This is a genomic window from Nocardioides candidus (assembly GCF_041321175.1).
GTDB lineage: Bacteria > Actinomycetota > Actinomycetes > Propionibacteriales > Nocardioidaceae > Nocardioides.
In genome coordinates this window covers 115344-169965 of record NZ_JBGGWC010000003.1, presented here as the reverse complement: position 1 = coordinate 169965, position 54622 = coordinate 115344, and the positions used below count along the sequence as shown (strand labels likewise).

Sequence of the window (54622 nt, the reverse complement as noted above, 5' to 3'; positions counted from 1 at the left end):
CGCCAGGGCGTCGCGTCCCGCCTCTACGACGCGGTCGAGGCCGATCTCCCCGTCGCGCTGGAGATCTACGAGACCAACGACGTGTCGCTGGAGTTCCACCGCGGCCGCGGCTACCGCCAGATCGGCGAGCTGATGCACGACGGCAAGCGCAACCTGATGATGCTCAAGGCGAGCTGACGAAGCCCGGGTCGGCGCTCAGCACCCGCAGCGCCAGCGAGGTCGTGGCCTCCACGTTGAGGAACCCGACGACCTTGCTGATGCGCTCGGGGTCGAGCGGCAGCAGGCCCGGGCTCCCGGGGACGTCCGGTGTCAGGCCGAGGTCGAGATCCTCGCGCCCGGCCATCATGGAGACGTTGAAGTCGTAGCGCTCGCGCGCACCGGGAGCGGCCAGCCGCCGTACGACGGTCGCGCCCACGCGCCGCGCCCCGGTCTCCTCCGCCCACGAGTCGAGGGCGGCGACGACCGCGAGCCCCTCGTTGTGCTCGATGTCGGCCCACACCGTCGCCATCGGCCCGGCGTGCTCGAGCAGGATCGCGGCGGTCTTCTCCCCGATGCCGTTGACGCCGGGAAGGTTGTCGCTGGCGTCGCCGCGCAGCGCGGCGTACTCGAGGTAGCGGTCCGCCGCGACGCCATACATCGCGAACAGCCGCTGGGGGTTGAGCAGCGGCGACCCGGAGATGCCGCCGTTGATGACCCGCAGCACCTTCGTGTGCCCGCTGATGTGGGCGAACGCGTCGCGGTCGGAGGTGATGATGATGCAGTCCCAGCCGTGGCGCCCGGCCCATGCGGCCCCGGACGCGTTGACGTCGTCGGCCTCGAGCCCCGGCGGGGTGATCGTGGCCATGCCGAGCGCGTCGAGGAGCGCCCCGGCGCGGTCGATCTGGTCGATCAGCTCGGGGTGCTTCTCCGCGCGCCCGGCCTTGTAGTCCGGGTAGAGGTCACGGCGCAGCGACGACGTGCGGTCGTCGAGCCCGAAGACCACCGCGTCCGGCGCGAATCCGTCGATCACCTCGAGGATCTGGCGCACCATCCCCTCCAGCGCCCACGCCGGCCTTCCGGAGCGGTCGGTGATGCGGGTGTGGGCACGGGCGTGGTGGCTGCGGTGCAGCAGCGAGGGCGCGTCGACCACCAGGAGCAGCTTGCGGTCTCGGTCGGTCACGGTCATGGCGATCGGGGCCATCGTAGGTCCTGCGCAGGTCGACGGGGGATCGGCGGCGGACTGGCAGGGGATCGTGGTTCGGTGGCCCGGATATCGGTCGCAGGTGTCGGTGGCGGTTGGGAGGATGGCTCCGTGAGCACGCCTGCGGAGATCGAGCCCGACACCAAGGACTGGACCTGGGTCCTCGAGCGGCCCTGCGCCGACTGCGGGCTCGACGCCGGCGCGGTCGACCGCACCTCGCTCGGAGAGCTGGTGCGCGACAACGCCGTCGGCTGGCAGGCCGTGCTGGCCTCCCCGCGCGCGGCCGAGCGACCGGCGCCGGCGACCTGGTCGCCGACGGAGTACGCCGCGCACGTGCGCGACGTGCACCGGATGTTCCTCGGACGGGTCGACCTGATGCTCACCGAGGACGACCCGGTCTTCGCCAACTGGGACCAGGACGAGACCGCGCTCGCCGAGCGCTACGACCTCCAGCTCCCTGCCGACGTGGCGTCCGGGCTCGCGATCGCGGCCGGGGAGGTGGCCGCGGCCTACGACGCCGTGGCCGGCCGCGACTGGGAGCGGGCCGGCACGCGGAGCAACGGCAGCGAGTTCACCGTGGAGTCGCTGGGCCGCTACCACCTGCACGACGTCGTGCACCACCTCTGGGACGTGCGCTGGGTGCTCGCGGAGGGTGCCGGGTGAGGCACACCGAGTTCTGGGCGCGGCTCGACCAGCACCTCGGGGCGGCCTACGCACGCACCTGGGCGGAGCAGCAGGTGCTCGGCGAGCTCGGCCACCGCACGCCGCTCGAGGCGCTCGACGCCGGCATCCCGCCGAAACGGGTGTGGGCAGCGGTCTGGGAGGCCCTCGACCTGCCGGCGAGCGAGCGGTGACGGCCGCGGTCCCGGCGCCGGTGCAGCCCGCCGCCGAGACCCGAGCCCTCCACCGCCGCACGGTCCGCGTGCTCGTGCTGACCCAGGCGGTCGGAGCCCTCGGCATCACCATCGGCATCGCGACGGCGTCGTTGCTGGCCAAGGACCTGTCCGGGTCCGAGGCGCTGTCCGGCCTGGCGCAGACCGCGCAGGTCCTCGGCGCGGCGGTGGTGTCCTTCCTGCTCGCTGCCGTGATGGCGCGCCGTGGGCGCCGGATCGGGCTGATGATCGGCTACCTGCTCGGGGCGGCGGGCGGCGCGCTCGCCGTCGTGTCCGGGGTCGTGGGGTCGATGCCGCTCCTGCTCGTCGGCGCGGCGCTCCTCGGGGCGGGGTCCTCGGCCAACAGCGCCGCCCGCTTCGCCGCCACCGACCTCGCCGACGACGGCAACCGGGCCCGTTCGCTGTCGGTGGTCGTCTGGGCGACCACGATCGGCGCGGTGCTCGGTCCCAACCTGACCGGACCGGCCGGCGCGTTCGCCGATGCGGTCGACATCCCCGAGCTCACCGGCCCGTTCGCCCTCGGGGCGGTCGGCATGCTGGTGGCGGCGCTCGTGGTCTTCGTGATGCTGCGTCCCGATCCCCTGCTCGTCGCGCGCGAGCGCGCCGGCACGGTCGTCGTGGGTCGGGCCGCCGGGGGCTCGTCGGCGTCGCGGGCACGCGAGGCGGTCAGGGAGCACCCCGTCGTCGGATTCGCCATCGGCGGTCTCGCCCTGGCCCACGCGACGATGATCTCGGTGATGGTGATGACCCCTCTCCACATGGAGCACGGCGGCGCCGAGCTCGAGGTCATCGGGCTGGTCCTCAGCGTGCACGTGCTCGGGATGTTCGCCTTCTCGCCGCTGGTCGGCATGCTGGCCGACCGGGCGGGTCGACCGATGGTGATGGGCAGCGGGGGACTGGTGCTCGTCGTCGCACTCCTGCTGTGTGCGTCGTCGCCCGAGGGCATGTCGTGGCAGGTGACCGCCGGGCTGTTCCTGCTCGGCGTCGGGTGGTCGCTGGCGATGGTGTCCGCGTCGACCCTGGTGTCCGAGCACGCGCCGATCGACGTGCGCACCGACGTGCAGGGCACCTCCGACCTGGTGATGGGGGTGACGGCCGCGTCGGCGGGGGCGTTGGCCGGGCTGGTCGTCGACCTCGCGGGCTACCCGGTGCTGGCGCTCGTCACCCTGGCGCTCGCGCTCGGGGTGGTCGGCGCGGCGGCACGGGCCCACGGGACGGCCCGGGCGACGGTGGCGGCGACACGCGGCGTGTCGTGAACGCCTTCGAACAGGTGTTCGGCTAGATTCCTGCGTACGACGACCGGGTGGCACGAGCCACCAAGCGTCCACAGGTACGACCCACGAGCGGATCGATCCACAGACCGAGGCGGCTGATCAGGCTGTGTCGGACCCCCGCCCTAACGTCGCCGATGTACCTGGCTCGACCACCAGACGAAGGACGTGAGGACATGGCGGACGACCGCCTCAAGGCGCTGGACACGGCGCTGCTCAACATCGAGAAGCAGTACGGCAAGGGTTCGATCATGCGCCTCGGCGACGACACCCGCGCCCCCCTGGAAGTGATCCCGACCGGTTCGATCGCGCTCGACGTGGCGCTCGGTGTCGGCGGTCTCCCGCGCGGCCGGGTCGTCGAGATCTTCGGTCCCGAGTCCAGTGGTAAGACGACGGTCGCGCTCCACGCGGTGGCCAGTGCCCAGGCCGCGGGCGGCATCGTGGCGTTCATCGACGCCGAGCACGCCCTCGACCCCGAATACGCCAAGGCCCTGGGCGTCGACACCGACGCCCTCCTGGTCTCCCAGCCCGACTCCGGTGAGCAGGCGCTCGAGATCGCCGACATGCTGATCCGATCCGGCGCGCTGTCCCTGATCGTCATCGACTCGGTCGCCGCGCTCGTGCCCCGCGCCGAGATCGAGGGCGAGATGGGCGACAGCCACGTCGGCCTCCAGGCGCGCCTCATGAGCCAGGCGCTGCGGAAGATGACCGGTGCGCTCAACAACTCCGGCACGACCGCGATCTTCATCAACCAGCTGCGCGAGAAGATCGGCGTCATGTTCGGCTCGCCCGAGACCACCACCGGTGGCCGCGCGCTGAAGTTCTACTCCTCCGTGCGGCTCGACGTGCGCCGGGTCGAGACCCTCAAGGACGGCGCCGACTCCGTCGGCAACCGCACCCGCATCAAGGTCGTGAAGAACAAGGTCGCCCCGCCGTTCAAGCAGGCCGACTTCGACATCATGTACGGCAAGGGCATCAGCCGCGAGGGCGGCCTGATCGACGTCGGCGTCGAGGCCGGCCTCGTGCGCAAGGCCGGCTCTTGGTACACCTACGAGGGCGACCAGCTCGGCCAGGGCAAGGAGAACGCCCGGCAGTTCCTGTTCGACAACCCCGACCTCGCCAACGAGCTGGAGAAGAAGATCCTCGAGAAGCTCGGGGTCGGCCCGCAGGTCGACCAGGAGGCCGGCGCCGAGGGCACCGACGACTTCGCCGAGCTCCCCGACGAGCCCATCGGTGTCGACAGCTTCTGACGGCGCGAGCGTGTCGCGCTGGTGACGTCGGTCGAGGGAGGCACACGTGAGGGAGCCGGCCACCGAGGAGCGGGATCTCGGTCCCGAGCCTGACCAGGAGTCGGTCGCGCGCAAGATCCTGCTCGACCAGCTGACCGGCCAGGCGCGCAGTCGCCACGAGCTGGCCGAGCGGCTGGCCCGCCGCAACGTCCCCGACGACGTGGCGGGTCCGCTGCTCGACCGGTTCGAGGAGGTCGGCCTGGTCGACGACGAGGCGTTCGCGCGCCTGTGGGTCGACAGCCGGCAACGCACGCGAGGGCTCGCCCGGCGCGCGCTGGCCCAGGAGCTGCGTCGCAAGGGCATCGCCGAGGAGACCGCGCGCGAGGTGCTCGACGAGGTCGACCCGGCGGACGAGGAGCAGGTCGCCCGGGAGCTGGTGCGCAAGAAGATGCGCAGCATGCGCTCGCTCGACGACGTCGTCGCCGCGCGACGGCTCGCAGGGATGCTGGCCCGCAAGGGCTACCCGCCGGGGATGGCCTACGCGGTCGTGAAGGACGAGCTGGCCGCATCCGGTCGTGACGCACCCGGGGCGGAGTAGCACAATGGCGCGCGTGACCAGCGACGCGCCGGCCCGGGAGATCCTCACCTACGAGCTGTTCGGCACCGCCGTGCGCGAGCTCGCCCAGCAGGTCGTCGACGACGGCTACGAGCCCGACATCGTGCTCGCCATCGCCCGCGGCGGTCTCGGGCTCGGCATGGGCCTGGGCTACGCGCTCGACGTCAAGAACCTCAGCGCCGTCAACGTGGAGTTCTACACCGGCGTCGACGAGCGTCTCGACGTACCGATCATGCTGCCGCCGACGCCCGCGGCCATCGACCTGACCGGCATGAGGGTGCTCATCGCCGACGACGTCGCCGACACCGGCAAGACGCTGGAGGTGGTGCGCGACTTCGTCGCCGACCACGTGGCCGAGGCCCGCACCGCCGTGATCTACGAGAAGCCGTGGACGGTCATCCACGCCGAGTACGTCTGGCGCCGCACCGAGCGGTGGATCGACTTCCCGTGGTCGTCCACGCCACCCCTGGTCGACCGTCGCGGCGGCCTGGCCCATTGAGTGCCGGTGCTTGGATAGCGCCATGACCGACACCGCTGAGCTGGTGACCGCGCTGCGCGTGCCGCCCGGCCCCCTGACGCTCTCGACGATCCCGACCGACGCGACCCCCGGGTTCGGCGGTGACAAGGCGGCCGGCAAGATCGCCCTCCTGGGCCTGGGCGAGGAGCTCGCCGACCTCCAGGAGCGGCTCTTCGCCGAGGGCACGTCCGGAGGCACCCGGAGCCTGCTGCTCGTCCTGCAGGGCATGGACACCTCCGGCAAGGGCGGCACGCTGCGCTCGACCGTGGGCCTGATGGACCCCCAGGGCGTGCGGATCACCTCGTTCAAGGCGCCCACCGAGGAGGAGCTCGAGCACGACTTCCTGTGGCGGATCACCAAGGCGCTGCCCGAGCCCGGCTACGTCGGCGTCTTCGACCGGTCGCACTACGAGGACGTGCTCATCGCCCGGGTGCGCGAGCTCGCGCCGGTCGAGGAGATCGAGCGCCGCTACCAGGCGATCAACGACTTCGAGGCCGACCTGGTCGGCAAGGGCACCCGGATCGTGAAGTGCATGCTCCACATCTCGGCCGACGAGCAGAAGGAGCGCCTGCTCGCGCGGCTGGGTGACCCGACGAAGCACTGGAAGTACAACCCGGGCGACGTCGACGAGAGGGAGCGGTGGCGGGCCTACCAGGACGCCTACGAGGTGGCGATCGAGCGGACCAACACCGAGGTCGCCCCGTGGCACGTCATCCCGGCCGACCGGAAGTGGTACCGCAACCTGGCGATCGGCGAGCTGCTGCTCGTCGCGCTCCAGGCGATGGACCTGCAGTGGCCCGCGGCCGACTTCGACGTGGCGACGGAGAAGAAGCGCCTGGCCGACGAGAAGCCGGTCGGATGACGTCCCGACCGACGTTGGACACGGTCTCGGTGACCCGCTACGTCACACCGCTGCGGGAGGGCGGCAGCCTCCCCGGTGTGGTCGAGGCCGACGACCTCGGCACCTACGTGTGCAAGTTCCGCGGTGCGGGCCAGGGACTGCGCGTCCTCGTGGCGGAGGTGATCGTCGCCGGCCTGGCCGAGCGGATCGGGTTGCAGACCCCGCGCCAGGTCGTGCTCGACCTCCGGGCGGACCTCGCGCGCTACGAGGCCGACGAGGAGGTCCAGGACCTCCTGCGCGCCAGCATCGGTCTCAACCTCGGCATCGACTTCCTCCCGGGTGCCTTCGGGTACGACGGCGACCTCGCCCCGCACGCGGCGGTCGCCGCGAAGGTCCTCTGGCTCGACGCGTTCTGCGCCAACGTCGACCGGTCCTGGCGCAACCCCAACCTGCTGCTCTGGCACGACGACCTCTGGGTCATCGACCACGGTGCCGCGCTGTACTTCCACCACGCCTGGAGTGGCGGGGTGGGCGACCCCGACCGCTTCGCCCGTCAGCCGTGGGATGCCTCCGACCACGTGCTGGGCGGCTACCGCCACGCGCTGCCGGCCGTGGATGCCGAGGTCAGCGGCTTGTTGACCGGGGACCACCTCGCCGACGCCGTCGCGCTCGTCCCCGACTCCTGGCTCGAGCCGGTGCCCGGAGCCGAGACGCCGGAGCAGCTGCGGTCGGCGTACGTCTCGTTCCTGAGCGCGCGCCTCGCCACCCGCCAGTGGCTCCCGGTCGAGGGCGCGGCATGAGCAGCCCGATGCCCTACCAGTACGTCGTCCTGCGGTGCGTGCCGCGCGTCGACCGTGAGGAGTTCGTCAACGTCGGTGTGGTGCTCTACTGCCAGGCGGCGGACTTCCTGGACGTCACCTGGCACTGCGACGCCGATCGGCTGCGCGCCGTCGACCCTCGCGTCGACGTCGAGCGGGTCTGCGACGCGCTCGCCTTCGTCGACGGGGTCTGCGCCGGCGACGAGCGCGGGGGAGCGCTGGCCGACCAGCCGCTCACCCAGCGGTTCGGGTTCCTCAAGGCGCCGAAGTCGACGGTGCTCCAGCCCGGTCCGGTCCACGGCGGTCTCGCCGCGGACCCGGCCCGGGAGCTGGAGCACCTGTTCAGCCGACTGGTCGGCTGAGTCGATCGATCAGACGGGGACGAGCTCGACGGCCCCGACGGCGTAGCGCGCCAGGATCGTGCGGGCGATCTCCGGGTGGGCACCGAGCGGCTCGGACACGGCCACCGCGCCCGCCTCGAGGGCCAGCTCGGTCGCGTGGTCGAGCAGCCGGCCCGGGGCGAGGAAGAGTGACGCGACGGCGATGTGCCGGCGACCCTCCGCGCGGAAGGCCCGGACGGCCTCGCCGGTCGCCGGCGGTGCGGCGGCGGCGTAGGCGGCCGTGACCGGCAGCTTGTGGTGCGTGCCCCACACGCGGGCGAGCCGCGCGACGGCCTGGTTGGCCAGCGGGTCGGACGAGCCGGCGGCAGCCAGCACGAGGGCGTCGAGCTCGCGCACGCGCGCGCTCTTCAGTGCCTCACGCATCCGCTCGTCGAGCACCTCGAGGAAGCGCGCCTCGAGACCGAGCACGTCGGTCGCGCGGATCTTCAGCCCCGGGTGACGCGTGGTGGCCTCGGCGATCGCCTCGGGCACGTCGACCTTGGCGTGGAAGGCCTCGTTGAGGAGCAGCGGTACGACGACGATCTCGTCGTGACCGCCGCGGACGAGCCGGTCGATCACGGTCTGGAACCCCGGCTTGGCGAGCTCGAGGAAGGCCTTCTCGATCTTGAGGTCGGGGCGCAGGGCCTTCACCTCGTCGACGAGGGCGGTGATCGTGGCGGACGAGCGAGCGTCCCGGCTGCCGTGAGCCAGGGCGACCAGTGCAGGAGCGGCCATCAGGAGCTGTCTCCTCTCATGTGGTGCGGAAGAACGGGGGGAAGAGTGCGGTGCTGCTCAGGAATGGATCCCGCACTCGGTCTTGTTGGTGCCTGCCCAGCGCCCGCTGCGAGGGTCCTCGCCCGGAGCGACTCGGCGCGTGCACGGCCAGCACCCGATCGAGGGATAGCCGTCGTACACGAGGGGGTTCACGAGGACACCGTTGTCCGCGATGTAACGCTCCACCTGCTCGTCGGTCCAACGAGCCAGCGGAGAAACCTTGACCTTGCCCTTCTTGGCATCCCAGCCGATGACGGGGGCGATGACCCGGTTGTGGGTCTCCGCCCGTCGCAAGCCGGTGGCCCACGCGTCGTAGCCGGACAGGGATTCCTGAAGGGGGATCACCTTGCGCAACTTGCAGCAGAGGTCGGGGTCACGCTTGTAGAGGTCCTTGCCGTACTCGGCGTCCTGCTCCGCCACGCTCTGGACGGGCGTGATCGTGAGCAGGTTGACCGGCAGCGTGTGCTTGACGGCGTCGGCGGTGCCGACCGTCTCGGCGAAGTGGTAGCCGGTGTCGAGGAAGACCACGTCGATGCCGGGCACCACCTTGGAGGCGACGTGCGACAGCACCGCGTCGCCCATCGAGGACGTGACGCAGAACCGCTCTCCGAACGTCGCGGCGGCCCACTCGATGATGACCTCGGCCGGCGCGAGCTCGAGCTCGGCACCCCAGTGGGACACGATCTCGCGCAGCTCCTCGGGGGAGCGGCCCTCGGTCGCCGCGCCGCGGGCCAGGCGCGCCTTGGCGGTGGAGACGCTCATCGGGTCTCGCCCCCTCCGGGACGCAGCAGACCGATCAGCTTGAGCGAGAACGCGCGCAGGCACGACCGGCACTCCCACGACCCGTGCGTGGCCTCGTGCGGCCACAGGTCGCCCTCGCCGCAGAAGGGGCAGTGGAACGGGACCGCGCGCTCGCTCATGAGACGGGCTCCAAGGCCTTGTCGCCGCGGAGCAGCTCCTCGTCGGCGCGGGCGACCCAGTCGGCGAACCGCTCGTCGTCCTTGCGGTCGGCGAGGAAGTTGGTCACGACGTTGCTGACGTAGTCGTCGAGCCCCTCGCTGGTCACCTTGTGGGCGCGCAGCTTGCGGCCGAAGCTCGCGCCCAGACCGGTGGCGCCGCCCAGGTGGACCTGGAAGCCCTCGACCTGGTTGCCGTCGTCGTCGAGCACGAGCTGTCCCTTGAGACCGAAGTCCGCGACCTGCGTGCGGGCGCAGGCGTTGGGGCAGCCGTTGACGTTGACGGTGATCGGGGTGTCGAGGTCGGGGAAGCGACGCTCCAGCTCGGCGATCAGGGCGCGCGAGCGCTCCTTGGTGTCGACGATCGCCAGCTTGCAGAACTCGATGCCGGTGCAGGCCATCGTGTTGCGGCGCCAGTTGGACGGCCTGGCGGACAGGCCGATCTCGTCGAGCCGGCCGATCAGCTCGTCGACCTTGTCGCCGGCCACCCCGATGAGCACGATCTTCTGGTACGGCGTCAGGCGGGCACCGTCGACGCCGTACTCCTCGAGCAGGTCGGCCAGCTGCACCAGCAGGGTGCCGGAGACCCGGCCCACGGTCGGAGCGACGCCGACGTAGAACTTGCCGTCCTTCTGGGGGTGCACGCCGATGTGGTCGCGGTGACCGACCGGCGCGGCGGGGGACTCGAGGTTGACCAGCTTCTTGCCGAGGTACTCGTTCTCGAGGACCTCCTGGAACTTCTCCACGCCCCAGTCGGCGACGAGGAACTTCAGGCGGGCCCGCGAGCGCAGCCGGCGGTAGCCGTAGTCGCGGAAGATCCCGGCGACGCCCGACCACACGTCGGCGACCTCGTCGAGCGGGATCCACACACCGAGCTTCTGGGCGAGCATCGGGTTGGTGGCCAGGCCGCCCCCGACCCAGACGTCGAAGCCGGGGCCGTGCTCGGGGTGGACCGAGGCGACGAAGGAGACGTCGTTGGTCTCCGGCGAGACGTCCTGGCTCGGGTGACCGGTCACGGCCGTCTTGAACTTGCGGGGCAGGTTCGAGAAGTCCTTGTGGCCGATGTAGCGGCGCTCGATCTCGGCGAGCGCCGGCGTGCCGTCGATGATCTCGTCGGCCGCGACGCCCGCGACAGGAGAACCCAGGAACGGCCGCGGCGAGTCGCCGCACGCCTCGGTGGAGTGCAGGCCGACGGCGTCGAGCCGCTCCCAGATCTCCGGCACGTCCACGATGTCGATCCAGTGGTACTGGATGTTCTGCCGGTCGGTGACGTCGGCGGTGTCCCGGGCGAAGTCCACGCCGATCTGCCCCAGCGTGCGGACAGCGGCGGGGGAGAGCAGCTTGCCGTCGGAGCGGACCCGCAGCATGAAGTAGCGGTCGTCCAGCTCCTCCTCCTCCAGGGCGCCGGTCCGGCCGCCGTCGATGCCGGGCTTGCGCTGGGTGTAGAGACCCATCCACCGGAAGCGACCGCGGAGGTCGGCCGGGTCGATGGAGTCGAAGCCGCGCTTGGAGTAGACGTAGAGGATGCGGTCCCGCACGTTGAGCGGGTCGTCGTTCTTCTTCGACTCCTCGTTCTTGTTCAGCGGCTCGCGGTACCCGAAGGCCCACTGGCCCTCGGCACGTCGCGGCCGGGGGACGTCGGTGTGCTGCGGCGGCTGGGAGTCGTAGCGCAGGTCGGCCATGGTTCTTCGAGGTCCTTCGCTGAGGGGCGCGCGTCGCGCGCGGTCGTGGTCTGGGAGCGCGGTGGGATCAGCGGGACCAACACATGCTGCTGCGGGTGCGCCCGAAGTCCACGTGGCGGCGTACCACGAGGAAGGCGTGCGTTGCAGCGGAGACCATGTCAACCAGTCTCAGACTGCGGACGGCCGGTCCACAAACCTGGATCTCATGATGTGGACGCAAGTCTCGCGATGTGGACGACTCTCCAGCCGTTCCCCCGCGTGGAAGCGCTGCGTGCGACGGACGTCACACCCGTCGGGAAGACCAAGAGCAGGGGTCACAGTGATCGGAACGCCGTGGCGCCCTACGATCTTCCGCATGAGCGACCCGGTCTCGAGCAGCCTCGTCAGCAGCGCGTACAACCAGGCACTGGAGGTGATCGCCTCCGTCGAGCCGCGCATCGCCGACGCGACCCGCCAGGAGCTCGCCGACCAGCGTGGATCGCTCAAGCTGATCGCGAGCGAGAACTACGCGTCGCCGGCGGTCCTGCTGACGATGGGCACCTGGTTCAGCGACAAGTACGCCGAGGGCACGATCGGGCACCGCTTCTACGCCGGCTGCCAGAACGTCGACACGGTGGAGTCGATCGCAGCCGAGCACGCCCGCGAGCTCTTCGGCGCTGAGTACGCCTACGTGCAGCCCCACTCCGGCATCGACGCCAACCTGACGGCGTACTGGGCGATCCTGGCTCACCGCGTCGAGGGCCCCTGGCTCCAGGACGCCGGCGTGAAGAACATGAACGACCTCACCGACGAGGACTGGGAGAAGCTCCGCAAGGAGCTGGGCAATCAGCGCCTGCTCGGCATGAGCCTCGACGCGGGCGGCCACCTGACCCACGGATTCCGGCCCAACATCAGCGGCAAGATGTTCCACCAGCAGCAGTACGGCACCGACCCGGAGACGGGCCTGGTCGACTACGACGCCCTGCGCGCGAAGGCCAAGGAGTTCAAGCCGCTGATCCTGGTGGCCGGCTACTCCGCCTACCCGCGCCGGGTGAACTTCGCCAAGATGCGCGAGATCGCCGACGAGGTCGGCGCGACCCTGATGGTCGACATGGCCCACTTCGCGGGCCTGGTGGCAGGCAAGGTGTTCACCGGCGACGAGGACCCGGTGCCGCACGCCCACGTCGTCACCAGCACCTCGCACAAGTCGCTGCGCGGGCCGCGCGGCGGCTTCATTCTCGCGACCGAGGAGTACGCGCCCAGCGTCGACCGCGGCTGCCCGATGGTGCTCGGCGGCCCGCTCTCGCACGTGATGGCCGCGAAGGCCGTGGCGTTCGCCGAGGCACGCCAGCCCTCGTTCCAGACCTACGCACAGCAGATCGCCGACAACGCCAAGTCGCTCGCCGAGGGCTTCCTGACCCGCGGCGCCAAGCTCGTGACCGGCGGCACCGACAACCACCTCGTGCTGCTCGACGTCACCTCGTTCGGCCTCACCGGCCGTCAGGCGGAGTCGGCCCTCCTCGATGCCGGCGTCGTCACCAACCGCAACTCGGTCCCGGCCGACCCCAACGGCGCCTGGTACACCTCCGGCGTGCGCCTGGGCACCCCGGCGCTGACGACGCGCGGCTTCGGCCACGACGAGTTCGACCGGGTGGCCGAGCTGATCGTGCACGTGCTGCAGAACACCACGCCGGGCACCACGAAGGCGGGCGACCCGAGCAAGGCGTCCTACAACCTCGCCGAGGGCGTGGCCGACAAGGTCAAGGACGCCTCCGCCGAGCTGCTCGACAAGCACCCGCTCTACCCGGGCCTCGAGCTCTCCTGATCGCCGACGGACGTACCGAAGCCTGATCCGGAACGGCTGCTCAGGCGGCGCCGCACCGCACGCAGAGCACTTGGGTACGTCGGTCGGCGAGGTCGACCGCCGCGACCAGGACCGCGCGGACGAACTCCTGGTCGAACATGACGTCCTCCCACGCGAAGCGCAGGACGATCCACCCGTCGACGACCAGCTGGTCGTAGCGGCGCGCGTCGCGCTGCAGGGCGGCGCGATCGCCGTGCCACTCGAACGAGTCGGCCTCGAGGACGATGCGGAGGTCCTCGTCGACCAGGTCGGGGCGCGCTGAGGGGCGCACCGAGGTGATCAGGCGCTGCGGCTCGACCCGCAGACCCGCCACGGTCAGCGCCACCGACCGGAGCACCGACTCGAACGGGTTCGCCGCGTCGGGTCGCGCCGCCGCCGCGAGCGCTCGCACCCGCGCGGCACCGGGTCCTCCGGCGATCGCCCTGACGCGCGCGAGCGTGGCCCGTTCGCCGGCCCGTGCGGCGGAGTCGGCGATCGCGAGCGCCTCGTCGTCGGGCAGAGAGCGGAGGCACTGCAGCAAGGTGACCTCCTTGCAGGTGGCGATGCCGTCGACGACGTCGTCGGGCGCGAGGTCGTGGCGGTGCGGCACGACGAGCCGCAGCTGCTCGGCCGTCAGCCGGCGATTGCGTCGGAAGGAGACGTGGGGGACCTCCGGGACCGCCTTGACCGCCCACCCGTGGAACAGCGCCGCGCTCGTCAGGCACAGGACGCCCTTGACCGCATGGGCGCTCGCCACCGCGGCGTCCGCCGAAGCCACGACGTAGCGTCCGCGAGCAGCTCGCACGACGTCTCCTTCGCGGACCGCGCGATCGATGGCCGACTTCTTGACCGTCTCCAACAGCTGAGCAGCGGTGGCCACGCCGCCGAGCCGGTGGATCGCCTCGCCGACGGACGTACCGAAGTGCTCGCGCGGGTCGTCGCGCCCGCTCAGCCGCGCGCGCAAGGCCGGCTTCGGTACGTCCGTCGGCGCCCGAGATGAAGTCACCACCCCGAGATCGTCGCGAACGAGAGCCGGGACCGCGAGGGGCTCACCCTGGCCTGTGGACGACCCTCAGCGCCATCGGTAGGCGACCTCGGGCCGGCCCCCACCGCCGCCGTAGCGTGGCTGCCGGTCGGCCAGGCCGCCTGCGGCCAGGTGCTCGAGGTAGCGGCGGGCGGTGACGCGGGAGATCCCGATCGTGGCCGCGACCTCGCTGGCGGACAGGCCGTCGGAGGCGGCGCGGACCGCCGTGGTGACGTCGCGCAGCGTCTCCGGGCTCATGCCCTTGGGCAGCGGGGCGGTGCCGGTCGGGCGCAGCGAGCCGAGAAGTCGGTCGACCTCGTCCTGCACCACCTCGCGCGGGGCGGAGTCGAGGGAGTCGCGGTAGGTGGCGTACTGCTCCAGCTTGGTGCGGAAGGTCGCGAACGTGAACGGCTTCAGCAGGTAGAGCACGACGCCCTGTGCGACCGCGTGCCGGACGACGTCGGTGTCGCGGGCCGCCGTCACGGCGATCACGTCGCAGAGGTGCCCGGCTGCGCGGACGGCCGTCAGCAGACCCAGACCGTGCCCGTCCGGCAGGTGCATGTCGAGCAGGAGCAGGTCGACCGGCTCGGCGGCGGCGCGGGCGGCGTCCAGCAGGCGCAGGGTGGCGGCCGCGGAGTGGGCGATGCCGGCGACCTCGAAGCCCGGCACGCGCCCGACGTACGACGCGTGCGCCTCGGCCGCGCGCACCTCGTCCTCGACCACGAGCACCCGGACGGTCATGGCGCGTCCTCGGTGCGCATCACCACGGTGAATCGCGCGCCGCCCAGGGCCGAGCGGCCGACGTCGACGGCGCCGCCGTGGCGACGCGCGACCTGGACGACGAGCGCCAGACCGAGGCCGCGACCGGCGCCGGGCGCCGCCTTGGTGGTCCAGCCGCGTTCGAGCACCTGCGCCGCCGTGTCGTCGTCGATGCCGGGCCCGCTGTCCTCGACGGCGACGGTGAGGGCGTGCTCGGCGCCGTGCACCTCGACCCGGACCCGCCGCTCCTCGGCGCCGGCGACCGCGTCGAAGGCGTTGTCGACGAGGTTGCCGATCACGGTCACCAGGTCGCGGCCCGGCAGCGCCCCGGTGTCGGTGACCGAGCCGGAGATCGAGAGGTCGATGCCACGCTCGGCCGCCTCGGCCGACTTGCCGAGGAGGAGCGCCGCGACGACCGGGTCGTCCACGGCACCGACGACGCGGTCCGCGAGCAGCTGGGCCACCTGCAGCTCCTCGGTGGCGAAGTCCACCGCGTCCTCGGGACGGCCCATCTCGATGAGGGAGACCACGGTGTGCAGCCGGTTGGCCGCCTCGTGGTTCTGCGAGCGCAGCGACTCCGTCAGCCGCCGTACGACGTCGAGCTCGCCGGTGACCGACCGCAGCTCCGTGTGGTCGCGCAGGCTCACGACCGAGCCGACCTCGCGGCCCTCCCACAGGGCGGGCGCCGTGGAGACGACGAGCATCCGGTCACCGGCCAGGTAGAGGTCGTCGGACTCCGTCGCGCGGCCGAGGACCGCGGTGACGAGCCCCGGTGCGAGCCCCAGCCCGCCGACGTGACGCCCGAGGACGTCGTCGTGGAGGTCGAGCAGCCGCCTGGCCTCGTCGTTGACCAGCTCCACCCGGCCGTCGAGGTCGAGCAGCAGCAGGCCCTCGCGCACCGCGTGCAGGACCGCGGAGAAGTACTCGTACATGCGGGCGATCTCGCGCTCGCCCATGCCGTGCGTCATCCGACGCAGCCGCCGGCTGACGAGGGCGGCGCCGAGGAGGCCGACGACGAGGACCCCGCCCGCGGCCGCGAGGATGGCGAGCACGTCGCGGCGCAGCTCGCGGTCGATGTCGCTGACCTCGATGCCGACCGAGACGAGTGCGACCACGCGGTCGCCGTCGAGCACAGGGACGACCGCGCGCACAGAGGGACCGAGCGTCCCGGTGTACTGCTGGGTGAACACCCGGCCGTCCGGCGCGTCGCCGAGATCGCCGATGAACGGCTTCCCGATGTTGGTGGGGTCGGGATGGGTGTAGCGGGTGCGGTCGAGCCCCATGACCACGACGAAGTCGGTGTCGGTGTCGACGCGCACCTGCTCGGCATAGGGCTGGAGGCTCGCCGAGGTCGCCGGGTCGGGCCGCTGCACCTCGCGTCGCACCGTGGGGGAGTCGGCGACGGACTCCGCCACGGCCACCGCGCGGTCGGCCGCGTGGTCGCGGACGTCGCGCCGGGCGTCGTACGCCGTCAGGCCGATCGCGGTCACCACGAGGACGACGACCACCCCGACCTGCAGCAGCAGGATCTGGCGGGCGACCGAGAGGTCCGCGAGGAACCGAGGGCGGCGCACGCGGCCATTGTGTCCCAGTCAGGGAGCGTTGCCGAGGGACCTGAGTGGCGTGCGTCACGAACACAACGACCGCAACGGTGACCCAGGTCACAGCCGCGGCGAGAGTCGAGCCATGAGCATCCAGACCCCCTCAGCAGCCCCCGGTACGGCGGGCCGGCCCACGCGCCGGGACCGCACCCACTACCTCTACCTCGCCGTGGTCGGCGCGGTCGTGGCCGGCATCGTCGTCGGACTCGCGGCCCCGTCGTTCGCGGTCGAGCTCAAGCCCCTGGGCATGGCGTTCGTCGCGCTGATCAAGATGATGATCCAGCCGGTCATCTTCTGCACGATCGTGCTGGGCGTCGGCTCCGTCCGCAGCGCCGCGCGGGTGGGCAAGGTCGGCGGCCTCTCGCTGCTGTACTTCATGGTGATGTCGACCGTCGCGCTCGGCATCGGGCTCGTCGTCGGCAACGTGCTGCACCCCGGCTCGGGCCTCCACATCACGGCCGAGACGGCCTCCGCCGGCGCCGCGCAGGCCGAGGCCGGCCACGGCAGCACGACCGACTTCCTGCTCGGCATCGTGCCGGACTCGATGCTCTCGGCGCTGACGTCGGGCGAGGTGCTGCAGACGCTGCTCATCGCCCTCCTGGTGGGCTTCGCGCTGCAGGCCATGGGCAGCGCGGGTGAGCCGGTGCTCCGCGGCGTCGGCCACCTGCAGCGACTGGTCTTCCGGGTGCTCTCGATGATCATGTGGGCCGCGCCGGTCGGCGCGTTCGGCGCGATCGCGGGCGTGGTGGGGGAGACCGGCGTCGACGCGCTGAAGAGCCTCGCCGTGCTGATGATCGGGTTCTACGTGACCTGCGCGCTCTTCGTCTTCGTCGTGCTCGGCCTGGTCCTCAAGGTGTCGACGGGCGTCAACATCTTCGCGCTGCTGCGCTACCTGGGGCGCGAGTTCCTGCTCATCCTCTCGACCTCGTCCTCGGAGTCGGCTCTGCCGCGGCTCATCGCCAAGATGGAGCACGCCGGTGTCGACAAGCCGACCGTGGGCGTCGTCGTGCCGACCGGGTACTCCTTCAACCTCGACGGCACCGCGATCTACCTGACGATGGCCTCGCTGTTCATCGCGACCGCGATGGGCGACCCGCTGTCGATCGGCGAGCAGATCTCGCTGCTCGTCTTCATGATGGTCGCGTCGAAGGGCGCCGCGGGCGTGACCGGCGCGGGCATGGCGACGCTCGCCGGCGGCCTGAGCTCGCACCGGCCCGAGCTGCTCGACGGCGTCGGCCTGATCGTGGGCATCGACCGGTTCATGTCGGAGTGCCGCGCGCTGACCAACTTCGCGGGCAACGCGGTCGCGACGGTGCTGATCGGCACCTGGACGGGCGGCCTCGACCGGGCCCGCCTCGACCGGGTGCTCGCTGGCGAGGAGCCCTTCGACGAGACCACGATGCTCGACGACGACGTCGAGGGTCCGCGCGAGGAGGTCGCGGACGACGAGCAGCGGACGGTCCCCGTCCTGGCGTGAGCCGGGCCACGACCCGGGCGCGCCCCCGGGTGTGAGAAGCACGACGAAGGGAGCCGGTGCGCGCGAGGCGCACCGGCTCCCTGTCGCGTCCCGACTACGGTGGGCGCCGTGGAGGACGCTGCTCGATCGCCGTTGCGGCGCTTCCTCCACCTGGTCTGGCGGCTCGTGGTCACCACGGTCGGCTCGTGCCTGAAGTACCGGGTGACCGGGCTCGCGGCCGAGGGTGCGTTCTTCGCCGTCCTCTCGGTCCCGCCGCTGATCTTCGCCCTCGCCGGGGCGGTCGGCTACGTCTCGGAGAACTTCACCGACGCGCAGGTCGACGACATCCAGCAGGCGGTCGTCGACGTGTTCTCGACGTTCCTCACCGACCGCGCGGTCAACCGGGTGATCGTGCCGACGATGGACGACGTGCTCAAGGGCGGTCGCTTCGACGTGATCTCGCTCGGGTTCGTGCTGGCCCTGTGGTCGGGCTCGCGGGCGCTCAACGTCTTCGTCGACACCATCACGATCATGCACGGGCTCGGCGGGCACCGCGGGATCGTCAAGACGCGCGCACTCTCCTTCGTGCTCTACATCCTGGCGCTGATCACCGGTGCCATCTCGATCCCGCTCGTCGTCGCCGGACCGACCATCGTGCGCCGGTGGCTGCCCAACCGGGCCGACTTCCTCATGAATTTCTACTGGCCGCTCGTGATCCTGGTCTGCATCTGCTTCCTGGCCACGCTCTACCACGTGTCGGTGCCGGTGCGGACCAACTGGAGCTTCAACCTCCCGGGGGCCACCTTCTCGCTCGTCGCCTGGATCCTCGGGTCCTACCTGCTGCGATGGGTCCTCACCGTGACGTCGACGGACTCGCGCTCGATCTACGGGCCGCTGGCGGCCCCGATCGCGGTGCTCCTGTGGCTCTACATCGTCGCGATCGCCGTGCTCATCGGGGCCGCCGTCAACGCCGCCTTCGACTCGACCTTCCCCCAAGCCGCGACCACGCGGGCGCGGCGCGAGCTCGTCGCGCGGTTCCGCAACCGGGTCACGCAGGCGAGGGAGCGCGGCTCCACCGAGCCGATGCCATAGATTCCCCGCTGTGGCGGACGACGAAGCGACCTCCGACGGTGCCAACCGGGCGCCGAGCCGGGTCGCGCTGCCCGAGCGTGCCCGGTCGCCGTGGTGGCAGCTGAGCCGACGGCTCCTCGCGGCGTTCGCGATCATGGCCGGCACGGTGCTGCTGGTCATGTTCGACCACGACGGCTACCGCGACGCGGGTGACGCCACCGCGGCCCACCCGTACGGCGAGGTCACGGTCATCGACGCGATCTACTACTCGACCGTCACCCTGAGCACGACCGGGTACGGCGACATCGCGCCGGTCTCCGACCAGGCCCGCCTGGTCAACGCGTTCATCATCACGCCGGCCCGCATCGGGTTCCTGGTCCTGTTGATCGGCACCACCCTGGAGGTGCTCGCACAGCGCGGGCGCGAGATGTTCCGGATCGCCCGTTGGAGGAAGCACATGGACCACCACGTAGTGGTGATCGGCTACGGCACGAAGGGTCGCAGTGCCGTCGACACCCTGGTCAACAACGGCCTCGACCGCGACCACGTGGTGGTGGTCGACCCCAGTCCGGACGCGCTCGCCGAGGCGCACGCCGACCACCTCGCGGTGGTCACCGGCGACGCGACGCGTCGCGACGTGCTGCGACGGGCGGGCGTCGCCACGGCCGACCAGGTCATCGTCACGACGGCCCGCGACGACACCAACGTGCTCGCCACCCTGACCGTGCGCCAGCTCAACCCCGATGCCTTCATCGTGGCCGCGGTGCGCGAGCAGGAGAACGCGCCGCTGATCCGGCAGTCGGGCGCGGACTCGGTGATCATCTCCGCCGACGCCGTCGGCCGCCTGCTCGGCCTCTCGACCCTGTCGCCGACCCTCGGCTCGGTGATGGAGGACCTGCTCACCTACGGCGAGGGGCTCGAGGTCGCGGAGCGCGAGCTGCTGGTCTCGGAGGTCGGGGTGCCTCCGCAGTCCGTGGCCGACCAGGTGATCGCCGTGGTGCGCGACGAGAAGGTCTACCGCTACTTCGACCCGGTGGTCACCGTGCTGGCCAGGGGTGACCGGCTGGTCGTCGTACGTCCGGCCAAGGAGCTGCCGTGGGCGCCGCGCCCCGGCACCCACAACGAGGACCTCGCGAGCGACGACGACTGAGCGAGGGGCTCAGGCCCGGGACGGCGCCGTCTCGGGCAGCAGCATGACCTCGTCGATCTGCTGCGCCATCAGGTCGAGGACCCGGCGCGAGCTCGTGTCGTCGCGCCGGACCAGCCAGTCGAGCGTGACACCGTCGATGAGCGCCGCGAGGTAGCGCCCCATCACCTCGCTCGGCAGCGCCGGGGTCGCGCCGATGCCCTCGAGGAGCGCGATGAACGCGTGGGCGTAGTGCTCGTACTGCTGGCGGGCGACCTCGCCGTAGCCGGGCGTGCGTAGGCAGTACTGCGTGAGCTCGTAGGTGAGCAGGTGGTGGTCGGGGTTGGCCACGACGTGCGACCAGTACGCCTCGAGGCCGGCGCGGACCATCTCGCGGCGGGTGGCCCCGTCGGCGAAGGACGCCTCCGCGAGGTCGACGGTGGTGCCGACGAGCGTCTTGATGACGGCGTCGAGGAGCTCCTGCTTGGAGTCGAAGCAGTAGTGGAAGACGCTGAGGGAGGTGCCGGCCTCGGCGACGATCGCGCGCGTGGTGGCCTTCGGCACGCCGTCGCGGGTGAGCACCGCGATCGCGGCGTCGACGAGCTGTTGCCGTCGCTGCGCCAGTGGCATCCGTGCCATGGGTCCCCCGTCTCTGTCCTCCGCCAACCCTACGACCTCGGGACCGGCCCCGGACGTAACGGCGGGGGAGGCGCGTCGTTAGGTGTAGGACAAATGACCTGATAACACCAGGGGTTGCGAATGGGCGCAGGGATCGGTCGTCGGGAGCTGCTTGGCGGGCTCACCGTGGGAGCAGCAGGTGTGGCCGGCGTCGCCAGCGGGCTGTGGCGGCCAGCGCAGGCGGCCACCCGGCGCGGACCGCTCCCCGCGGCGGTCGACGTCGTCGTCGTGGGGGCCGGGGTGTCCGGCCTCACCACTGCCCGACAGCTCGCCAAGGGTGGCGCCGACGTGCTCGTCGTCGAGGCCCGCGACCGGGTCGGCGGGCGGGTGCTCAACCACCACCTCGACGCGGGCGGGGTGATCGAGGCCGGCGGTGCGTTCATCGGACCGACGCAGGACCGGATCCGAGCGCTCGCGGACGAGCTCGGGGTGAAGGTGTTCAAGGAGTACCTCGAGGGCGACAACGTCTACGTCAAGAACGGGCACCGCTCGACCTACACCGGCACCGTGCCGACCGACCCGAGCATCCTCCTCGACGCGGCACTGCTGCAGGCCCGCATCGACGGCATGGCCAAGCAAATCGACGTCGACGCGCCCTGGGACCACCCGAAGGCGGCCGAGTGGGACGCGACGACGGTGCAGGACTGGGTCGCACAGCAGACCCTGTCCACCGACACCGACAACCTCCTCAAGTGCTACTTCCAGCCGAGCTGGGGCTCCGACGCCGGCAACGTCTCGGTCCTCTTCCTCGCGTGGTTCATCGCGACCGCGGGCAACGAGAGCGAGGTCGGCACCTTCGAGCGGTCCTCCAGCACGAAGGACGGCGCGCAGGACTCCCGCTTCAAGCTCGGCTCGCAGGCGGTGCCGCTCCGGGTCGCCCGCCAGCTGGGTGACCGGGTGGCACTCAACGCGCCGGTGCGGCGCATCGTGCAGCACGGCGGCCGGGCGACCGTGCACACGGACCGTGGCGCCGTACGGGCGAAGCGGGTCGTGGTCGCGTGCCCCCCGCCGCTGGTCCTCGACATCGACTGGGACCCGCAGCTCCCGACGCAGCGGCGCCGGCTGCTGCAGAGCATGCCGATGGGCCACCTGATGAAGTGCGACGCCGTCTACGAGACGCCGTTCTGGCGGGAGGCCGGTCTGTCGGGCTCCGGGCTCTCGCACTCCGGTGCCACTCGGGCCGTCTTCGACAACACGCCCGCCAAGGGCGGACCCGGCGTGCTGCTCGCCTTCGTCGGCGGCTCGACGTGGAAGACCTACGGGCGGCTGCCGCTCGCACAGCGCAGGCAGGCCGTGCTCGAGGGCTTCGCCGAGATGTTCGGCGAGCAGGCCCTGCACCCGATCGAGTACACCGAGCACGACTGGACGCTCGAGAAGTGGACCACCGGCGGACCGATCGCACTCCCGAAGCCGGGCGCGATCTCCACGGTCGGCCACACCATCCGCGAGCCGCACGGCCGGGTGCACTGGGCCGGGACCGAGACCTCGACCTACTGGTCGGGCTTCATGGACGGCGCCGTCCGCGCGGGGGAGAGGGCCGCGCGGGAGGTGCTGGACAAGCTGTGACGGGGCGGGGCCGCGGGTCAGTCCGGCTCGTCGGCCCCCAACCCCGCCCGGCGGGCCCGCACGATCGCCTGCGCGCGGTCGGCGACCTGCAGCTTGGCGAAGATCGAGGAGACGTTGTTGGCCACCGTCTTCGGTGCGAGGCCCATCCGCTCGGCGATCCGGTGGTTGCTGTGGCCGGCGGCGAGCAGGTCGAGCACCTCGTGCTCCCGTGGGGTGAGCTCGGGGAAGGTGGCCCGTTCCGTCGGTGCGGGCGTCGTGAGGAAGCCGAGCACCCGCTGGGCGACCCCCGGGCCGAAGATCGCCTCGCCCGCGGCGACCGAGCGGATCGCGCGGGCGATGTCGTCCTGCTCCACCCCCTTGACGAGGTAGCCACGGGCACCGGCCCGCATGGCGGCGAACACGGAGTCGTCGTCGTCATACATGGTCAGCACGAGGATGCCCACCTCCGGTGCGACCTTGGCGATCTCGCGGGTCGCCGCGATGCCGTCGAGCTCGGGCATCTTCAGGTCGAGGAGCGCCACGTCGGGCCGGGTGGTCACGACCTCGCGCACGGCCTCGCGCCCGTTGGTGGCGGTGCCGACGATCTCCATGTCGGGCAGGGAGGACAGCAGCGCGGTGATCCCGGCCCGGACGACGGGATGGTCGTCGGCGACGACGACCCGGACGGCGCTCATGCCGCGTCCAGGGGGAGGGAGACGAACACCCGGCCGCCGGACGAGCACGGGCCGGCCTCGAAGTGGCCCCCGAGCTCGACGGCGCGTTCGCGCATGCCGGCCAGTCCGACGCCCGGCGACCAGGGCTCGGTCACGTCACCGTCGTCGAGCACGGCGAGGTCGAGCCGTCCGTCGCACTCCAACCGCAGCACGGCGCCGCTCGCGCCGGCGTGCCGGGCGACGTTGGTGAGCGCCTCGGTGGCGATGCGGAACGCCGCGACCTCGACGGCCGCCGGGAGCGCCGGCAGGGTGTCCGGCACGTCGAGGCGTACGTCGATCGTGGTGCCGTCGGGCCGCCAGGCGAGCTGGTCCGCGCGCTGGCGCAGCGCCTGGAGGAGACCGAGCTCGTCGAGGGCCGGCGGGCGGAGGTCGTCGACCAGGCGCCGGACATCGGCGATGGCGTCGCGTACGTCGTGCCGCAGTGCCGTGAGCAGCTCGCTCGAGGTCGCGGGGTCGGTGTCGACGAGGTTGGCGGCGGCGTCGGCCGAGAGGGCGATGCCCGTCAGCGCGGCACCGAGGCCGTCGTGCAGGTCCTGGCGGATCCGACGACGCTCCTCCTCGCGCGCGACGACGAGTCCCTCGCGGGAGCGCCGCAGGTCGTCGGAGAGCGCGAACGCGCGGACGGCCAGGGCCAGCGACGCGGCCACGATCGCCAGGGTCGAGCGGTCGGCCGCCGACAGCCGGCGCTCGCCGGGTCGCAGGCCGACGACGATCTCGCCGACGACCTGGCCGGCGTAGGACAGCGGCAGCCGGTCCTCGACCCCCGCGCTCGTGCCGGCCTCGGCGAGCGGCGCGCCGGTGGAGTGGACGGCGACGTAGGGCAGGCGCAACGCCGTACGCACGGCGTCGGCGACGCCGGTGAGGTCGTCGTGGCCACCCGCGAGCAGCTCCTCGCCGACGCGTGACGCGACGCGGGCGGGATTGCTGCGGTCGCCGTACATCCAACGGTCGACGAGCCGCTGGACCCGCGGCAGGAGGGGGGCGAGCGCAAGGGCGACGAGCACCGTGACCAGCGCGGACCGCCCGACGCGGGCGCTGATGACGGTGTCGAGCGCGGCGACGAGGACGACGTAGCCGGCGACTGCGCCCAGCGACAGGAGCAGCCACGCGAGCGCGCGGGACACCACGAGCCGGATGTCCAGCAGCTGTGCCCGCACGATGCCGACGGCGACCGCCACGGGGATCAGCGGGATCGCCAGCAGGACGACGATCGGGGTGCCCGACACGAAGCTCCACGGGACGACGACGGCGATGACGAGGATCGCGGCGAGCACCAGCCAGAGCAGCTGGCGGCGGCGCTGCTCGTCGCCGCGGCGGTAGCTCGCGACCAGGCTCACCACGGCCAGCCCGATCGCGATGCTGGTGCGGAGCTCGGAGACGGTCCAGAGCGCGGAGAGGTCGTCGTAGTGACGGGTGGTGAGGTAGTTCCGCGGGTAGCCCTCGGTGACCGGTTGCGGGTCGAGGCCGATCTCGGCGACGAACAGCGGGCTGGTCAGGACGACGCCCCAGGTGACCACGCGCCAGACGGCGGACTCCACCCGACCGTCCGGGACGAGCAGCAGGGCGAGAGGCAGGAACAGGCCGATCGACCACGGCCAGGAGTACATCAGTACCGTCGACGCCACCCGCTCGATCACGGCAGGTGCGCCCCGGTCGTGGGCGAGCGCGGCGATCGGCGCCGCGAGGGCTCCGGTGGCATGCCCGAGCCCGTCGGCGATGAAGAGCCAGCCGACCGCGTTGTCCGGGCGGTGTCGAGCGATGACGGCGCCGCAGACGGCGAAGGACACCCCCATCAGCCCGTTGGTGACCACGAAGGCGTTGAGAGCGTCGTCGAACGACATGCCGGCGACGGCCGCGACGACGACCCCGGCGGCAACCTCGGCCACGGCGAAGCCGCCGAGGAGGAGGGAGGTGCGCCGTCCGGTCACCCGGTCATTGTGGCGCCGCTCGCGTCCGCTGGCACGGGATCGGGATCCCGGGTGCCCGGGCAGCTTCCCCGGGCCGGGGGAGTGCCGGCCCTGACCGCGGGTGCGCTCCCGGACCGAGCCTGGTGACCACGGCGGACCCGCCGCCACCCTCACGAAGGAGAAGTCCATGAACCGCTCCCGCACCGCCGGTCTCGCCCTCCTCGGGCTGCTCTCGGTCGCCGACCTTGCCGGTCCGCTGACCACCGACGGCAAGCACCCGCCGATGGAGGTCGCGCTCGTGGGCGCGGTCATCGGCCTGGTCAGCCTGGTGCTCGTCGGCTACGCCTGGAAGGGGTCGACGCGTGCGATCGCGCCCCTGGCCGTGCTCCGGGTGCTGTCCGCACTGACGGCCTTGCCGGCGTTCTTCGTCGACGGTGTGCCCGCGGCCATCCAGGCGCTCGTGGTGGTGTTCGCCGTGCTCACGGTGGCGGGCGTCGCCCTGGTCGTCCGGCCGGCCCCGATGCGCGAGGTGGCGGTCCGATGACCACGACGACCGCTCCCGCTCCGACGCGCGGCGACCTGCGGTGGCGCGGCCGGGTCCCGCTCGCCCTGCTGCTGCCGGTAGGCCCCGCGGCCATCGCCCTGCTGCGCTACCTGATCCCCTACGACACCACGGACTCCAGCACGGAGATCGCACACGAGATCGCGCAGCACCAGACCGCGGAGAACGTCGCTGTCTGGTTCGGCTTCATCGGCATGCTGGCGCTGGTGCCGGCAGTGCTGGCGGTCGGCAAGGTCGCTCGCCGGGAGTCGCCGCGGCTCGCTGCGGCCGGGGTCGCGCTGCTCGTCCCCGGCTACCTGGTGATCGGCTGGCTGGTCGCGAGCGATGCGGCCGCGCTGTTCGCCGTACGCAAGGGGCTGCCGGCCGACGTCGTCGCCGACGCGTACGCCGACCTGCACCCCAGCGCGCTGATCGCCGGTGGGGTCTTCGTGGTCGGCCACGTCGTCGGCACGGTGCTGCTGGGCTGCGCGCTGCTGAGAGGTACGGCGGTCCCGCGGTGGGCCGCGATCGTCGTCGTCGTCGCGCAACCGCTCCACTTCGTCGCCGCGGTGATCGTGTCCAGCCACACGCTCGACCTGGTCGCGTGGGGCGGCAACGCGGTGGGCTTCGCCGTGGTGGCGGGCGCGATGCTGCGGATGTCCGACGAGGAGTGGGCGGCGCGCTGAGCGCTCCGCGGCCTCACCCGTACGCCGACCCCGTCCGCTGGGTGGCCTCGATCGGCCGCAGCTGATCGGCCGGGAGCCACTCGAGGGCCACCCGGCCGCGGGGGTCGACGAACACCACCTGGGCCTCCCAGCCAGGGGTCTGCCGCCAGCCCAGCACCAGGCCGGGCATCTCGGTCGGCGCGAAGGCCGGTCGCACCCATACGTGGCGCACACCCGTCATCGACACACAATAGAACACGTGTTCGATGCCTCGCGAATTGTCAGGAATCCCCGGCACCCCGGGACCACCGGTGCCAGACTCGGCCGTCTGGGGGCATCGAGTTGCGGCGATCTTGGGAGTTCCGGTGCTCATCTCTCTCCGTGGTGTCATGGCGACCCTCGTCGGTCTCGCGGTGCTGATCGCGCCGCTCAGCGCGAGCGGCGCACCCTCCGCCGAACCGCATCCGGTCGCACCGCCAGGACAGGGGCCCGGCGACGTGCTGGGGAAGCACGACAACGCCCTCATCGCGCAGGCGCTCGCCGACGGCGACGACACCGTCCAGCTGCTCGTGGTCACCGATCCCGGGCGCGGCGACCAGGTGTCCGCCAGCATCGACGAGCTCGGCGGCACGGTGATGTACCGAACCGATGCTGTGGACTACCTCCGGGTGCGGGTCCCGGTCGCGAAGGCCGGCGCAGTGGCGGCGCTGGGCGACGTCAGCGCCGTCGACGTCGACGAGGTGCTGCCGGTCGAGGGGCGGGTCGCTGGCCGCAGTGCGCTGGACCCGCTGCCCCAGTCGCCGCCGGGCGCCGGCACCGCGCGCAACAACCCGTACCTGCCCACGCAGGACGCCCTCACCTCACAGTTCACCACCACCCACCCGAAGTGGGACGGTCGCGGGACCCGGATCGCGGTCGTCGACACCGGCGTGGACCTGGGCAACCCAGCGCTCCGGACGACGTCGACGGGGCAGCCCAAGATCGTCGACTGGGTCACCGCGACCGACCCCTCGTTCACCGGGTCGACCAACAGCGACGACGACCCGACGTGGATCCAGATGACGACGTCGGTCGACGCGGACCCCACCTTCACCGCCGGCGGCTCGACGTGGACGGCGCCCGCGGCCGGCACCTACCGCTTCGGGGTCTTCAACGAGCGCGACGCGCGCCTCGGCGGCGAGCTCGGCAACGACGTCGACCGCGACGGCAATCCCGCAGGGTCCAGCGGGCTCTTCGGCGTGCTGTGGGACCAGGCGACCGACGACGTGTACGTCGACACCGACCAGGAGCACTCCTTCGCCGACGGTCCCGCGATGACGGACTACGTCACGAACCACGACGTCGAGTGGTTCGGCACGGACGACCCGGAGACGCCGGTGCGGGAAGCGGTGCCGTTCGTCGTCCAGACCGCCGCGGCCGCCGAGTCCGTGAACATCGGCCTCGTCTCCGGTGCGCAGGGCACCCACGTCGCCGGCGTGGCTGCAGGCAACGACGTCTTCGGCGGCGTCGCCGACGGTGCCGCGCCGGGCGCGCAGCTCGTGTCGGTGCGTGCCTGCCTGTTCGTCGCCGGCTGCACCAACCATGCGCTGATCGAGGGCATGATCTACGCCGCACGCGACGCCGACGTCGACGTCATCGACCTGTCGGTGGCTCAGACGACGGCCCTCAACGACGCCAACAACGCACGTGCCGAGCTCTACGACGCGCTCACCGACACCTACGGCGTCCAGATCGTGGTGCCGGCGGGCGACGACGGGGCCGGGCTCAACACCGTCGACGACCCCTCCGTCGCCGCCACGACGCTGGCCGTGGGGTCGTACGTCTCCAAGGCGACCCGACTCTCGAACTACGGCACCGTCGTCGGCCGCGTCGACAACCTCGACGCGACGTCGTCCTCCGGCCCGCGCGAGGACGGCGGGTTCAAGCCGGACCTGGTGGCCCCCGGCAGCGCCGTCGCTCCCACCCCGACGTGGGAGTCCGGTCTCCCCGAACCCGGCACCTACTCCCTCCCGCCCGGCCTCGGGATGCTCGACGGCACCGCGGTCGCTGCCGCGCAGGTGGCCGGTGCGTCCGCGGTGCTGGTGAGCGCTGCCGACGCGAGCTCCGTGCCGTGGAGTCCCGCCGCTCTCCGGACGGCCCTCCGCTCCGGTGCGCGGTTCCTCACCGGCTACGGCGCCTACCGGCAGGGGACCGGTCTCCTGCGGACCAATGCCGCCTGGCAGGTGCTGAAGGCGCAGCCGCGAGCGGAGGAGGTCGACGCAAGCGTCGAGACCCACACGGTCCTGTCCGGCTTCCTCAAGACGCCGGGGATCGGGACCGGGATCTACGACCGTGAGGGCGTCGCCGTCGGTGACCGCTACACGCGGACCTACACGGTCACTCGCACGACGGGGCCCGCCACCGCGATCACCGCACAGCTGTCGTGGACCGGCAACGACGGGACGTTCAGCGCCTACGTAGACTCCGTCCGGCTGCCGAAGAACCGCGCGGTCCAGATCAACGTCCGGGTGCGCGTCGGATCCGCCGGCGTGCACTCCGCGATCCTCAACCTCGACGACCCGGAGTCGCCCGGGGTGGAGCTCCAGACCCTCAACACCGTCGTGGCGCCGTACGAGCTCGGTGGGGCCTCCTCGACCAGGCGGGTCGAAGGGACCGTCGACCGCGGTCAGACGCAGAGCTACTTCTTCCGCGTGGCAGCCGGTACGACGGCACTGTCCTTCCGGCTGACCGGTCCGTCGGGCGCGCGTCTCGGCGGACAGCTGCGCTTCCTGCGGTTCCACCCCTACGGCACGGGCGTCGACGCCAACGGCGACGGCAGCTGCTTCTTCCCGGCGGTCGCCGGGTGCGCGAGCGGAGGCCCGACCAACCGGAACATCACCGATCCGACCCCCGGGGTCTGGGAGGTCGTGGTCGAGGCGCGGCGGTCCTCCGACCAGAGGTCGACGCCGTTCTGGCTGACCGTCTCGGCGCTCGGCGTGACGGTCGCGCCGGACCCGGACGTCATCTCCAGCGTCTCCGTCGGTACGCCGGCCAGCCGGTCCTACACGGTGACGAACGCGAAGGGGGCGTTCGTCGGCAGGGCCATCGGGGGCGCGCTCGGCAGTGCGCGCGTGTCCGTCCCGACGATCTCCGACGGGCAGCAGTCCCAGTTCACGGTTCCTGTCACCGCCGGCAGCACCGAGCTGCGCGCCACGGTCGGCGACCCGAGCGACCCGAGCGACCCGAGCGCGGACCTCGACCTGTTCGTCTACTCCTGCGTGACCGGCACCTGTGTGCTCGCCGGCCAGAGTGCGACCAGTGGCGCGGACGAGTCGGTCGTGATCCACCACCCCGCCGTCGGGACATGGGTGGTGCTCGTCGACGGGGTCGCCGTGCCAGGTGGATCCATGACCTACGCCTACGCCGACGTGGTGGCCAACCCGGCCTACGGCACGCTCGCGGTGACCGACACCGACGCGACCCGTCGGTCCGGCACGTCGTGGTCGGTCCCGGGCACGGTGACGGCCACCGCGTCACCGCCGTCGGGGCGGGTCCTGCTCGGGTCGGTCGAGGTCGTGACATCGACGGGTGAGGTCGTCGGCTCCAACGACGTCATCGTCCAGGCCGTGCACTAGCTCGCAGCTACTTCTGGCTCGGAGCCGGCACCATCGGACCGAACCCCTGGACGAACACACCGCGCCCGGTCGGCAGGTCCTTGATCGCGAAGACGCGCCGGACGTCCTGCTGCTCGCCCGGATCGGGTGAGCAGTAGTCGGCCCGGCCGAGCAGGCGGCCGCGGGCCGGATGCCGAGGCAGGCCGTCGAGCTGCGCGCCGCCCGGCTCCCGGCTCGCGTAGGTCACGCCCCGGAAGTCGATCTCGGCCCCGCAGTCGGTGAAGCTGGTGCCTTCCTCGGCCTCGTCGTCGCCGGGTGCGCAGGCCACCAGCGTCGCCCAGGCGAGCAATGCAGCGCACGAAGCGCTGGCGACGCGAAGATGCGACCGGTCCATCGGCTTCCCCTCCGAGGCGCTGACTCGCAGCATCCTACGCTCGGTGTTCGGTCGTGAACCGTGGGCTGCGAGGGATACGGCCCGTGGCCATGACTCGGCGCCGGGGTGCTGGAGCGCGGGCGACGGCGCGGACGAGCCGAGCACGACGACCCCGGCCCGCCACAGCGGGCCGGGGTCGTGCCGGGTCTCCGGTGCCGACTCCGGCGAGAGCTGCCGGAGCCGGTCCGAGGACCATGACGGCATGTGCCGGGAGCTCTCCCGACCCCGTACAGGCTCCCCAGCACGAGGGCAGGCCCGTCACACCCCATCGCCTGCTGTTCGGAGACGGTCCCGGTGCCGGATGGGTGCTGGGCGAAAAGAAGTTTGAGGTGCGCTGCTGCGAGAACCCGAGCAAACGAACGAGGCCGGTCTCCCGAGGGAAACCGGCCTCCGACTTGCGTGAAGTCTGGTGGGCGATACTGGGTTTGAACCAGTGACCTCTTCCGTGTCAAGGAAGCGCGCTACCGCTGCGCCAATCGCCCGAGTCTGTGTGGAGTTGTGGAGGTGGGTACGGGATTTGAACCCGTGTACACGGATTTGCAGTCCGTTGCCTCGCCTCTCGGCCAACCCACCGTGGAGGTCTGGGTCTGACCTCTCCGAGCGGACGACGAGGCTCGAACTCGCGACCTCAACCTTGGCAAGGTTGCGCTCTACCAACTGAGCTACGTCCGCCTGCGACTACCTCCGAACCAGTTCTCACCGGTGCGGCTGAGCGCGTGCAGAACAGTAGCCGATGTGGTGAACAGGGCCAAAACCGGGGGCGCTCTCGACGTGTCGGTCGCGGTCCTCGGCCCGGAGAGCCCCATTCCGTAGGGTGATCCGCATGCGAGTCTGGATCAACGGTGCCCTGCTCGACGACCCGAATGCCCCTGCCGTGCCGGTCACCGACCACGGTCTCACGGTGGGCGACGCGGTCTTCGAGGCCGTCAAGGTGGTCGACGGCCGGCCCTTCGCACTGACGCTCCATCTCGAGCGGCTGGAGCGGTCCGCGGCCGGTCTCGGCCTCGAGGGAGTCGACGTCGACGCCGTACGACGGGGGGTCGCCGCCGTGCTCGAGGGCGAGCCCCTCGCGCTCGGACGGTTGCGCATCACCGTCACCGCGGGCCCGGCGCCGATGGGGTCGGGGAGGGGCAAGGGCGCGCCGACCGTGATCGTGGCGGCTTCGCCGATGGACCCGGCACAGCCGACGACGACGGTGGTCACCGTGCCGTGGCCGCGCAACGAGCGGGCCGCGCTCGCGGGGCTCAAGACGACGTCGTACGCCGAGAACGTGGTCGCCCTCGCCGCCGCCCAGGAGAAGGGCGCCACCGAGGCGGTGTTCGCCAATCTGCAGGGCCACCTCTGTGAAGGCACCGGCACCAATGTCTTCTACGTCGTCGACGGCGAGGTGCGGACGCCGAGCCTGGCGAGCGGCTGCCTCGCCGGCGTCACCCGGCGTCTCCTGCTGGAGTGGTTCGGCGGGGTGGAGGTCGACGAGCCCATCCACGTCGCGGCGGGAGCCGATGAGGTCTTCCTCGTCTCGACCACCCGCGACGTCCAGGGCGTGAGCCGCTGGGACGACCGCGAGCTCGAGGCGCCCGGGCCGGTGACGAGGGCCGCGATGCAGGCGTGGGCCGAGCGCGAGCCGGAGCTCCTCGGCCGCTGACCGGCAGCCCTGATTCCAGCCGGCGCGCGGTCATGCGTTAAAGTCAGCGACCGCATCACAGCGGGCGATTGGCGCAGTGGTAGCGCGCTTCGTTCACACCGAAGAGGTCACTGGTTCGAACCCAGTATCGCCCACCGTTCCCTGCGACCCCCGTGCGTCTCCGGCCAAAGCCTGTACCCCGGGGTCGGAGTTCGTAGCATCCTCGGAGCCCCCGACCGAGGAGCTCCCGTGGACCATCTCGCCGACCAGTCGTCCGTCGAGGCCGAGCGCCGCTTCCCCCGCAGGTTCCTGCTGGCCGTGCCGGGCGCGGGCGCCGCTGCCGCGGTCGGCGCCGCCGCGCCCGCCGGCGGGAACCCCGCCGAGCGCATGCGCGTCCAGCCCAACGGCAAGGTCGGCATCGGCGTCAACGACCCGCTCGCGCCACTCGACGTCAAGGGCGTGCCCACGGGTGGGGGCGTCGTCCGAGCAGTCAGCACGAGCGCCGCCCAGGCGGGCGCCTTCCGCGGGGTGGCGAGCTCGGGGAGCGGCTTCGGCGGCTGGTTCACCGGCCGGGGCGGTGGCCTGTGGGCGGAGGGGGTCGGCGCCGACGGACAGGGGCTCTACGCCACCGGCGACTACGGGGTGCGCACGGTCGCGACCAAGGTGGGCGTCATGAGCACCGGCCCCACCGGCGTGATCGCGGTCGGCCGCGTTCGCCACAACGGGACCGCGATCGACGGGTAGCGTCCTCGCCATGCGTCGCACCATCTCAGGGATAGCCCTCGCCGCTGTCGCGGCCCTCCTGCCCGTCTCCGCCGCCGTCGGCCCCGCCGATGCGCTGACCAACCCCGACATCAAGGGTCAGCTGGTGGACGCGACCACCGGCACTGCGGTGGCCAACACGGTGGTCAAGCTGCACCAAGGTGCGCCCACGGGCACCGTGGTCGACACCGCGAGCACCGACAGCACGGGCCACTTCGCGGTCACGCCCGGCGTTGCCGACGCGCCGTACTGGGTCGAGGTCGTCCGCAACGCCAAGGTCCAGGGAGGTTTCGTGCGGGACGAGGCGGACCCGGGCGTCGACAGCTGGGTCGAGTTCGACGCGTCGGGCGGCACGTCCGTGGCGCCGAGCACCGACCTCGGCCGCGTCCTCGACGACCCCTCGTTCATCAGCGGCAAGGCCGTCAACGCGGCCAACGGCGCCGAGCTCCGCGGGATCATCGTGACGACCCGCGAGGTGGGTGCGCTCGCGACCGTCGTCGGGACGGACACGACCGACGCCAACGGCTTCTTCCGGATCCCGATCTTCGGCGAGGACTTCGGCCTGCGGCTCAACGGTCACGCCCGCGGGTTCGAGACCGGCTGGCGCGGCTGCGCCGGCGGGGTCACCGCGACCTGGGGCGCGGCCTGCCAGTCGCCGATCGGCAAGATCGGCAAGGTCCGGATGGACCACCTCTGAGGAGGCCCGCCGGCGCCGTCGTCGCTCGCGGACTCCGCGGCGGCGAGAACTGACGCGCGAGGGCGGGGGAGCGGTCGATACGATCGGTCCATGTCTGAGCTCAAGGTCGCCGTACTGTCCGCCGACGCGCGTCAGGACCTGACCGTGACGACGGGCACCAAGGCCTGGGAGCTCTTCAAGGACACCCCCGACGTGGTCGCCGCCCGCGTGGGCGACGCACTGAAGGACCTCTCCTACGAGCTCGTCGACGGCGACGAGGTCGAGGGCGTCGCGATCGACAGCCCCGACGGCCACGACATCCTGCGCCACTCGACCGCCCACGTGCTCGCCCAGGCGGTGCAGGACCTCTTCCCCGACGCGAAGCTCGGCATCGGTCCGCCGATCAAGGACGGCTTCTACTACGACTTCGACGTCGAGACCCCGTTCACCCCGGACGACCTCGCCAAGCTCGAGACCCGGATGCGCAAGATCATTAAGGACAACCAGCGCTTCGCGCGCCGGGTGACCGACGACGACGCAGCGCGCGCCGAGCTGGCCGACGAGCCCTACAAGCTCGAGCTGATCGGGCTCAAGGGGAGCGGCAACGCCGACGACGCCGCCGAGGGGGCGTCCGCCGAGGTCGGCGCCGGTGAGCTCACCATCTACGACAACATCGACCGCAACGGCGAGGTCGCCTGGAAGGACCTCTGTCGCGGCCCCCACCTGCCCACCACGAAGCGGATCCCGGCCTTCAAGCTGATGCGTTCCGCGGCGGCGTACTGGCGCGGCGACGAGAAGAACAAGCAGCTGCAGCGCGTCTACGGCACCGCCTGGGAGACCAAGGAGGCGCTCGAGGACTACCTCCACCGGCTCGAGGAGGCCGAGAAGCGCGACCACCGCAAGCTCGGTCGCGAGCTCGACCTCTTCAGCTTCCCCGACGAGATCGGCTCCGGCCTCGCGGTCTTCCACCCCAAGGGCGGCGTGATCAAGCGCGAGATGGAGGACTACGTCCGCCGGCGGCACATCGAGGAGGGCTTCCAGTACGTCGGCACCCCTCACATCACCAAGGACCAGCTCTTCTACACCTCGGGGCACCTCCCGTACTACGCGGACACCATGTTCCCGCCCATGGAGTTCGAGGGCTCGAACTACATGATCAAGCCGATGAACTGCCCGATGCACAACCTCATCTACCGGTCGCGCGGGCGGTCCTACCGTGAGCTGCCGCTGCGGCTCTTCGAGTTCGGGTCGGTCTATCGCTACGAGAAGTCCGGCGTGGTGCACGGTCTGACCCGCGTGCGCGGCATGACCCAGGACGACTCGCACTCCTACGTCACCCCGGAGCAGGCGCCGGGAGAGATCAAGCACCTGCTCGACTTCGTGCTCGGCCTGCTGCGCGACTTCGGGATCGACGACTTCTACCTGGAGCTGTCGACCCGCGACGACTCCAAACCCGACAAGTTCGTCGGGTCCGACGAGGACTGGGCCGTCGCGACCCAGGTCCTGGAGGACGTCGCGGTCGAGTCCGGGCTCGACCTCGTCGCCGACCCCGGCGGTGCTGCGTTCTACGGGCCGAAGATCTCGGTCCAGGCGCGCGACGCGATCGGTCGCACCTGGCAGATGTCGACCATCCAGTACGACTTCAACCAACCCAAGGGCTTCGGCCTCGAGTACGTCGCACCCGACGGCTCCAAGCAGCAGCCGGTGATGATCCACTCGGCGAAGTTCGGCTCGCTCGAGCGGTTCTTCGGCGTCCTGGTGGAGCACTACGCCGGTGCCTTCCCCCCGTGGCTGGCGCCGGTCCAGGTCGAGGCGATCCCGGTCGCCGACACGTTCAGCGACCACCTCCACGACGTCGCCCGGCAGATGCGCGCACGCGGCATCCGCGTCGAGGTCGACGACTCGGACGACCGCATGCAGAAGAAGATCCGCAACGCGCAGCTGCAGAAGGTGCCGTTCATGCTGATCGCGGGCGCCGAGGACGTCGAGAAGGGCGCGGTGTCCTTCCGCTACCGCGACGGCCGGCAGGACAACGGCGTGCCGGTCGCCGAGGCCATCGAGCGGGTCGCAGCGGCGATCGCCTCCCGAGAGCAGGTCTGACGGGCAGCGCCGTGCGCCGCGTGGCATCGGTGTCCGCGCTCGTCGTCCTGCTGAGCCTCACCGCCTGCAGCGCCCAGGACGACGGGGATCCGAAGGCTGCGCCGTCGTCGGGGCAGACCAAGGGGGCCGACCCGGGCAAGCCCGACAAGCACGACGACTCCGACGGCGGCACCGAGGGCGACGCCGGCGACCCCGGCTCCGAGGCGAGCGGTCTCGCAGAGATGGCGGAGAAGCTCGCCAACCAGGAGGCCGGCACCATCCCGCCGCGCGACGAGCCGGTGGACGGGGCCGACATCAGCTGGCCGCAGTGCCCCGAGGGCCTGGGCATCCCGGAGCGCCGGACCAAGGGCCTGCCGATGCCGACCGACGACGCCGAGTTCGTGCTCGTCGGCCTGACGAACGGGCCCGGCTTCACGCCCAACCCCTGCCTCGACGACCAGGTGGCGTGGGTCGAGGACCGCGGCCTGATGGCGTCGGCGTACTCCGTGGTGAGCTATCCGGACGCCGCGACGCTCGACCAGTACGCCTGGGACGGCCCGTTCGACGGCAGCGGGCTCAAGGGCAAGCTGCGCAACGTCGGCTACCAGGAGGCCCGCTTCAACCTCGACTCGCTCATCGCTGCCGACCTGCAGACGCCGATCATCTGGATCGACGTGGAGCCGGTGCCGGACTTCGAGTGGAGCGGCGACCCGGCTGCCAACGCCGCCATCGTCGAGGGGGCCGCGCGCGCCTACACCGACGCCGGCTTCTCGATCGGGATCTACTCGACGCCCTACCTCTGGCAGAGCGTGGTCGGCGACTACACGCTCGGGGTCCCCGAGTGGCGCGCGGCCGGCCAGACCTCCCGCGACGAGGCGCTGCACCGCTGTGGCGACGACTGGTCGATCCAGGGCGGCACGGCGGTGCTCGGCCAGTGGGTGGCCGGCAGTCGCGACCTCAACGTCACCTGTCCTGACATCGCAGCCGACCTCGGTCGCTGGTTCCACCAGTACTGACCGCGACACCCCGTTACCCTTGGGGTGGGGACGGCCCGACAAGAGCGGAACGCATGGCGGACGAGCGGAACGACACCGGGGAGAGCGGTGACGGTCGAAGGCTGCGTTGGTTGGCGCACAACCAGGCGCGGCGCCGGGTGATCATCGATGCTGCCGTGCGCGTTCTCGAGCGTGCCGCGCCCGGTGACGACGTGCAGGTGCAGCTGATCGCGGAGGAGGCCGGACTGGCCCGCACCGTGCTCTACCGCCACTTCCACGACCGGGTCGATCTCGACCTGGCCGTCCAGAAGCGGATCTGCAAGGACCTCGGCGCGGTGCTGCTGCCTGCTCTGTCCTACGACGGCGAGCCGGTCGTGATCATCCGAAGGATCGTCGACGCGTTCGTGAGGTGGGCGACCGCGCACCCGACGCTGTTCTGGTTCATCGAGCTCGAGCTCCCCGGTCCCGGCCCGCACCCGCTCGCGGAGTCGATCGAACAGGTCGGCGAGCAGATCGAGACGATCATGAACTCGGTCGTCCAGTACTACGGCGTGGAGCTCAGCGCCGACGACCGCGCGGGCCTGGACCCGTGGGTCTTCGGCCTGATCGGCCAGGTCTTCTCGAGCGTCCGTCGCTGGTCGGGCCTCGACGTCGCGCCCGCCGCCGAGCACCTCGTGAGCATGCTGGCCCAGTCGATCTGGCTGCAGATCAACGGCATGGCGGCATCGCGCGGCATCGACGTCCCCGACGTGCCGCTCATCGAGCTGCTCTCCGTCATGGAGCAAGCCGACTGATGCGCGATCCCGACGGACTGGAGCGCCTCTGGACGCCCCACCGGATGGCGTACGTCCGGACCGCAGGCGACGAGGGGCTCAACGACCCCGACCTCCCCGCCTGTCCCTTCTGCCGGATCCGCCGCGACCCGGCCACGTCGCACGACGACCGGATGGTCGTACGACGGGGGGAGACGTCGTACGCCGTGCTCAACCTGTACCCCTACAACCCTGGCCACCTGATGGTGCTGCCCTACCGCCACGTGGCGGACTACACCGAGCTCGACGACACCGAGACCGCCGAGATCGCCGCCCTGACCAAGCAGGCGCTGACCGCGATCCGTGCCGTGTCCACGCCGCACGCGTTCAACGTCGGGATCAACCTCGGCCCGGCCGCCGGAGGGTCGTTGTCGGGGCACTTCCACCAGCACGTCGTGCCGCGATGGACCGGCGACGCGGGCTTCATCACCGTCATGAACGGCACCAAGACCCTGCCGCAGCTGCTCGACCAGACCCGCGACCTGCTCATCGACGCCTGGGGCTCCTAGCCGCACCGCGTCAGAACGGCACCTGGACGGACAGCAGGCCGGGGGCGTCGGCGCGTCCGGACAGAGCGCGGCAGAATTCGACGGCGTCCATCTCGATGCGCTCGCCGCCGGTGCCGTAGGACCAGTGGCCGCCGGCAGGGCCGGTCAGCCGGAGCTCGTACGGCGCACCGTGGCGCCGCGCCCACTCCGCCACCACGTCGGCGACGAGCACACCGTCGTGGTCGGCGGTGAGGACCGGGTCCGTCCTGGTCGCCGCGGCGATGTCCATCCGGTGCATCCAGGGATCACGGGTGAGGATGACGTCGCTGAGGAACCCGATGACCCACCGCTCGGGTGTCTGGTTGACGACCTGCTCGTGCGGGAAGGGCCGGCGCCGGATCAGGCCGGGGGTGAAGCGCCGCCCGCGCGCCGCGCGCGGTCCGACCTTCCGGGCGCCGTCGACCACGTCCTGCGGCGTCCAGCCGGCGCGCTCCCTGACCTGGAGGGCGGTCAGCGCGTCGACCGGCTCCATCCCCTCGGTGAGTGTGGCGGCCGCCTCGGTCTGCTGGCGCTTCATCTCCCACGGGGACGCCGCCATCGCGGCCATGCCGACCATGTGGCACCCGAGCTGACGCACGTCCCAGGCGGTGCAGGCGGTCGGCCGGCTCCAGTCGTCGGGGCCGAGTGCGGCCAGGGTGTCGGCCATCCGGCCGTACTCGTGGGCGGCGAGCCGCATCGCCACCCTGTGGGGGAGCTGGGGTCGGAAGAGCCCGTCGGTGGACTGGGGCCTCGACTGCGGGTCGGACTGCGGGTCAGTGGTGGACATCGTGTGCTCCGGTCGTGCTGGTCGGTCTCATTGAGGGAGGGGAGGAAGGCCGACGGCGTCGGCCCACATGTCGATGGCCCGGCCGAGGACCGCTGTCACGCGGGTGCCGCCGGGATCGTTGGCGAAGTGCTGGCTGATGAGTCCGCCCAGGAGGGCGATCCAGATGAGGAAGTCATCGTCGGAGACCGCACCCAGGGCCTTCACGTTGCGCTGTCCGCGCGCGAGCACCCGCTGCGACGGGGCGTAGGCCCCGACGCTCGGTTCGAAGCCGGGCACGACGCGCTCGTTCATGAGCTGGTAGCGGGGCTGGTCGGCGATCGCGTAGTCGTAGAAGTGCGCCGAGATCTCGTGGATCGCCGTTCGCGGGTGGGTGTCGACGGAGGCCTCGAGGTCGTGCAGCGTCGACTCGTAGTGGGCCCACGCCTCCTCGAACATGGCGTCGTAGATCGCCATCTTCGAGTCGAAGTGGGTGTAGAGCGACGGAGCCTGCATGCCGACACGGGTCGCGACGTCGCGCAGCGTGACCTGGGTCAGGCCGGACTCGCGCGCGATCGCCCAGGCGGCGTCGAGGATCTCGCGTCGCACGGCCGCGCGACGTTCGGCTTTCCGATCACGAATAGGAGTTCCTAACACAGTTAGGAGAATCTGCCCGACGCGGCTCGATGTCAAGGGTCGGGCGGAGATTGGCTACCGTTCGCGTCGTGCTGGACCGTTTCAAGGACTTCTGGCAGGGCGTCGTGCTGATGCCCTTCGTCAAGCTCTTCATCAAGCTCGGCATCAGCCCGGACACGGTGACGTTCGTCGGGACGCTGGGCGTCTGCGCCGGCGCGCTGGCCTTCTTCCCGCGCGGCGAGCTGCTGTGGGGCGTCCTGTTCATCACCGCGTTCGTCTTCAGCGACCTCATCGACGGCAAGATGGCGCGCACGCTCGGTCGCTCCTCGCGCTTCGGTGCGTTCTGGGACTCGACCCTCGACCGGATCGGTGACGGTGCGATCTTCGGCGGCCTTGCGCTCTACTTCGCCGGTGACCACTACGACGGCGACCACGGCTACCTCTACCTGTGCGTGAGCCTGTGGTGCCTGGTCATGGGCTCGGTGACCTCCTACGCGCGTGCCCGCGCCGAGTCGCTCGGGATGGACGCCAGGGGCGGCCTCGCCGAGCGTGCCGACCGGCTCGTGTCGATCCTCGTGATGACGGGTCTCAGCGACCTGCTCGACCTCCCGATCCTGATGTACGTGACGCTCTGGGCACTGGCCGCGGCGAGCGCCTACACGGTGGTCTTCCGGGTGCGGAAGGTCTACCTGCAGGCGGTCGCGCTCGACGCCCCCTCGGGGGCCGATCCCGATGCGGTGGAGAAGCCCGACGGCGCCTAGGATCGTGTCCATGAGCGAGCAGCACGAGATGGGCACGACGAGGGTCAAGCGGGGCATGGCGGAGATGCTCAAGGGTGGGGTGATCATGGATGTGGTCACCGCCGAGCAGGCCAAGATCGCCGAGGATGCCGGCGCGGTCGCGGTGATGGCGTTGGAGCGTGTCCCGGCCGACATCCGTGCCCAGGGCGGGGTCTCGCGGATGAGTGACCCCGACATGATCGACGGGATCATCGAGGCCGTCTCGATCCCGGTGATGGCCAAGGCCCGCATCGGTCACTTCGCCGAGGCCCAGGTGCTGCAGTCCCTGGGTGTGGACTACATCGACGAGTCCGAGGTCCTGACCCCGGCCGACTACGCCCACCACATCGACAAGTGGGCCTTCACCGTGCCGTTCGTGTGTGGTGCGACCAACCTGGGCGAGGCGCTGCGCCGGATCACCGAGGGTGCGGCGATGATCCGCTCCAAGGGCGAGGCCGGCACCGGTGACGTGTCCAACGCGGTGACCCACATGCGCACCATCCGCGGGGAGATCCGCCGCCTGGCCTCGCTGGGCGACGACGAGCTCTACGTCGCTGCCAAGGAGCTGCAGGCCCCCTACGACCTGGTCGTGGAGGTCGCCCGGGCCGGCAAGCTGCCGGTGGTGCTGTTCACCGCCGGTGGCATCGCCACCCCTGCCGATGCGGCGATGATGATGCAGCTCGGTGCCGAGGGCGTGTTCGTGGGCTCGGGCATCTTCAAGTCCGGCAACCCCGCCCAGCGCGCGGAGGCCATCGTGAAGGCCACCACCTTCTACGACGACCCCGACGTGGTTGCCAAGGTCTCCCGCGGCCTGGGCGAGGCCATGGTCGGCATCAACGTCGAGGACATCCCGCAGCCCCACCGCCTCGCCGAGCGCGGCTGGTAGCCCTCAGCTCCTGAGCTCGGGGCAGGTCAGCTCAGCGCGGTCCGCGGTGCCCAGCGCGTCGTAGTCGGCGACGAGCTGGAAGACCGTCCCGTCCGTGTCGAGGTAGACGCGGAAGTCGTACTGGTCCTGCGCCCACCACAGCTGGGGATCGCCGCCGTCGGAGACGGTGTACTCGCCGGACGGCTCTCCCATCGCGTCGACGATCTCGTCGCGGGTCTGCTCGAGGGAGAGGCCGCACCACGCGGCGACCCAGCGTGCGGGACCCGTCGTGGCCCCGTCGGTGGAGCCGCCGTCGGTGCGGTCCGTCGTCGAGAACACCCGCCAGTGCGCCCGGTGGTAGACCATCCGCACGGTCAGCGACCGCGTCGCCAGGTGCACCTCGAGCAGGGCGTCCTCGCCGGTCTGCTGGGTGACCGCGACGTCCTCGACGGTCGCGTCGAAGTCGGCGGCCTCCCACACGATCGCTTCGAAGCCGACGCACGGGTCGCCCAGCTCGGCCCGGTCGACGAGGATCGCGTCGTAGCGCAGCTGGATGGTGAAGTCGGGCGACTGGAGGTCGCAGGCGGCCGCCGCGTCGTGGCGGGCGAGCGCGCCGACCCAGGCCGTGTACGCCGACGCAGGATTGTCGCTGCGATCGATCTCGGCCGGCGCCGACCCCTCGGACGTGGGCGTCGCGGCCGACGTGGTCGAGGCGGTGAGCCGCCGCGGCCCGGCGTCGTCGCCACCGGCCCCGCACGCGGACGCGGGGAGAGCCAGCAGCAGTGCGGCCGCCGTACACGCGCCGCGGCGCGCCGCCGTCCACCCCATGCCCGCCCCTCCCGATCGGTCCGGGGAGTCTAGCCGCGCTCCCACCCGGGACATGGTCCCGGTGGGCTAGACAGAAATCTCGGGAAATGCCTCGAAACCGGACCGCAGGCCGTATCGTCCCTCTCGGATTCGGGGGGATCCGCCCCTCGGTCCATTTCTGGATCAGCCCGGCGGACGGGCTGCATGGATTCTGGGGGGAATCATGAAGAAGTCGACGAAGGGCGCCCTTGCTGCTGGCGCCGCTGCTTTCCTGCTGCTCGGTGGTGCCGGCACGCTGGCCTACTGGACCGACGACGCCGATGTCGACGGGGGCACGGTCTCCTCGGGATCGATCGAGCTGCAGAACGTCTCGTGCGCGACCAGCTGGACCTACAGCGACGGCTCGACCACGGGCATCACCACCGTGAGCACGATCGTGCCGGGCGACAAGATCGTGAAGGAGTGCACCGGCGACCTCGTCCTGGTGGGCGACCACATCGGCGCCACGGTCGGCATCTCGGACGCGTCGCTGACGTCGCTCAAGGGGCTCGAGGACGAGCTGACCGTCGGCGCGTCGCTGACCGCCCCGGCCGGTGGCTCGGTCACCGGCGCGGGCACCTACCCGGTGACGATCGACATCACGGTCGACTTCCCGTACGGCACCGTGAGTTCGCCGGACCCGACGACCGGGGCCGACAACGACTCGCAGGTCGACACGGCGACGCTCGACAAGATCACCCTGGTCGCCGTCCAGACGCACAAGTGATCGCGGCCGCCTGAGGCAGGCCGTCGTGGTCGCCTTCGCCTGGCGGGTGCTCGTCTGGCTGGTGCTGCTGTCCGCGGTGGTCGTCCTGGCCGCCGCGGTGGTCGTGCCGCGCCTGACGGGCGCGACGCCGTACACGGTCATGACGGGTTCGATGCGCCCGCACTACCCGCCGGGGACCCTGGTGGTGGTGAAGCCGGTGCCCGTCGAGGACGTCCGCACCGGCGATGTCATCACCTACCAGCTGCGGTCGGGGGAGCCCGCCGTGGTGACCCACCGGGTGGTCGAGGTGGGCGCCGACCTCGACGGTGACGTCTCGCTGACCACCCAGGGTGATGCGAACGACGTGCCCGATGCGGCGCCGGTGCGGCCCGTGCAGGTCAAGGGCCGGCTCTGGTACGCGCTGCCGTACCTCGGCTACGCCAACAACCTGGTGACCGGCCAGCAGCGCCAGAAGGGCGTGCTGCTGCTCTCGGGCGGGCTGGTGGCCTACGCGGCCTGGATGTTCGCCGGCGCGGCGGCCGGACGACGGCGCCGGTCCGCAGTGGGTGACGACCGGCACGAGGGCCGGACCGACGACCGGACCGAAGAGGAGTGCCTGACGTGATGTCCCGCGTCCTGCTCGGAGGAGCGATCGCGCTCGTCCTCGCGGCGACCGCGGCCCCGGCGTGCGCGGACGAAGAGGTCGGGGTGAGCAGCGACGGCCGGCACTGGCACGCCGACCTGCGCACGCCGCTCTTCGACCCCGCCTTCCGCTGGGTGCCGGGGGACCGTCAGGTGCGCAGCTTCTACGTCCGCAACCAGGGTCCCACCCGGGCGCGGATGTCGCTGGAGGTCCGTAGCCGCGACACCGGCCACCTGCTGCCGGACGACGACGTCGACCTGGCGGCACGGGCTGCCGGCGGGCCCTGGGTCGAGCTCGAGAACGGGCGGGCCGGCGGCATCGTCGTGCAGGACGCCCTCGATGCGGGATCCCGGGTCCGCGTCGAGGTGCGGGTGGCCTTCAACCCCGCGTCGACCAACCAGTCGGAGGTACGGCGGCTGCCGCTGACCTTCCGGGTGCTCCTGGCGCAGGACGGTCCCGGCGGTGACGGCCCCGGTAGCGGCCCCGGTGGCGATGGCGCCGTCACCGGGGTCCTGCCGAGCACCGGCAACGGAGTGCAGACGTGGTTCGTGTGGCTCGGCGCCGCGCTCGTGGGGGCTGGCCTCGCGCTCGTGGCGGCGGCCCGACGACGAGGAGAGGAGGCACGCGATGGGCAAGCACTCTGCTGACCGTCGGAGCGTGCTGCGCAGCTGGTTCGGCAAGGGGCGCACCCGCGCGGTGCTCACGCTCGGTGTCCTCGGTGCGCTGGGCGTGACGAGCACGTCGGCGTACTGGACCGACGACGCGGTCGTCCCGAGCGGACAGATCGCCTCCGGCTCGATGGACCTGCAGGTGTCCAACGACAACACGACCTGGGGAGCGGTGGGCCCCGGTACGGCCCACAGCGCCACCCACATCACGGTGGCCAACCTGACGCCGAGCGAGGCCTACGCGTTCCCGCTCTTCGTCCGCGACGTCGGTCAGGCCGACTTCACCTACACCGCGACCGTCACCCAAGGTGCGTCGCCGGCGTGGGGCTTCGTCGGGACGCCGATCACCGTGCAGGTCTACGCCGGGGCACCGAACACCACCGACACGACCTACCCGATCCAGCAGTCCTGCGGCGGCACGGCACTGACCGCGTCGGCGGTGACCGTCACCGCGTCGAGCTCATCGGTGATGACGGCCGCGCGTCGGATCGGCAAGGGTGCCTCCGACGCCCAGCTCTGCGTGCTGGTCTCGATGGTGTCGAGCGCGACGAACACCAACCAGGGCAAGCAGGGGCAGCTGCGGTTCGACCTGACCGCCACCCAGGTGACCTCGTGAGCCGCGTGCGGGGCGTCCTCCTGACGATCGGCGCGGTCGTCGGGTCGCTCTGCCTGGTCGTCGCGCTCGCCGGTCAGGTGCTCGGCGTGCGACCGCTCCTCTTCCGGTCCGGTTCGATGAGCCCCGACATCCCCGCCGGGGCCTTCGGCCTCGCGCGTCCCGTGCCGGCCGGCGACCTCGGGGTGGGCGACGTCGTGAGCGTCGTCGCCCATGACGGCACCCGCGTGACCCACCGTGTCGTCGGTGTCGCCGGCTCGGGCGCGACGCGCCGGCTGACGCTCCAGGGCGACACCAACCCGACGCCCGACGACGAGGTCTACGAGGTGACCCGTGCCGACCGGGTGTTCTGGTCGATGCCCTACGCCGGCTACGCCGTCGCGTTCATCGGCAGCCCGCTCGGGCTGTTCCTGCTCGGCGGCTTCGTGTTCGCGATGCTTGTCGTGATCCTCCGGCGCGACCGGCCCCGCGGCGGCAGGAGACGCGCCACGGCCCTCGTGGCAGCGCCCCTCGCCGTGGCTGTCGTGGCCGGAGCGACCACCGGTACGACGGCCGCCTACTCCGACACCGGCGCGGTGCCGAGCGGCACGCTCACCGCGCGGACGGTCGCGCGGCCCGATCCGACCGCCTGCGCCGTGACGGGCAATTCGCTCAGCGGCTTCACAGCGACGATCACCTGGCCGGTGCAGACCTCGCCGGCCACGATGACCTACACGGCGACGCTCCGGGAGGGCAACGCCCTCACCGTGACCGCGAGCGCCGGCACCGCGCAGACCAAGGTCACCAGCGGTCTGCTCGGCTCGCTGCTCGGCACGACGGTGCACGTCGACATCACGGCTGCACTGCCGGGGACCTCGTGGACGTCGGCGGTGCGCACCCGCGCCCTCGTCGTCGGTCTCGCCGGCCTGACCCTCACCTGCGGCTCCGACTCCTGATCGGAAGCGGGGCCGGTCGGCCGTGACGCACCGCGCTTAGTAGGACAAACGACCTGCATCTTCATTCATCTCTTGGTGGTCCCCACGGCTCCCTACCTTTCTCGAAGGTCGGGGCGCTCGCCCCGGGGGAAGTGGCCCTGATGGGGCCGGACCACAGATGGAGAAAATGCAATGAAGAAGTCCACGAAGGGCGCCCTCGCCGGCGGTGCCGCCGCCTTCCTGCTCCTCGGGGGCGTCGGCTCGCTGGCCTACTGGACCGACAACGCCGACGTCGACGGCACCACGGTCGAGTCCGGACACCTGACGGTCATCAACAACGACTGCGGCTCGGCTCCCTGGGAGCTCGACGGTGGCGACGACGTCGTCGCAGCCACGCGCATCGTCCCGGGTGACGACATCACCAAGACCTGCTCCTTCGAGATCGAGGGCGAGGGCGACCACTTCGCCACCGTGAACCTGGACATCGCGTCGACGAACTGGAACGCCAGCTCGGCCACCGCTCTGGTGAGCGCCCTCGGAACGGTCCAGGCTTCCTACGAGGACTCCAACGGCGACCCGGTCGTCGACAACCAGAACGTGCCTGTCGGCGAGGTGATCACGGCGAACTTCACGATGACGTTCGACTCCGCCACCACCGGCGACACCGCGGAGAACGAGGTCGCGACGCTCGACGACATCGCGATCACCGTCACCCAGAACCACAACTAGCAGTCATCATGGGCGGCTCGGCGCGGGCGATCGCGTCGTGGAGCGGCCGGGTCATCGCCTGGTTCGTCATCCTCGGCGCGGTCGCGGTCCTGGCAGCTGCGGTCGTCGTGCCGCGGCTGGGCGGAGCCACGCCGTACACCGTGCTCACCAGCTCCATGGAGCCCGGCTTCCCGCCGGGCACGCTCGTGGTGGTCCGTCCGGTGCCGATCGAGGAGATCAGCACCGGCGACGTGATCACCTACCAGCTCGAGTCGGGCGACCCGACGGTCGTGACCCACCGTGTGGTGGGGCTGAGCACGACCCTCGGGGGAGAGCAGTCGTTGGTCACCCAGGGCGACTCCAACGACATCCCTGACGCCGCACCGGTCCAGCCGGTCCAGGTCAAGGGGAGGCTCTGGTACTCGGTGCCCTACCTGGGTCGCATCAGCAACGTGATCAACGGGGACCAGCGCCAGGTCGGGGTGTACGTCGTCGTGGGCGCCCTGCTCGGATACGCCGCCTTCATGTTCGGCGGCTCGGTCCGGGAGCGGCGCCGCCGGCGGCCGTCCGGCACCGAGGTCCCCGCCGAGCACCACACCACCAGCGTCTGAGAGGAGGAGCCCTTCATGTACCGCGTCCTGTGCTCGGTCCTGCTCGCGGCGGTCGTGCTGACGACCGGCGCCGGTGCGGCGCGCGCCGACGACGAGGTCGGGCTCAGCCTCGACGGCCACCAGTGGTCGGCCTCCCTGTCCCGGCCGCTCTTCGACCCGGCCTTCCGCTGGGTCCCGGGTGACACCGAGACCAGGTCGTTGTGGGTGCGCAACCAGGGCCCGACGGCGGCCTCGATGGAGGTCGGCATGCGCACGCTCGACCCGGACGCCCTGGTGCAGAACGAGGACCTGCGCATCGACGCCCGCGTCCACCACGGGAGCTGGCTCCCGTTGACCGCGGACGGCACGGCGCAGACCCTCCTGGACCGCGGGCTCGAGAAGGGTGCCCGGGTGCGGATCGACCTTCGGGTCGCCTTCGACCCGGCGTCCACCAACGTGACGCAGGTCCGCACCCTGCCGCTGAAGTTCGTGGTCCGGCTGACCCAGTCCGCACCGCGGGGCGACGGCGGCCCTCACGGCACGGACGGCGACCTGCCCGACACGGGCAGCACCGTCCAGCCCTGGCAGCTCTGGCTGGCCGGTGGCCTCATCGGGTGCGGGATCGCACTCGTCGTACGACGTAGGAAAGAGGAAGAGACAGATGGCTAGCCACGCACGGATCCGCCGCGGCCGCACCGGACGGGCCCGCGCCTTCATGGCGATGGGTGTCGTCGTCGGACTCGGGGCGATCACCACGACCGCGCTCTGGACCGACAGCGCCTCCGTCGCGGGGACCACCATCTCCACGGGCACCCTCGACCTCAAGGTCGACGGCCAGGACTCGGTGACCGGCTACACCTCGCTCAACATCACCAACATGGTGCCCGGCGGGTCCGTGGCTGCCGTGCTGATGATCGCGAACGCGGGCAACGTGCCGTTCACCTACGTGGCGTCGTCCGCCGCGACCAACACCCCGGTCGCGAAGGACCTGGCGGCCGCGCTGCAGGTGAAGGTGACCGGAGCGACGTCGGTCACCGGGGCGGCCACGCCGACGGCCACCTGTGGCGGGACGACCCTCGCCGGAACGGGCACGGCACTCAACACCGGCCTGGTCACCACCGCACGCCCGTTGGCCGCGGGCACCAACGAGAAGATCTGCGTCCAGGTCACCCTTCCGTCCACCGCGGCAAACGCGCTCCAGGGCGCGAGCACCTCGGTCACCCTGCAGTTCGACGCCACCCAGGTCGCTCCGTGACCCGACCCGCTCTCGGCCGTCTCCGCGGCGCCGCGCTGACCATCGGCGCCGTGCTCGGAGTGCTCTGCGCCCTCTCGGTCGTCGCGGGCCTGGTGCTCGGCATCCGACCCCTGGTCGTCCAGACCGGCTCGATGTCACCGACGATCGACGCCGGCGCGCTGGCGTGGGGCAGGCACGTCTCTGCGGACGACCTCGCCGTCGGCGACGTCGTGATGGTCCCGAAGGGCGACGGCGACCGGGTCACGCACCGGATCGTCGCCATCAAGGAGACCAACACCGGCACGTTCGTGCAGCTCAAGGGCGACGCCAACCCGGCGGTCGACGCGCAGCTCTACCCGGTCGGCGACGACGTCTACCGGGTCTTCGCCGACGTGCCCTACGGCGGCCGCGTGGTCGCCTGGTTCTCCGGGCCCATCGGTCTCTTTCTGCTCGGCATGTACGCGATGGGGATGCTCTTCGTCGCGCTCCGCCCGCGACGCGACGACGGAGACTCTCCGTCCGACGGCGACGACCCGTCTCAGGGGGCCGGCGACGGACGGAGGGGCAAGCGGGCCGCACGGCGGTTGGCCGCGACCTCGGTCGCTGCCTTCGGTGTCCTCGTCTCCACGGTGGCACCCAGCTGGGCGACCTGGAACGACACCGTCTCCTTGCTGGGCACGTCGCTGAGCACCGGCTCGCTGACGACGCCCACCCTCACCTGCGTGCGCGACAACGCCTCCCAGGTGACGATCACCTGGACCGCCGCGACCTCGCCGGCCGCGCACGACTACACCGCTGCCGTGGTGCAGAACAGTCAGGCGCTGCCCGTCCTCACCTCGGGTGCACAGCGCAGTGTCGTCGTCACCCCGGCGCTCCTGGCAGGCACCCTCGGCACGACCGTCACGGTGCGGGTCACCGGCAGCCTCCCCGGCACCAGCTGGGTCGCGGCCGACGCGACGCAGCTGGTGACGACGGCGTCCGGCGGCAGCAACATCGACTGCGGCTCGACGGCCTCGGCCGGCGGCCCGCCGGTCACCTGCTCGGTGGTCGGGAGCAATGGAGACTGGAAGATCAAGCTCGACTGGACGTCGAGCTCCAATCCGACGACCGGCTTCGTCGTGCGATCCACGGGCGCCGTCCCGGGGACCCCGGCGACCCTCGGGCCGACCCTCAGGACCTGGACCTCGACCGGCTTCGAGAGCCGCACGGGACAGATCTGGGTGGTGGCCGTGAACGGCGCGGTCGAGACCGAGTCGAGCCGGATCAGCTACAGCTTCGGGAACGGCCAGGGCAACGGCAACAAGCTCTGCCCGTCGCCGTGACCCGGGCGGGCCTGCCGTAACCTCGGCGCGTGCCTTCGATCGGAGTCTTCGCGCTGCAGGGCGACGTCCGCGAGCACGTGCAGACGCTCACGGCGCTCGGTGCGGACGCGTTCACCGTACGGCGGCCCGAGGAGCTCGCGCGCTGCGACGCCCTCGTGCTGCCGGGCGGTGAGTCGACGACGATGGCGAAGCTCGCGCGGACCTTCGAGCTGCTCGACCCGTTGCGCGAGCGGGTGCGCGCCGGCATGCCGACCTTCGGCACCTGCGCAGGGATGATCCTGCTCGCCGACCGGATCCTCGACGGCGCGGTCGGGCAGGAGACCATCGGCGGGCTCGACGTGACGGTGCGGCGCAACGCGTTCGGTCGCCAGGTCGACTCCTTCGAGTCCGACCTCGAGGTGAAGGGTCTGGACGCCTCCGTCCACGCCGTCTTCATCCGGGCCCCCTGGGTCGAGCAGGTCGGCCCGGAGGTCGAGGTCCTCGCGGAGGCGGAGGGTCACCCCGTCGCCGTACGCCAGGGGCACCTGCTGGCCACGTCGTTCCACCCCGAGGTCGACGGCGACGGCCGCATCCACCGACTCTTCCTGGCGCAGGTCTCGTAGGTAGAGTTGCCCGCCGGTAGCAGACGGGACGGGAAGTAGGGGACATGTCGGGGCACTCCAAGTGGGCGACCACCAAGCACAAGAAGGCCGCGATCGACGCCAAGCGCGGCAAGCTCTTCGCGAAGCTGATCAAGAACATCGAGATCGCGGCGAAGATGGGCGGTCCCGACCCGGCCGGCAACCCGACCCTCTACGACGCCATCCAGAAGGCGAAGAAGCAGTCGGTCCCCAACAAGAACATCGACTCGGCGGTGAAGCGCGGCGGTGGCCTCGAGGGCAGCGCCGTCGACTACGAGACGATCATGTACGAGGTCTACGGGCCGCAGGGGGTCGCGCTCCTCGTCGAGTGCCTCACCGACAACAGGAACCGCGCCGCGATGGAGGTCCGCACCGCCGTCACCCGCAACGGCGGCACCATGGCCGACCCGGGCTCGGTCTCGCGCCTGTTCAACCGCAAGGGCGTCGTGGTGGTCCCGAAGTCGCAGGAGGGGCGTGAGGTCTCCGAGGACGACGTGCTCGAGGCCACCCTCGACGCCGGTGCCGAGGACGTCGCCGACCTCGACGACACCTTCGAGGTGCAGTCCGAGGCCACCGACGTGGTCGCGGTGCGCACGGCGCTGCAGGCCGCGGGCATCGACTACGACTCCGCCGAGGTCCAGTTCGTCGCCTCGATGGACATCCCCGTCGCCGACCCCGACGCCGCAGGCAAGGTCTTCCGCCTGATCGACGCCGTCGACGACCTCGACGACGTGCAGAACGTCTACTCCAACGCCGACGTGCCCGACGAGGTCATGGAGCAGGTCGACGCGTAGCGACCGGCGTGTCGAGACCCGGTGACGTGTGCGCCGACCGTAACTTGGACACCGAACAGGTGTTCGAGACGGAAGGGCTGGGCCGATGCGTGTCCTGGGGATCGATCCCGGACTGACCCGTTGCGGGATGGGCGTGGTCGAGGGTGACGTCGGCCGGCCGCTGCGCCTGGTCGACGTCAACGTGATCCGTACGTCGTCGCACCTCCCGGTCCCCGAGCGGCTGGTGTCGATCGAGAAGGGCATCGAGGCGTGGCTCGACGAGCACCGCCCCGACGCGGTCGCGGTCGAACGGGTCTTCGCCAGGTCCGACGTCAGCACCGTGATGGGCACCGCCCAGGCCAGCGGCATCGCGATGGTGTGCGCCGCCCGCCGCGGGCTGCCGATCGCGCTGCACACGCCGAGCGAGGTCAAGGCAGCGGTGTCCGGCAACGGCCGTGCCGACAAGGCCCAGGTCGGCGCCATGGTGACCCGCATCCTGCGGCTCGACGCGATGCCGAAGCCGGCCGACGCCGCCGACGCGCTCGCGCTCGCGATCACCCACATCTGGCGCGGAGGGGCGCAGGCCCGGATCGACGCGGCCGTGGCCGCGGCAGGAGGGAAGCGATGATCGCCCACGTGCGAGGCCGGGTCGCGGCCGTGACGTTGTCGAGCGCGGTGCTGGAGGTCGGGGGAGTAGGGCTCGAGCTCATGTGCACGCCTGGCACCCTCGCCGGGCTGCGCACCGGTCACGAGGCGACGCTGCCGACCAGCCTGGTCGTGCGCGAGGACTCGCTGACTCTCTTCGGGTTCGCCGACGACGACGAGAAGAGCGTCTTCGAGCTGGTGCAGACCGCCTCGGGAGTCGGGCCGAAGCTCGCCCAGGCGATGCTCGCCGTGCTCTCGCCCGACGGCATCCGCTCCGCCATCGCCGTCGACGACGTCAAGACGCTCACCAAGGTGCCCGGCATCGGGCAGAAGGGGGCGCAGCGGATCATCCTCGAGCTGAAGGACCGGATCGGCGCACCCGTCGGCCGGATCTCCCCGACCGCCGCAGCGGCGGTCGCGCCGTGGCGCGACCAGGTCACCCAGGGACTGGTGGGCCTCGGCTACAACGCCAAGGACGCCGACAAGGCGGTCGACGCGGTCGCCGAGGAGGCGGGGGAGTCGCCCGACGTCGGTTCGCTGCTCCGCGCCGCCCTGCGCACGCTGTCGAAGGCCTGATCCACGATGGGCTTCCACGAGGACGAGCTCGACGTGGCGGAGGAGGCGCACCTGCGCTCCATCACCGCACTCGAGGCCGAGGGCGACGAGCGAGCGGTCGAGGCCGCACTGCGACCGCGCAGCCTCGACGAGGTGGTCGGCCAGACCCGGGTGCGTGACCAGCTCGGTCTCGTCCTCGAGGCCGCGCGCCGACGGGGCCGGGCGCCCGACCACGTCCTGCTCTCCGGTCCACCGGGGCTGGGCAAGACGACGCTGGCCATGATCATCGCCCACGAGATGCAGGCTCCGCTGCGGCTCACCAGCGGTCCGGCCATCACCCACGCGGGCGACCTGGCCGCGATCCTGTCCGGCCTCAACGAGGGCGACGTCCTCTTCGTCGACGAGATCCACCGGATGTCGCGGCCCGCTGAGGAGATGCTCTACATGGCGATGGAGGACTTCCGGGTCGACGTGGTCATCGGCAAGGGACCCGGCGCCACGGCGATCCCGCTCGAGATCCCGCCCTTCACCCTCGTCGGCGCCACCACCCGCGCCGGCCTGCTGCCGGGCCCGCTGCGTGACAGGTTCGGGTTCACCGCTCACCTGGAGTTCTACGAGCCGGCCGACCTCGACCGCATCGTGCACCGCTCCGCGGGCCTGCTCGACGTGGCGCTGACCCCGGAGGGCTCTGCGCAGATCGCCTCGCGGTCGCGCGGCACGCCCCGCATCGCCAACCGGCTGCTGCGCCGGGTGCGCGACTTCGCCCAGGTCCGGGCCGACGGGGTCGTCACCCAGCCCGTGGCCGAGGCCGCGCTGGAGCTCTACGAGGTCGACCGGCTCGGCCTCGACCGGCTCGACCGAGCCGTCATCGACGCGCTCTGCCGCCGCTTCGGCGGCGGGCCGGTCGGGGTGTCGACCCTCGCCGTCGCCGTGGGGGAGGAGCGCGAGACCGTCGAGGAGGTCGCTGAGCCGTTCCTGGTGCGCACCGGGTTCCTCGCTCGCACCCCGCGGGGCCGGATCGCGACCCCCGCCGCGTGGGACCACCTTGGTCTCACCCCGCCGCCGGCGCCCGCCGAGCCGGTCGATCCGACCTTGTTCGAGGACTGACCGGGCGACACCGGCCCGACGTCCGACGGCGATGTGGGCTACGCAACACGCGCGGCTACACTTGCCCGTCGGCCCGCCCCGGGCTCCGTGCGCGTGCCCGGAACAGGGCGCGCGCCTCGTCCTGCTCGCACCTCGGAAGGCTGTTTGATGGAATTGGGTCCGCTGCTGACCATCGCCGCGATCGCGGTGATCTTCTGGCTGCTGATCATCCGCCCGGCCCAACGACGCCAGCGCGAGATCAGCCAGGTGCAGTCCTCCATCGAGGTCGGTGACACCGTGGTGCTGACCTCCGGGATCTTCGGCACCGTCACCGGCACCGACGACGCCACCCTCATGGTGGAGATCGCGACCGGGGTGAGCATCAAGGTCGCTCGCGGAGCCGTGGGGTCGGTGATCCGCGACGACGAGGACGAGACGGCCGACGAGGTCGACACGACCGAGCAGACCGGGGTCGAAGCCCCCCTGAGCACCGACGACAACGAGGAGCGCTGACGTGGCGGCCCGTCGCTACCGGCCCGGCCGGACCCTGATCATCTTCTTCCTCGGCATCGCCGTGATGTACGGCCTGGTCGCCGTGACCGGCACCTGGAAGCCGGCGCTGGGCCTCGACCTGCAGGGCGGGCTGCGGATCACGCTCACCGCCACCGGCAACCCGAGCGAGCAGAACCTCGAGGAGGCCCGCCGGATCATCGACCAGCGCGTCAACGGCGCCGGCACGTCCGAGGCTGAGGTGACCACCCAGTCCGGCAAGTACATCGTCGTCGAGATCCCGGGCTCCGCGGGCAACCGCCGGGAGCTCGAGGCCCTCGTCCAGCGCACGGCCCAGCTCCGCTTCCGCCTGGTCGCGTGCGCCGAGGGCGCCCAGGATCCCTGCGCCACGGGCGGCGGCGGCCTGAGCCGTCCGCCGCTGTCGCTCGAGAAGCCGAAGAAGCCGAAGAAGACCGACCAGCCGTCCGACACCGCGTCGCCGACGGACACGGCCAGCCCGACCGACACGGCGACCGACACGACCTCGCCCACGGACACGCCGACCGACGGTGGCGACGCCTCGAGCCCCAACAGCGGCAACTCGGCCAAGGACGCGCTGGCCTGGATCCAGGCGCCCGACCAGCAGTCGATCGCGCTCTTCAACCAGCTCCAGTGCAACGCCGACGGCGCCGTCGTCACCACGAACAAGAAGGGCGTCACCGTCCCGGCTCCGCAGCCGGACGAGCCCGACCAGCCGCTCGTGGCCTGCGAGGTGCGCGACGGCTCCGTGACGAAGTACCTGCTCTCCCGATCGGTCATCGAGGGCACCGAGCTCTCCGACGCGGGAGCGCAGATCCCGTCGGGCGAGGTGAAGTGGGTCGTCACCCTCGACATCGGCAACGACAAGAACAAGGCCTACCCGAAGGGCTCCACCGGCGGGGAGGACGACTTCGAGACGATCTCGCGCGCACTGGTCGACAGCGGCGGGCAGTTCGCGATCGTCCTCGACGGCCAGGTGCTGTCGGCGCCCGTGATGCAGGCGGTGATCTCCGACGGCAACTCGCAGATCAGCGGCGACTTCACCGAGGAGACGGCGAACAACCTCGCCACCAGCCTGAAGTACGGCGCCCTCCCGCTGGCGTTCGAGAAGGACGTCACGACCGAGGAGGTGGGTCCCTCCCTTGCCGGTGACCAGCTCTCGGCCGGTCTGACCGCGGGCGGCATCGGGCTCATCCTCGTGATGCTCTACTGCCTCTTCTACTACCGCGGCCTCGGGCTCGTGGTCGTCGGCTCGCTGTTCGTGGCGGCCAGCATCACCTACGCCGCCGTACTGCTGCTGAGCGAGGCCGCAGGCTTCACGCTGACGCTGCCGGGCATCGCCGGCCTGATCATCGCAATCGGCATCACCGCCGACTCCTTCGTCATCTACTTCGAACGAATAAGGGACGAGATGCGCGAGGGCAAGTCGATGCGCGTCGCGGTGGAGACGGGCTGGGCCCGCGCCCGGGTCACCCGGATGGCGGCCAACACCGTGTCGATCCTGTCCGCGCTCGTGCTCTACATCTTCGCGACCGGCGCGG

At 71.5% G+C, this 54622-nt stretch carries 60 protein-coding genes and 4 tRNA genes (2 of these 64 only partly in view); 45 read left to right on the top strand and 19 right to left on the bottom strand.

All coding sequences use genetic code 11. The annotated features are described in order from the left end of the window. Window positions 1-177, top strand: the end of a protein-coding gene (locus tag ACAX67_RS15155; protein ID WP_370704704.1) for a GNAT family N-acetyltransferase. The gene continues 297 nt to the left of window position 1, outside the view; only the last 177 of its 474 coding nucleotides appear in the window; the start codon falls outside the window, past its left edge; its stop codon occupies window positions 175-177. Here ACAX67_RS15155 and ACAX67_RS15150 read toward each other — a convergent pair. Then, window positions 164-1165, bottom strand: coding sequence for a 5'-3' exonuclease H3TH domain-containing protein (locus tag ACAX67_RS15150; RefSeq protein WP_370704703.1), 1002 nt, complete (start codon window positions 1163-1165; stop codon window positions 164-166). The genes ACAX67_RS15155 and ACAX67_RS15150 overlap by 14 nt on opposite strands. Before the next feature lie 126 nt (window positions 1166-1291). Here ACAX67_RS15150 and ACAX67_RS15145 point away from each other — a divergent pair, with 126 nt between their 5' ends. The 9 genes from ACAX67_RS15145 (at window position 1292) to ACAX67_RS15105 (ending at window position 7727) form a co-directional block, all read left to right on the top strand. Beyond that, window positions 1292-1843, top strand: coding sequence for a DinB family protein (locus ACAX67_RS15145; RefSeq protein WP_370704702.1), 552 nt, complete (start codon window positions 1292-1294; stop codon window positions 1841-1843). Next, a complete protein-coding gene (locus ACAX67_RS15140) occupies window positions 1840-2034 on the top strand; it encodes a DUF3046 domain-containing protein (protein WP_370704701.1) in 195 nt (64 codons plus the stop codon). Before ACAX67_RS15145 ends, ACAX67_RS15140 begins: the two co-directional genes overlap by 4 nt. Further along, complete coding sequence (locus tag ACAX67_RS15135) at window positions 2031-3329, top strand: MFS transporter (RefSeq protein ID WP_370704700.1); 1299 nt, start codon at window positions 2031-2033, stop codon at window positions 3327-3329. The genes ACAX67_RS15140 and ACAX67_RS15135 overlap by 4 nt, the downstream gene beginning before the upstream one ends. A 191-nt stretch (window positions 3330-3520) precedes the next feature. Then, window positions 3521-4594, top strand: a complete 1074-nt coding sequence (gene recA / locus ACAX67_RS15130) for a recombinase RecA (RefSeq protein ID WP_370704699.1) — start codon at window positions 3521-3523, stop codon at window positions 4592-4594. Window positions 4595-4640: 46 nt separating this feature from the next. Then, on the top strand, window positions 4641-5171 hold the full coding sequence (locus tag ACAX67_RS15125; RefSeq protein ID WP_370704698.1) for a regulatory protein RecX: 531 nt from the start codon (window positions 4641-4643) through the stop codon (window positions 5169-5171). A gap of 13 nt (window positions 5172-5184) precedes the next feature. Beyond that, on the top strand, window positions 5185-5688 hold the full coding sequence (locus tag ACAX67_RS15120) for a phosphoribosyltransferase (RefSeq protein WP_527891028.1): 504 nt from the start codon (window positions 5185-5187) through the stop codon (window positions 5686-5688). Window positions 5689-5710: 22 nt separating this feature from the next. Then, the gene (locus ACAX67_RS15115) at window positions 5711-6568 is read left to right on the top strand and encodes a polyphosphate kinase 2 family protein (protein ID WP_370704696.1); all 858 of its coding nucleotides are present in this window, start codon (window positions 5711-5713) and stop codon (window positions 6566-6568) included. Next, window positions 6565-7347 carry a HipA family kinase gene (locus ACAX67_RS15110; RefSeq protein ID WP_370704695.1) on the top strand — a complete coding sequence of 261 codons (783 nt, stop codon included), beginning with the start codon at window positions 6565-6567 and terminating at the stop codon, window positions 7345-7347. Before ACAX67_RS15115 ends, ACAX67_RS15110 begins: the two co-directional genes overlap by 4 nt. After that, a complete protein-coding gene (locus ACAX67_RS15105; protein ID WP_370704694.1) occupies window positions 7344-7727 on the top strand; it encodes a DUF3037 domain-containing protein in 384 nt (127 codons plus the stop codon). The genes ACAX67_RS15110 and ACAX67_RS15105 overlap by 4 nt, the downstream gene beginning before the upstream one ends. Before the next feature lie 9 nt (window positions 7728-7736). Here ACAX67_RS15105 and ACAX67_RS15100 read toward each other — a convergent pair whose 3' ends face one another. Genes ACAX67_RS15100 through ACAX67_RS15085 form a run of 4 tightly spaced genes read right to left on the bottom strand, consistent with a single transcriptional unit; the run spans window position 7737 to window position 11157 of the window. Continuing rightward, entirely contained in the window at window positions 7737-8480 is a 744-nt protein-coding gene (locus tag ACAX67_RS15100; RefSeq protein ID WP_370704693.1) for a sirohydrochlorin chelatase, read from the bottom strand. A gap of 57 nt (window positions 8481-8537) precedes the next feature. Further along, window positions 8538-9281 (bottom strand): phosphoadenylyl-sulfate reductase, encoded by a 744-nt coding sequence (locus ACAX67_RS15095; protein WP_370704692.1) that lies wholly within the window; start codon window positions 9279-9281, stop codon window positions 8538-8540. Then, entirely contained in the window at window positions 9278-9439 is a 162-nt protein-coding gene (locus tag ACAX67_RS15090; RefSeq protein WP_370704691.1) for a hypothetical protein, read from the bottom strand. Before ACAX67_RS15090 ends, ACAX67_RS15095 begins: the two co-directional genes overlap by 4 nt. Next, on the bottom strand, window positions 9436-11157 hold the full coding sequence (locus ACAX67_RS15085; RefSeq protein WP_370704690.1) for a nitrite/sulfite reductase: 1722 nt from the start codon (window positions 11155-11157) through the stop codon (window positions 9436-9438). The genes ACAX67_RS15090 and ACAX67_RS15085 overlap by 4 nt, the downstream gene beginning before the upstream one ends. A gap of 355 nt (window positions 11158-11512) precedes the next feature. Here ACAX67_RS15085 and ACAX67_RS15080 point away from each other — a divergent pair, with 355 nt between their 5' ends. Next, a complete protein-coding gene (locus tag ACAX67_RS15080; protein ID WP_370704689.1) occupies window positions 11513-12961 on the top strand; it encodes a glycine hydroxymethyltransferase in 1449 nt (482 codons plus the stop codon). Window positions 12962-13001: 40 nt separating this feature from the next. Here ACAX67_RS15080 and ACAX67_RS15075 read toward each other — a convergent pair whose 3' ends face one another. The 3 genes from ACAX67_RS15075 to ACAX67_RS15065 all read right to left on the bottom strand — a co-directional run bounded on the left by ACAX67_RS15075 (window position 13002) and on the right by ACAX67_RS15065 (window position 16336). Then, entirely contained in the window at window positions 13002-13988 is a 987-nt protein-coding gene (locus ACAX67_RS15075) for a DUF559 domain-containing protein (protein WP_370704688.1), read from the bottom strand. Between the two features lie 63 nt (window positions 13989-14051). Beyond that, on the bottom strand, window positions 14052-14744 hold the full coding sequence (locus ACAX67_RS15070) for a response regulator (protein WP_370704687.1): 693 nt from the start codon (window positions 14742-14744) through the stop codon (window positions 14052-14054). Next, on the bottom strand, window positions 14741-16336 hold the full coding sequence (locus ACAX67_RS15065; RefSeq protein WP_370704686.1) for a sensor histidine kinase: 1596 nt from the start codon (window positions 16334-16336) through the stop codon (window positions 14741-14743). The genes ACAX67_RS15070 and ACAX67_RS15065 overlap by 4 nt, the downstream gene beginning before the upstream one ends. A gap of 112 nt (window positions 16337-16448) precedes the next feature. Here ACAX67_RS15065 and ACAX67_RS15060 point away from each other — a divergent pair, with 112 nt between their 5' ends. The 3 genes from ACAX67_RS15060 (at window position 16449) to ACAX67_RS15050 (ending at window position 20040) form a co-directional block, all read left to right on the top strand. Next, the gene (locus tag ACAX67_RS15060) at window positions 16449-17840 is read left to right on the top strand and encodes a cation:dicarboxylate symporter family transporter (RefSeq protein WP_370704685.1); all 1392 of its coding nucleotides are present in this window, start codon (window positions 16449-16451) and stop codon (window positions 17838-17840) included. A 108-nt stretch (window positions 17841-17948) separates the two neighbouring features. Beyond that, the gene (locus ACAX67_RS15055) at window positions 17949-18911 is read left to right on the top strand and encodes a YihY/virulence factor BrkB family protein (protein WP_370704684.1); all 963 of its coding nucleotides are present in this window, start codon (window positions 17949-17951) and stop codon (window positions 18909-18911) included. Between the two features lie 10 nt (window positions 18912-18921). Further along, on the top strand, window positions 18922-20040 hold the full coding sequence (locus tag ACAX67_RS15050; protein ID WP_370704683.1) for a potassium channel family protein: 1119 nt from the start codon (window positions 18922-18924) through the stop codon (window positions 20038-20040). A gap of 9 nt (window positions 20041-20049) precedes the next feature. On the opposite strand, the gene ACAX67_RS15045 is transcribed toward ACAX67_RS15050, so the two are convergent. Next, window positions 20050-20655 (bottom strand): TetR/AcrR family transcriptional regulator, encoded by a 606-nt coding sequence (locus ACAX67_RS15045; protein WP_370704682.1) that lies wholly within the window; start codon window positions 20653-20655, stop codon window positions 20050-20052. 120 nt (window positions 20656-20775) lie between these two features. On the opposite strand from ACAX67_RS15045, the gene ACAX67_RS15040 reads away from it, so the two are divergent. Then, window positions 20776-22260, top strand: a complete 1485-nt coding sequence (locus ACAX67_RS15040) for a flavin monoamine oxidase family protein (RefSeq protein ID WP_370704681.1) — start codon at window positions 20776-20778, stop codon at window positions 22258-22260. Between the two features lie 17 nt (window positions 22261-22277). Here the strand turns inward: ACAX67_RS15040 and ACAX67_RS15035 are convergent, their stop codons facing one another. Both ACAX67_RS15035 and ACAX67_RS15030 read right to left on the bottom strand, forming a co-directional pair. Then, window positions 22278-22934, bottom strand: coding sequence for a response regulator transcription factor (locus ACAX67_RS15035; protein ID WP_370704680.1), 657 nt, complete (start codon window positions 22932-22934; stop codon window positions 22278-22280). Further along, window positions 22931-24901: a sensor histidine kinase gene (locus ACAX67_RS15030; RefSeq protein WP_370704679.1), complete on the bottom strand. Its 1971-nt coding sequence runs from the start codon at window positions 24899-24901 to the stop codon at window positions 22931-22933. The genes ACAX67_RS15035 and ACAX67_RS15030 overlap by 4 nt, the downstream gene beginning before the upstream one ends. 166 nt (window positions 24902-25067) lie before the next feature. On the opposite strand from ACAX67_RS15030, the gene ACAX67_RS15025 reads away from it, so the two are divergent. Together ACAX67_RS15025 and ACAX67_RS15020 are read left to right on the top strand one after the other, a co-directional pair. Continuing rightward, a complete protein-coding gene (locus ACAX67_RS15025) occupies window positions 25068-25424 on the top strand; it encodes a hypothetical protein (RefSeq protein WP_370704678.1) in 357 nt (118 codons plus the stop codon). After that, window positions 25421-26107, top strand: a complete 687-nt coding sequence (locus ACAX67_RS15020) for a DUF4386 family protein (RefSeq protein WP_370704677.1) — start codon at window positions 25421-25423, stop codon at window positions 26105-26107. Before ACAX67_RS15025 ends, ACAX67_RS15020 begins: the two co-directional genes overlap by 4 nt. A gap of 13 nt (window positions 26108-26120) precedes the next feature. On the opposite strand, the gene ACAX67_RS15015 is transcribed toward ACAX67_RS15020, so the two are convergent. Continuing rightward, entirely contained in the window at window positions 26121-26327 is a 207-nt protein-coding gene (locus ACAX67_RS15015) for a hypothetical protein (RefSeq protein ID WP_370704676.1), read from the bottom strand. 148 nt (window positions 26328-26475) lie between these two features. Between ACAX67_RS15015 and ACAX67_RS15010 the strand changes: the two genes are divergently transcribed. Then, on the top strand, window positions 26476-29700 hold the full coding sequence (locus ACAX67_RS15010) for a S8 family serine peptidase (protein WP_370704675.1): 3225 nt from the start codon (window positions 26476-26478) through the stop codon (window positions 29698-29700). A gap of 7 nt (window positions 29701-29707) precedes the next feature. Here the strand turns inward: ACAX67_RS15010 and ACAX67_RS15005 are convergent, their stop codons facing one another. The 4 genes from ACAX67_RS15005 to ACAX67_RS14990 form a co-directional block, all read right to left on the bottom strand. Continuing rightward, complete coding sequence (locus ACAX67_RS15005; RefSeq protein WP_370704674.1) at window positions 29708-30073, bottom strand: hypothetical protein; 366 nt, start codon at window positions 30071-30073, stop codon at window positions 29708-29710. A gap of 446 nt (window positions 30074-30519) precedes the next feature. After that, window positions 30520-30594 (bottom strand) — tRNA-Val (locus ACAX67_RS15000). 17 nt (window positions 30595-30611) lie between these two features. Beyond that, a tRNA-Cys gene (locus ACAX67_RS14995) sits at window positions 30612-30685 on the bottom strand. 26 nt (window positions 30686-30711) lie between these two features. Next, window positions 30712-30784: transfer RNA gene (locus ACAX67_RS14990), tRNA-Gly, on the bottom strand. Between the two features lie 151 nt (window positions 30785-30935). Between ACAX67_RS14990 and ACAX67_RS14985 the strand changes: the two genes are divergently transcribed. The 8 genes from ACAX67_RS14985 (at window position 30936) to ACAX67_RS14950 (ending at window position 37569) form a co-directional block, all read left to right on the top strand. Next, window positions 30936-31757: an aminotransferase class IV gene (locus ACAX67_RS14985; RefSeq protein ID WP_370704673.1), complete on the top strand. Its 822-nt coding sequence runs from the start codon at window positions 30936-30938 to the stop codon at window positions 31755-31757. A 62-nt stretch (window positions 31758-31819) separates the two neighbouring features. Next, window positions 31820-31891, top strand: a tRNA-Val gene (locus ACAX67_RS14980). Window positions 31892-31985: 94 nt separating this feature from the next. Continuing rightward, window positions 31986-32480 carry a hypothetical protein gene (locus tag ACAX67_RS14975; RefSeq protein WP_370704672.1) on the top strand — a complete coding sequence of 165 codons (495 nt, stop codon included), beginning with the start codon at window positions 31986-31988 and terminating at the stop codon, window positions 32478-32480. Between the two features lie 10 nt (window positions 32481-32490). Next, window positions 32491-33195 carry a hypothetical protein gene (locus ACAX67_RS14970; RefSeq protein ID WP_370704671.1) on the top strand — a complete coding sequence of 235 codons (705 nt, stop codon included), beginning with the start codon at window positions 32491-32493 and terminating at the stop codon, window positions 33193-33195. A 90-nt stretch (window positions 33196-33285) separates the two neighbouring features. Next, window positions 33286-35274 carry a threonine--tRNA ligase gene (gene thrS / locus ACAX67_RS14965; RefSeq protein WP_370704670.1) on the top strand — a complete coding sequence of 663 codons (1989 nt, stop codon included), beginning with the start codon at window positions 33286-33288 and terminating at the stop codon, window positions 35272-35274. Between the two features lie 11 nt (window positions 35275-35285). Then, complete coding sequence (locus ACAX67_RS14960) at window positions 35286-36269, top strand: glycoside hydrolase family 25 domain-containing protein (RefSeq protein WP_370704669.1); 984 nt, start codon at window positions 35286-35288, stop codon at window positions 36267-36269. 53 nt (window positions 36270-36322) lie between these two features. Next, the gene (locus ACAX67_RS14955) at window positions 36323-37042 is read left to right on the top strand and encodes a TetR/AcrR family transcriptional regulator (protein ID WP_370704668.1); all 720 of its coding nucleotides are present in this window, start codon (window positions 36323-36325) and stop codon (window positions 37040-37042) included. Continuing rightward, a complete protein-coding gene (locus ACAX67_RS14950) occupies window positions 37042-37569 on the top strand; it encodes an HIT family protein (RefSeq protein ID WP_370704667.1) in 528 nt (175 codons plus the stop codon). The genes ACAX67_RS14955 and ACAX67_RS14950 overlap by 1 nt, the downstream gene beginning before the upstream one ends. A gap of 10 nt (window positions 37570-37579) precedes the next feature. Here the strand turns inward: ACAX67_RS14950 and ACAX67_RS14945 are convergent, their stop codons facing one another. Then, window positions 37580-38374, bottom strand: coding sequence for a maleylpyruvate isomerase family mycothiol-dependent enzyme (locus ACAX67_RS14945; RefSeq protein ID WP_370704666.1), 795 nt, complete (start codon window positions 38372-38374; stop codon window positions 37580-37582). A 27-nt stretch (window positions 38375-38401) separates the two neighbouring features. Continuing rightward, window positions 38402-38959 carry a TetR/AcrR family transcriptional regulator gene (locus ACAX67_RS14940; RefSeq protein WP_370704665.1) on the bottom strand — a complete coding sequence of 186 codons (558 nt, stop codon included), beginning with the start codon at window positions 38957-38959 and terminating at the stop codon, window positions 38402-38404. A 116-nt stretch (window positions 38960-39075) separates the two neighbouring features. Here ACAX67_RS14940 and pgsA point away from each other — a divergent pair, with 116 nt between their 5' ends. Together pgsA and pdxS are read left to right on the top strand one after the other, a co-directional pair. Beyond that, the gene (pgsA, locus tag ACAX67_RS14935) at window positions 39076-39747 is read left to right on the top strand and encodes a phosphatidylinositol phosphate synthase (RefSeq protein WP_370704664.1); all 672 of its coding nucleotides are present in this window, start codon (window positions 39076-39078) and stop codon (window positions 39745-39747) included. A 10-nt stretch (window positions 39748-39757) separates the two neighbouring features. After that, window positions 39758-40651, top strand: coding sequence for a pyridoxal 5'-phosphate synthase lyase subunit PdxS (gene pdxS, locus ACAX67_RS14930; RefSeq protein ID WP_370704663.1), 894 nt, complete (start codon window positions 39758-39760; stop codon window positions 40649-40651). A gap of 3 nt (window positions 40652-40654) precedes the next feature. Here pdxS and ACAX67_RS14925 read toward each other — a convergent pair whose 3' ends face one another. Continuing rightward, window positions 40655-41458, bottom strand: coding sequence for a hypothetical protein (locus ACAX67_RS14925; protein WP_370704662.1), 804 nt, complete (start codon window positions 41456-41458; stop codon window positions 40655-40657). Between the two features lie 202 nt (window positions 41459-41660). Between ACAX67_RS14925 and ACAX67_RS14920 the strand changes: the two genes are divergently transcribed. From ACAX67_RS14920 to secD, 17 genes are all read left to right on the top strand, one after another. Then, complete coding sequence (locus ACAX67_RS14920; protein WP_370704661.1) at window positions 41661-42203, top strand: alternate-type signal peptide domain-containing protein; 543 nt, start codon at window positions 41661-41663, stop codon at window positions 42201-42203. 25 nt (window positions 42204-42228) lie between these two features. Then, window positions 42229-42807 carry a signal peptidase I gene (locus tag ACAX67_RS14915; RefSeq protein WP_370704660.1) on the top strand — a complete coding sequence of 193 codons (579 nt, stop codon included), beginning with the start codon at window positions 42229-42231 and terminating at the stop codon, window positions 42805-42807. Then, window positions 42807-43472, top strand: a complete 666-nt coding sequence (locus ACAX67_RS14910; RefSeq protein ID WP_370705090.1) for an LPXTG cell wall anchor domain-containing protein — start codon at window positions 42807-42809, stop codon at window positions 43470-43472. Before ACAX67_RS14915 ends, ACAX67_RS14910 begins: the two co-directional genes overlap by 1 nt. Next, window positions 43453-44109 carry a SipW-dependent-type signal peptide-containing protein gene (locus ACAX67_RS14905; protein ID WP_370704659.1) on the top strand — a complete coding sequence of 219 codons (657 nt, stop codon included), beginning with the start codon at window positions 43453-43455 and terminating at the stop codon, window positions 44107-44109. The genes ACAX67_RS14910 and ACAX67_RS14905 overlap by 20 nt, the downstream gene beginning before the upstream one ends. Continuing rightward, a complete protein-coding gene (locus ACAX67_RS14900) occupies window positions 44106-45041 on the top strand; it encodes a signal peptidase I (protein ID WP_370704658.1) in 936 nt (311 codons plus the stop codon). The genes ACAX67_RS14905 and ACAX67_RS14900 overlap by 4 nt, the downstream gene beginning before the upstream one ends. 171 nt (window positions 45042-45212) lie before the next feature. Further along, window positions 45213-45749: an alternate-type signal peptide domain-containing protein gene (locus ACAX67_RS14895; RefSeq protein WP_370704657.1), complete on the top strand. Its 537-nt coding sequence runs from the start codon at window positions 45213-45215 to the stop codon at window positions 45747-45749. A gap of 8 nt (window positions 45750-45757) precedes the next feature. Next, window positions 45758-46339 carry a signal peptidase I gene (locus ACAX67_RS14890; protein ID WP_370704656.1) on the top strand — a complete coding sequence of 194 codons (582 nt, stop codon included), beginning with the start codon at window positions 45758-45760 and terminating at the stop codon, window positions 46337-46339. 15 nt (window positions 46340-46354) lie between these two features. Then, window positions 46355-46987 carry an LPXTG cell wall anchor domain-containing protein gene (locus ACAX67_RS14885; RefSeq protein WP_370704655.1) on the top strand — a complete coding sequence of 211 codons (633 nt, stop codon included), beginning with the start codon at window positions 46355-46357 and terminating at the stop codon, window positions 46985-46987. Next, complete coding sequence (locus tag ACAX67_RS14880; protein ID WP_370704654.1) at window positions 46980-47573, top strand: hypothetical protein; 594 nt, start codon at window positions 46980-46982, stop codon at window positions 47571-47573. The genes ACAX67_RS14885 and ACAX67_RS14880 overlap by 8 nt, the downstream gene beginning before the upstream one ends. Beyond that, window positions 47570-48874 carry a signal peptidase I gene (locus ACAX67_RS14875; RefSeq protein ID WP_370704653.1) on the top strand — a complete coding sequence of 435 codons (1305 nt, stop codon included), beginning with the start codon at window positions 47570-47572 and terminating at the stop codon, window positions 48872-48874. The genes ACAX67_RS14880 and ACAX67_RS14875 overlap by 4 nt, the downstream gene beginning before the upstream one ends. A gap of 29 nt (window positions 48875-48903) precedes the next feature. Next, window positions 48904-49476, top strand: coding sequence for a pyridoxal 5'-phosphate synthase glutaminase subunit PdxT (pdxT, locus tag ACAX67_RS14870; protein WP_370704652.1), 573 nt, complete (start codon window positions 48904-48906; stop codon window positions 49474-49476). A gap of 44 nt (window positions 49477-49520) precedes the next feature. Next, window positions 49521-50288, top strand: a complete 768-nt coding sequence (locus ACAX67_RS14865; protein WP_370704651.1) for a YebC/PmpR family DNA-binding transcriptional regulator — start codon at window positions 49521-49523, stop codon at window positions 50286-50288. Between the two features lie 94 nt (window positions 50289-50382). Next, on the top strand, window positions 50383-50895 hold the full coding sequence (gene ruvC / locus ACAX67_RS14860; RefSeq protein WP_370705089.1) for a crossover junction endodeoxyribonuclease RuvC: 513 nt from the start codon (window positions 50383-50385) through the stop codon (window positions 50893-50895). Next, window positions 50892-51488: a Holliday junction branch migration protein RuvA gene (ruvA, locus tag ACAX67_RS14855; protein WP_370704650.1), complete on the top strand. Its 597-nt coding sequence runs from the start codon at window positions 50892-50894 to the stop codon at window positions 51486-51488. Before ruvC ends, ruvA begins: the two co-directional genes overlap by 4 nt. Before the next feature lie 6 nt (window positions 51489-51494). After that, complete coding sequence (gene ruvB / locus ACAX67_RS14850; RefSeq protein WP_370704649.1) at window positions 51495-52574, top strand: Holliday junction branch migration DNA helicase RuvB; 1080 nt, start codon at window positions 51495-51497, stop codon at window positions 52572-52574. Window positions 52575-52721: 147 nt separating this feature from the next. Beyond that, on the top strand, window positions 52722-53066 hold the full coding sequence (yajC, locus tag ACAX67_RS14845; RefSeq protein ID WP_370704648.1) for a preprotein translocase subunit YajC: 345 nt from the start codon (window positions 52722-52724) through the stop codon (window positions 53064-53066). A 1-nt stretch (window position 53067) separates the two neighbouring features. Further along, window positions 53068-54622: the 5' portion of a protein translocase subunit SecD gene (secD, locus tag ACAX67_RS14840; RefSeq protein ID WP_370704647.1), read on the top strand. Its footprint extends 200 nt past the window's final position; only the first 1555 of its 1755 coding nucleotides appear in the window; it begins with the start codon at window positions 53068-53070; its stop codon lies beyond the right edge, outside the window.

What these genes read in the sequence shown, in the direction of transcription:
- ACAX67_RS14905 (WP_370704659.1), top strand. Translation starts at nt 43,453, where the DNA reads ATGGGCAAGCACTCTGCTGACCGTCGGAGCGTGCTGCGCAGCTGGTTC.
- ACAX67_RS15020 (WP_370704677.1), top strand. Translation starts at nt 25,421, where the DNA reads ATGACCACGACGACCGCTCCCGCTCCGACGCGCGGCGACCTGCGGTGG.
- ACAX67_RS15085 (WP_370704690.1), bottom strand. Translation starts at nt 11,157, where the DNA reads ATGGCCGACCTGCGCTACGACTCCCAGCCGCCGCAGCACACCGACGTC.
- ACAX67_RS15115 (WP_370704696.1), top strand. Translation starts at nt 5,711, where the DNA reads ATGACCGACACCGCTGAGCTGGTGACCGCGCTGCGCGTGCCGCCCGGC.
- yajC (WP_370704648.1), top strand. Translation starts at nt 52,722, where the DNA reads ATGGAATTGGGTCCGCTGCTGACCATCGCCGCGATCGCGGTGATCTTC.
- ACAX67_RS14880 (WP_370704654.1), top strand. Translation starts at nt 46,980, where the DNA reads ATGGCTAGCCACGCACGGATCCGCCGCGGCCGCACCGGACGGGCCCGC.
- pdxS (WP_370704663.1), top strand. Translation starts at nt 39,758, where the DNA reads ATGAGCGAGCAGCACGAGATGGGCACGACGAGGGTCAAGCGGGGCATG.
- ACAX67_RS15110 (WP_370704695.1), top strand. Translation starts at nt 6,565, where the DNA reads ATGACGTCCCGACCGACGTTGGACACGGTCTCGGTGACCCGCTACGTC.
- ACAX67_RS15005 (WP_370704674.1), bottom strand. Translation starts at nt 30,073, where the DNA reads ATGGACCGGTCGCATCTTCGCGTCGCCAGCGCTTCGTGCGCTGCATTG.
- ACAX67_RS15045 (WP_370704682.1), bottom strand. Translation starts at nt 20,655, where the DNA reads ATGGCACGGATGCCACTGGCGCAGCGACGGCAACAGCTCGTCGACGCC.
- ACAX67_RS15090 (WP_370704691.1), bottom strand. Translation starts at nt 9,439, where the DNA reads ATGAGCGAGCGCGCGGTCCCGTTCCACTGCCCCTTCTGCGGCGAGGGC.
- ACAX67_RS15040 (WP_370704681.1), top strand. Translation starts at nt 20,776, where the DNA reads ATGGGCGCAGGGATCGGTCGTCGGGAGCTGCTTGGCGGGCTCACCGTG.
- ACAX67_RS14945 (WP_370704666.1), bottom strand. Translation starts at nt 38,374, where the DNA reads ATGTCCACCACTGACCCGCAGTCCGACCCGCAGTCGAGGCCCCAGTCC.
- ACAX67_RS15010 (WP_370704675.1), top strand. Translation starts at nt 26,476, where the DNA reads ATGGCGACCCTCGTCGGTCTCGCGGTGCTGATCGCGCCGCTCAGCGCG.
- ACAX67_RS14910 (WP_370705090.1), top strand. Translation starts at nt 42,807, where the DNA reads ATGTCCCGCGTCCTGCTCGGAGGAGCGATCGCGCTCGTCCTCGCGGCG.
- ACAX67_RS14970 (WP_370704671.1), top strand. Translation starts at nt 32,491, where the DNA reads ATGCGTCGCACCATCTCAGGGATAGCCCTCGCCGCTGTCGCGGCCCTC.
- ACAX67_RS15105 (WP_370704694.1), top strand. Translation starts at nt 7,344, where the DNA reads ATGAGCAGCCCGATGCCCTACCAGTACGTCGTCCTGCGGTGCGTGCCG.
- ACAX67_RS15080 (WP_370704689.1), top strand. Translation starts at nt 11,513, where the DNA reads ATGAGCGACCCGGTCTCGAGCAGCCTCGTCAGCAGCGCGTACAACCAG.
- ACAX67_RS14865 (WP_370704651.1), top strand. Translation starts at nt 49,521, where the DNA reads ATGTCGGGGCACTCCAAGTGGGCGACCACCAAGCACAAGAAGGCCGCG.
- ACAX67_RS15015 (WP_370704676.1), bottom strand. Translation starts at nt 26,327, where the DNA reads ATGACGGGTGTGCGCCACGTATGGGTGCGACCGGCCTTCGCGCCGACC.
- ACAX67_RS14885 (WP_370704655.1), top strand. Translation starts at nt 46,355, where the DNA reads ATGTACCGCGTCCTGTGCTCGGTCCTGCTCGCGGCGGTCGTGCTGACG.
- ACAX67_RS15095 (WP_370704692.1), bottom strand. Translation starts at nt 9,281, where the DNA reads ATGAGCGTCTCCACCGCCAAGGCGCGCCTGGCCCGCGGCGCGGCGACC.
- thrS (WP_370704670.1), top strand. Translation starts at nt 33,286, where the DNA reads ATGTCTGAGCTCAAGGTCGCCGTACTGTCCGCCGACGCGCGTCAGGAC.
- ACAX67_RS15100 (WP_370704693.1), bottom strand. Translation starts at nt 8,480, where the DNA reads ATGGCCGCTCCTGCACTGGTCGCCCTGGCTCACGGCAGCCGGGACGCT.
- ACAX67_RS14925 (WP_370704662.1), bottom strand. Translation starts at nt 41,458, where the DNA reads ATGGGGTGGACGGCGGCGCGCCGCGGCGCGTGTACGGCGGCCGCACTG.
- ACAX67_RS15025 (WP_370704678.1), top strand. Translation starts at nt 25,068, where the DNA reads ATGAACCGCTCCCGCACCGCCGGTCTCGCCCTCCTCGGGCTGCTCTCG.
- ACAX67_RS15070 (WP_370704687.1), bottom strand. Translation starts at nt 14,744, where the DNA reads ATGACCGTCCGGGTGCTCGTGGTCGAGGACGAGGTGCGCGCGGCCGAG.
- ACAX67_RS14920 (WP_370704661.1), top strand. Translation starts at nt 41,661, where the DNA reads ATGAAGAAGTCGACGAAGGGCGCCCTTGCTGCTGGCGCCGCTGCTTTC.
- ACAX67_RS14955 (WP_370704668.1), top strand. Translation starts at nt 36,323, where the DNA reads ATGGCGGACGAGCGGAACGACACCGGGGAGAGCGGTGACGGTCGAAGG.
- ruvA (WP_370704650.1), top strand. Translation starts at nt 50,892, where the DNA reads ATGATCGCCCACGTGCGAGGCCGGGTCGCGGCCGTGACGTTGTCGAGC.
- ACAX67_RS14890 (WP_370704656.1), top strand. Translation starts at nt 45,758, where the DNA reads ATGGGCGGCTCGGCGCGGGCGATCGCGTCGTGGAGCGGCCGGGTCATC.
- ACAX67_RS15150 (WP_370704703.1), bottom strand. Translation starts at nt 1,165, where the DNA reads ATGACCGTGACCGACCGAGACCGCAAGCTGCTCCTGGTGGTCGACGCG.
- ruvB (WP_370704649.1), top strand. Translation starts at nt 51,495, where the DNA reads ATGGGCTTCCACGAGGACGAGCTCGACGTGGCGGAGGAGGCGCACCTG.
- ACAX67_RS15060 (WP_370704685.1), top strand. Translation starts at nt 16,449, where the DNA reads ATGAGCATCCAGACCCCCTCAGCAGCCCCCGGTACGGCGGGCCGGCCC.
- ACAX67_RS14985 (WP_370704673.1), top strand. Translation starts at nt 30,936, where the DNA reads ATGCGAGTCTGGATCAACGGTGCCCTGCTCGACGACCCGAATGCCCCT.
- ACAX67_RS14950 (WP_370704667.1), top strand. Translation starts at nt 37,042, where the DNA reads ATGCGCGATCCCGACGGACTGGAGCGCCTCTGGACGCCCCACCGGATG.
- ACAX67_RS15035 (WP_370704680.1), bottom strand. Translation starts at nt 22,934, where the DNA reads ATGAGCGCCGTCCGGGTCGTCGTCGCCGACGACCATCCCGTCGTCCGG.
- ACAX67_RS14895 (WP_370704657.1), top strand. Translation starts at nt 45,213, where the DNA reads ATGAAGAAGTCCACGAAGGGCGCCCTCGCCGGCGGTGCCGCCGCCTTC.
- recA (WP_370704699.1), top strand. Translation starts at nt 3,521, where the DNA reads ATGGCGGACGACCGCCTCAAGGCGCTGGACACGGCGCTGCTCAACATC.